Origin of the sequence: Pseudomonas sp. FYR_2 (assembly GCF_043106425.1) — a bacterium.
GTDB lineage: Bacteria > Pseudomonadota > Gammaproteobacteria > Pseudomonadales > Pseudomonadaceae > Aquipseudomonas > Aquipseudomonas monteilii.
This window is the reverse complement of the sequence record NZ_JBICMM010000031.1, coordinates 1-56,437: the sequence shown is the minus strand read 5'-3', so window position 1 is coordinate 56,437 and position 56,437 is coordinate 1. Positions and strand designations below refer to the sequence as shown.

The window sequence follows — 56,437 nt, the reverse complement described above, 5'->3', positions numbered from 1 at the left end:
TGGTAGGCACGGCGCTGATCCACTCGCTGGCAGTGACCGAAAAACGCGGGGTGTTCAAGAGCTGGACAGTGCTGCTGGCCATTGCCGCGTTCTCGTTGAGCCTGCTGGGGACTTTCCTGGTGCGTTCCGGTGTGCTGACCTCGGTGCACGCCTTTGCCGCCGACCCGTCGCGGGGCATTTTCATCCTGATCTTCCTGCTGTTCGTGGTCGGTGGTTCGCTCACCCTGTTCGCCCTGCGTGCCCCAGTGGTCAAGAGCCAGGTCGGCTTCGCCCTGTGGTCGCGCGAGACGCTGCTGCTGGCCAACAATCTGGTGCTGGTGGTGGCTGCTTCGATGATCCTGCTCGGCACCCTGTACCCGCTGGTACTCGATGCCCTCACCGGGGCCAAGCTGTCGGTCGGCCCGCCGTACTTTGATGCCTTGTTCCTGCCGCTGATGGCGCTGTTGATGGTGGTGCTGAGCGTGGGGGTGGTGGTGCGCTGGAAGGACACCCCGGGCAAATGGCTGGCCAGCATGATGACCCCGGTGCTGATTGGCAGCGCCATCCTGGCCCCTGTGGCCGGCTTTATCGTCGATGACTTCGACTGGCCGACCCTGACCGCCTTCGCCCTGGCCGCCTGGGTAGTGCTCGGCGGGCTGCGCGACATCCTCGACAAGACCCGCCACAAAGGCCTGCTCAAGGGCCTGCCCGGCCTGGGCCGCAGCTACTGGGGCATGCAGCTGGCGCACCTGGGCCTGGCGGTGTGCGCGCTGGGCGTGGTGCTGTCGAGCAACAACAGCGCCGAACGCGACCTGCGCATGGCCCCGGGCGAAAGCGTGGAACTGGGTGGTTACCACTTCCTGTTCCAGGGCGCCAAGCACTTTGAAGGGCCGAACTTCATCTCCGACAAGGGTACCGTGGTGGTCAGCCGTGATGGCCGTGAAATTACCACCCTGCACCCGGAGAAGCGCCTGTACACCGTGCAGCAGTCGATGATGACCGAAGCCGGTATCGATGCAGGCTTTACCCGCGACCTGTACGTCGCCCTGGGCGAGCCGCTGGAGAACGGCGCGTGGGCCGTGCGCGTACATATCAAGCCTTACGTTCGCTGGATCTGGCTGGGCGGTCTGCTGACTGGCCTGGGTGGGTTGCTGGCGGCCCTCGACCGGCGTTACCGCGTCAAGGTCAAGACCCGGGTGCGTGATGCCCTGGGCGTGTCTGGAGCAGCTGCATGAAGCGTTGGATCATGGTAGTCCCCCTGGCAGTGTTCCTGCTGGTGGCGGTGTTCCTCTACAAAGGGCTGTTCCTCAAGCCCGACGAGCTGCCTTCGGCAATGATCGGCAAACCGTTCCCGGTGTTTTCGCTGGCCTCGACCCAGGGCGACCGCACCCTGACCCAGGCCGACTTGCAGGGCCGCCCGGCGCTGGTCAACGTGTGGGCCACCTGGTGCCCGTCGTGCAAGGTCGAGCACCCGTACCTTAACCAGCTGGCCCAGCAGGGCGTGGTGATTCACGGGGTCAACTACAAGGACGACAATGCCGCCGCGCAAAAATGGCTGGCCGAGTTCCACAACCCTTATCAGCTGGATATCCGCGACGAGCAGGGCAGCCTGGGCCTGGACCTGGGCGTGTACGGCGCGCCGGAAACCTTCCTGATCGACGCCAAGGGCATCATTCGCTACAAACACGTGGGCATTGTCGATGCCACGGTGTGGCGCGAACAGCTCGCCCCGCTTTACCAGGGCCTGGTCGATGAGGCCAAACCATGAGGCGTTGGCTGGCGGCTGCCGTGCTGGGCATGAGCTTGGCCGGCGTGGCCAAGGCGGCCATCGACACCTACCAGTTCCGCGACGAGGCCGAGCGCGAGCGCTATCAGCAACTGACCAAGGAACTGCGCTGCCCCAAGTGCCAGAACCAGGACATCGCCGACTCCAACGCGCCGATTGCCGCCGACCTGCGCCGGGAAATCTTCCGCATGTTGGGCGAGGGCAAGAGCAACCAGCAGATCGTCGACTTCATGGTCGACCGCTATGGCGACTTCGTGCGCTACAAGCCGGCGCTCAGCGGGCGCACCTGGCTGTTGTGGTTCGGCCCGGGGATTCTGCTGGCCGGCGGTTTCGTGGTGTTGGCGGTGATCGTGCGCCGGCGCCGCGGTACGGCTGTGCAGGGCGGCAATGAATTGTCTGCCGAAGAACGCGAGCGTCTCGCCAAACTGCTGGAAAAAGAACAGACCCATGATTGAATTCTGGCTTAGCGCGGGCCTGCTGCTGCTCGCTGCCCTCAGCTTTTTGCTGATCCCTGTCCTGCGTGGCCGTCGTCGTCAGCAGGAAGAAGACCGCACCGCCCTGAACGTGGCCCTGTACCAGGAGCGTGTTGCCGAACTGGCCGCCCAGCAGGCTGCGGGCGTGCTTGACGAGGCGCAGATGACCAGGGGCCGTGACGAGGCTGCCCGCGAATTGCTGGCCGATACCGAAGGCGCCGAGGCACCGCGCCAGGGCCACTTGGGCAAGGCCTTGCCGCTGCTGGCGGCTGTGCTGGTACCGCTGATGGCGCTTGGGCTGTACCTGCATTTTGGTGCGGCCGACAAGGTGGCCCTGACCCAGGAATTCGCCGAGGCGCCCAAGTCGATGGAAGAAATGACCACGCGTCTGGAGCGCGTGGTGCAGGCCCAGCCGGATTCGGCCGAGGCCATGTACTTCCTGGGCCGCGCCTACATGGCCGAGCAACGCCCGGCTGATGCGGCGCGCACCTTCGAGCGGGCCGTGGCCTTGGCCGGCCGACAGCCCGAGCTGCTGGGGCAATGGGCTCAGGCCCTGTATTTTGCTGCTGACAAACAGTGGAGCCCGCAGTTGCAGGTGCTGACTGACGAAGCCTTGAAAGCCGACCCCAACGAGGTGACCAGCCTGGGCCTGCGCGGCATTGCGGCCTTCGAAGGGGAGCGTTACCAGGAAGCCATCGACTACTGGAAGCGCCTGCTGGCGCAGCTGCCGGAAGGTGACGCATCGCGTGACGCCCTGCAGGGCGGTATCGACCGCGCCGTCGAGCGCCTGGGGGGGGCTGTGGCGGAAGCTCCCCCCGCACCTGCAGCGGCCCGCCTGAAAGTACGGGTGGAGCTGGCGGCGGCGCTGAAAGACAAGGTCAAGCCGGGCGACACCGTGTTCATCTTTGCCCGCGCCAGCAATGGCCCGCCCATGCCGCTGGCGGCCAAGCGGGTGACGGTGGCGCAGTTGCCGATCGAGGTGGAGTTGTCTGATGCTGACGCGATGATGCCGCAGATGAAACTGTCGCAATTTGCCGAAGTCCAACTGGTTGCACGTGTATCGCGCGCTGGCCAGCCTACCCACAGCGAATGGATTGGCCAGGGAGCGCCACTGCCCAGCGCCACCCAGGCTACCCAGCGCCTGACCATCGACAGCCCCGACCAGTAAGAGAGCAATGCCATGCACAGCACCGTCCGCCTGACCCTGATTACCCTGGCCCTGGGTTTGTCTGCGTGTACGGTGCATCAGCCGTATGAGCAGCCTGAACCCCCGATTGAACGCGTGCCGCCACAGGGGCCGGTGGTCAAGCCGTTGCCGGGCGGGCAGCCATCGTCCCAGCCGAGCAAGCCGGCGGCGATTCCCAAACCGATGCCGCGTACTTCGGCCAGCTTTGCGCCACCGCCTGGTGGGGCGAGCCATTGGAACCCTAAACTGGGTGTATATGTGTTGGAGAAACAGCCCAATACCTTCTACCGGCAGCGTACGTATTACCGGTTTGATAACGGTTGGAGCTGGTCGTTGAGCCCGAATGGTCCGTGGCAAGAAACGGATAGCAGTGGTGTGCCAGGGGGGTTGGGGCGGGCGTTCGCTCAATAGTGGGCTTTTGGGGTTTGTCTTGAGTTTTTTGGGGTGTTCGAGATCGAGCGCCGCCCGCGCCTACGTTCATTTCGGGCCAGCCCGTCCTATGAGATTCGCGCGCGAACGCATTGGCGCATGGCACATTATCGAGTTGTACAAACAAGGCGGTCGCGCGCGTCTGTCACAGGCATAACTGGCCCGAAACAAGCGTAGGAGTGAGCGCAGCTCACGATGCGCCGCGCGCGCGGCGCTCGATCTCCCAGGCGTCATGTAATCTCGTCTTACATCTATCGATACAGTACAGTTTTCCGCGAAATTACCAATTGACTGTACTGTATGGTCACTCCGCATAATCCCCACCTGCAGGCGTTCTTTGCAGGTGAGCCCGTCTTGACCCCGGTTCGCGCGTAAATCTCTATCAGCCATCTGCCTGGCAACACCCGGGCAACAAGGAGTGTGTGCATGCAACTCGAAATCTTCCAGGTCGATGCCTTTTCCGCCGAACCGTTCGGTGGCAACCCGGCCGCCGTGATTCCGCTGCAAAGCTGGCTGCCAGACGATGTGCTGCAGCGCATCGCCGAAGAGAACAACCTGTCGGAAACCGCCTATTTCGTGCGCAATGGTGAAACTTACGACCTGCGCTGGTTCACCCCGACCGTGGAAGTTGACCTGTGCGGCCACGCCACCCTGGCGTCCGCCTATGTGCTGTTCGAGCAACTGGGCGAGCAGGCGCAGGTGCTCCGCTTCAATACCCGCAGCGGCGAGTTGCGCGTCAGCCGTGGCGCTGACGGGTTGCTAGCGATGGATTTCCCGGCCAAGCAGCCGGTTGCGGTGGATATTCCGGCAGGGTTGCTGCAAGCGCTGGGTTTGAACCAGGCACAGGCGTTGTACCAAAGCGACGACTATGTGGTGGTGATCGACGATGCGTTGATCCTCGACACCCTGACGCCGGACTTCGTAGCGTTGAACACGTTCGACGTGCGTGGTATTGCCGTGACGGCAGCAGGGCGTGGTTTTGATTTCGTCACCCGCTGGTTCGGCCCTCGGGTTGGCGTGAATGAAGACCCGGTAACCGGTTCGGCGCACACCTCGCTGGCACCGGTGTGGGCGGAGCGTCTGGGCAAGCGGGTACTAAGCTGTGAGCAGGGCGGGGCGCGCAAAGGGCAGCTGCAGTGCGAAGTGCCGGGCAATGGCCGGGTAATCATCAGCGGGCGGGCGGCGTTGTACCTGCGCGGTACCGTCTACTTCTGAGGCCCGTTCAGGCATCTATACTGGCTGGCTCTTTCCCTGTTCAAGGAGCCAGCCATGGCCCTGGAAAAACAAGGCACTTGCCTGTGTGGTGCCACCACGCTCAAGGTCACTGTAGACAACACCCATGTCAGTGCCTGCCATTGCAGCATGTGCCGCAAATGGACTGGCGGCCCGCTGCTGGTTGTGGAGTGCAGCCGGCCCCCGGTGATCGAAGGGCGTGCACCCTCGGTGTATGAGTCGTCTGACTGGGCTCAGCGCGCGTTTTGCGGCCAGTGCGGCACGCACCTGTATTACCGGCTCAAGGCCAACGACTTCCATGCCGTGCCGGTCGGCCTGCTCGACGGTGACCAGGCGTGGGATTTCAACCTGCAGATTTTCGTGGAAGAAAAACCCGCCTGGTACTGCTTTGCCAACCAGACCAAGGAACTGACTGGCCAAGAGGTGTTCGAGCAGAACAGCTGATTGCTCAGCGCGGCCCGGTTTGAAGCGGCGGCATGAAACACCGCGCACACTTGCAAAACCGGTGCATTCCTGAGAAAAGGGCGGCTTTGTTTTCCCGCGTTGGAGCGTGCCCATGAGCCAAGAACTGCAGATCATCGACCTGGTGGAGGGTGATGGCAAAGCCGCCGTCAAAGGCGCCCTGATCACCACCCAGTACACCGGCTGGCTGGCCGACGGCAGCGAGTTCGATTCGTCCTGGTCACGCGGTAAGCCGTTCCAGTGCGTGATCGGCACCGGCCGGGTGATCAAAGGCTGGGATCAAGGCCTGATGGGCATGCGTGTGGGTGGCAAGCGCAAGCTGCAGGTTCCAGCACACCTGGGCTATGGCGAGCGCAGCGTGGGGGCGATCCCGCCGAATTCGGACCTGACCTTCGAGATCGAATTGCTGGAAGTGCTGACGCGGGATGATTGAACTGCTGCATTGCAACCTCAGGTTCTTGCCGCTTACACAATTGCGCAACACCCATCCCCTAACCTAGGCCTTGCCTAGGGAACGGCATCTACCTCCAGGGAGGAACCAAACGGGTTCAGGGCACTCTGACCCTCACTCGTTGCCAAGGATGGCATTCACTACAAGGGCGCCCAGCAGCCGATGGGGCGATGTGGCGGGTTGATCCGATTTTCTTTGCCACACGAGCCTGCCTTGATGAAGTTGCCAACATTCTTCCGCCGTCGCCGTCACTTGCTGCTGAGCCTGGTGCTTACAGCTGTCGCCGTACCGCTGGCGTTGGAGGCTGTCGAAAGCCGTGCGCAAGCGGTGGATGGCACCCAGACCCTGGTGTTCCTGCGCCATGCCGAGAAGCCGGGCGAGGGGCTGGGCCAGTTGAACTGCCAAGGCCTGAACCGTGCGCTGGACCTGGCCACTGTGCTGCCCGAGCGCTTTGGCAAGGCCGATTACGTGTTCGCTGCCAACCCTTCGCGGCATGTCGAGGAAGGCAGCAAGGACGAAAGCTACAGCTACATCCGCCCGTTGATGACCATTACCCCCAGCGCCATCCGTCTGGGCCTGCCGGTGAACATCGACTATGGCGCCAACGACACCGACGAACTGGCTGACGAGCTGCTGAGCGACAAGTACCGCAATGCAACCATCTACACCGCCTGGTCGCATGGTTACCTCCCGGAGTTGATCAATACCGTGGCCGGCAAGGCGCTGGGTGAAGAGCGGGTGATTACCGATGACTGGAACGGCGATGACTTCGATACCCTCTATGTACTGACCCTGACCTGGCACGACGGCAAGGCCAGCCTGCTCAGCCGTAACGTACGCCAGGGCCTGAATGACGGTGCGCACAGCTGCCCGACCTGAGGTTATAGTGCAGCGTTAGCCCGAATGATGAGCTGACCTGTACCGGCCTCTTCGCGGGTTTACCCGCGAAGAGGCCGTTAAAGGCAGCTAAAGACTCAGCGCCCGAACCGCATCGGCCAACCCACCACTTTCTTCGCCCGTGGCGTGGCATAGGTGCGCACCTTGGAGGTACTCAAGCCCATGCGCACCAGCGACTCGGCAATGGTCACCGCCGCGCTCACCCCATCCACCACCGGCACGCCGGTGCGTTGGCGGATCTGCTCGTCCAGCCCGGCCATGCCGCCGCAACCCAGGCAGATCACCTCGGCCTTGTCATCACGCACGGCTCGCTCGGCCTGCTCCACGATGGCTTCCACTGCACGCTGCGGGTCTTCTTCCAGTTCCAGCACGGCCAGCCCGCTTGCCCTTACCGAGGCGCAGCGGTCGTACAGCCCGGAGAGCTTCAAACGGTCCTCGATCAGCGGTACGGTGCGGTCCAGGGTGGTCACCACCGAGTAAGCATGGCCCAGGTACATCGCCGTGCTGGCGGCTGCATCGGTAATGTCCACTACCGGTACGTTCAGCAGCTCCTGCAAGCCTTCACGGCCGTGTTCGCCATAGCCGGCCTGGATCACGGCGTCGTAGGGGCCTTCATAGGCCAGCACCCGGTCCATCACGGCGATGGCAGCCAGGTAGCTCTCGAAATTGCCTTCTACCGACTCGGCGCCAAACCAGGGGGTGAGGCCAATGATCTCGGTGCCGGGGGTGGCGACACTGCGCGCCTGTTCGGCAATGGCCTCGGTGATGGCTTCGGTGGTGTTGACGTTGGCAATCAGAATACGCATGGGTAGGCTTCCTTGATCAATGGCTGCTGTGGTCGACAGCGATGCACTCGCCGCTGACGTCGTGGTAGTGGCGGTTGCGAGGTGCGATCAGCAGGTACAGGGCGGCGGCGATGCCGGCCCCGATCAGCCAGGAGAACGGCGCCACATGCTGGAAGTGGGGTACCAGCGCCAGGACAATGGCCAGCAGTGCGGCCGGCATGAAGGCTGCCACGGCGCGCAGGTTGATGCCCTTGGTGTAGTGGTAGGCACCGGCCGGGTCTTCGCTGTAGAGCTGCGGCACGTTGATGCAGCCTTTGCGCAGCAACCAGTAGTCGGACATGATCACCCCGTACAGCGGGCCGAGCAGGGCGCCCAGGCCCGACAGGAAGTACACGATCACCAATGGGCTGTTGTACAGGTTCCACGGCAGGATCAGCACTGCCACGGTGGCACTGATCAACCCGGCGCGGCGGAAGTTGAGGTGACGCGGCGCCAGGTTGCTGAGCACGAAGGCCGGGGCGACGAAGTTGGCCATGATGTTCACCGCCACGGTGACGATCAGGAAGGCCAGGCAGCCAAGTACCAGGAAGGATGTGCTCGGGATGGCCGCGACGATCTGCGTCGGGCTGTCGATGATCTGGCCGTTGATCTGGAACTGTGCGCCGCTCAGCACCACGGTGATGATGGCAAATACCAGGATGTTCACCGGCAGGCCCCAGAAGTTGCCCACGCGAATCGTCTTGCGGCACGGCGAGGAGCGGGCGAAGTCACAGAAGTTCAGCACCAGGGTGCCGTAAATCGCCAACCACAGCGCACCGCCGGCAAAGATGTTGCGCCACATCTCGTAGCCAGTCAGCGGCTCGGCCACCGACCAGGCGATGCGCGTGTCGGCCTGGAAGTACATGAATACCGCCAGGGCCGAGACGGTCAGCAGGATCACCGGGCCTGCGAAACCCTCGTAGCGGCGCACCATCTCCATGCCGTACGCCAGGATCACCAGCTGCACCAGCCAGATCGACACGAAGCACACCCAGCCCAGGCTTGAAAGGCCGAGGATGCTGTCGTGATCGTAGGCTGCCATGTGCGGCCACACGGCGGTCAGGAGCACGCGCAGCACCACGGAGGCGAGGTAGGTCTGGATGCCGAACCAGGCAATGGCAATGACGGCGCGGATCAGCGCCGGAATCTGCGCGCCGTGTATGCCGAAGGCGATGCGGCTGATGACCGGGAAGGGAACGCCGGTTTTCTGCCCCATGTAGCCGGACAGGTTCATGAAGAAGTACACCAGCGCCGCGCCAATCGCCAGCGACAGCAGGATTTGCCAGCCACCCAGGCCAAGGGCGAACAAGCCCATGGCGAACGAATAATTGGCGATATTGTGCACATCGTTTGTCCACAACGCGAAGATGCTGTATCCACCCCAGCGGCGGCCTTCGATACGGGTAGGTGCAAGGTCGCGGTTATGCAGGCGCGGGCTCAGGGCCAACGCTGGCTGGCTGCCGTCAAGTGTGGAAGCAGGGTGGGTGCTGGCGACGGATAGTTCAGGGGCAAGGTCGAGGCTGCTACTCATTCCGGCGGGCTCCTGATGCACATGGACTGCGATGAGCGGGCATGCGCACGGGCTCGCCATCTCGTCGGTGCAGCTTGGCATCACAGGGTTCTGGGCGCGGCGGCCGGGATTGGACCGGCGTCGCGGGTTCTTGTGTATTTATGTTTTGTTTGGTTTGTATACAAAACACAAAGACACAAAAGCGAGTTCCATGCCAAGGAAAGAGCAAGCGTTAAAGGGCTGTCATTTCGAATCCAGGGCTTCGAAAGATAAGTTCATGAAATTCAGAAATTATAAGTTGACCAAATGAACAGGTTTAAAATTTTAGGCAGATAATTAGTTGATCGAATGGTCAAAATTAGTTGCAGGGTAGTGTGTAACGTATTGGGGCGTAACCGGATAAAGTGCACACAAAAATGGCACTTAAGGTGACATTTTTGTGCACAAAAAATAGTCAGGTTTCCTGTGGTACCTCTCAATCCATTGGCGGCAACCGCCGCTTCACCGGGCTCTTCTTGATGATTGCGGTGTTGGTCTCGGCCAGCACATTGATGCGATCGAGCAGGGTATCCAGTTGCTCCATCGAGCGCACATGCAGCCGGGCAATGAAGCAGTCTTCGCCAGTAACCTTGTCGCACTCGGTGAACTCAGGTATCGCAATGATCTGCCGCTCCACCTCCTGCAGCTGCCCCGGCAGCGGGCGGATGCGCACGATGGCCTGCAACTGGTAGCCAAACGCGCGCGGGTCGACCTCCACGGTGTAGCCGCGCAGCACGCCGCGCTCCTCCAGCCGGCGCAGGCGCTCGCTGACGCTGGGTGCGGACAGCCCGCTCACCTGCGCCAGGGCCTTCAGCGAGCGGCGCGAGTCCTCCATCAGGGCATTGATCAGGAGTTGGTCGATAGCGTCAGTCATGGTCACCTCAATAGGTAATTTGCGTTATTTGCCTTGATAGTAAAGGCGCGTATGACAATCTGCCTTCGTTATCCGCTGGATGGCACCCCGGTATCCTTTGCATACTGTTGCCATCGTCAACGGGAGGTGTGAGATGGACAGTTCATTGCGCCGTGGCTCGCTGGAAATGGTTGCTGCCATGCTGATTTCCGGGACCATCGGCTGGTTCGTGCTGGTGTCCGGCCAGCCCGTGCTTGAGGTGGTGTTCTGGCGCTGCGTGTTCGGCGCCGTGACCTTGCTGGTGATCTGCGCCGTTTTTGGCTTTCTGCGGCCGGGAGTGATCAGCCGCACGGCGTTCTTGCTGGCGATTGCCAGTGGGGTGGCGATTGTCGGCAACTGGTTACTGTTGTTTGCCTCGTACTCACGGGCGTCGATTGCCATTGGCACGGCGGTGTACAACGTGCAGCCGTTTCTGCTGGTGGGGCTGGCGGCGCTGTTCCTGGGCGAGAAGATTACCTTGGCCAAGGTGACCTGGCTGAGCGTCGCCTTCCTCGGCATGTTGGCCATCGTCAGTGCCCATGGCACGGGGCAGGGTGGCGGTGAGGATTATCTGCTGGGAATTGCCCTGGCGCTGGGGGCGGCGTTCTTGTACGCAATCGCTGCACTGATCATCAAGCGCCTGAGTGGCACGCCGCCTCACCTGATTGCATTGATCCAGGTGACCACCGGTGTGCTGATGCTGGCACCCTGGGTCAGGCCTGGCGGGTTGCCCGGAGAAATGCCGGCGTTGGCCAGCTTGTTGGCACTGGGCATGGTGCACACCGGCCTCATGTATGTGCTGCTTTACAGTGCCATCCAGCGTCTGCCCACGGCGCTGACCGGGGCGCTGTCGTTCATCTACCCCATCGCGGCGATTCTGGTGGACTGGGTGGCATTCGGGCATCGGCTGGCGCCGCTGCAGTGGCTGGGCGTGGGGTTGATCCTGGTGGCGGCGGCGGGGATGCAGCAGGGCTGGTGGTTCCGTTCTGCACAAGTGGCGGTCAAGGGGTAGAATGGCGGCCTTTTCATTTGTTTGCGACCCACCATGACTTCGCCGATCCACACCCTTGAGCAACACCTGCTCGCCGCGTTCGACCCTGCCCCGCAGGAAACCCGCCGACTGTTCCACGGTCGTGGCCGCTGCTGGGTGGGCCTGGAGCAAGTGACGGTCGACTGGTTGCAGGGTGTGCTGTCGGTCGGCTTGTTCCGCGAGCCACCCGAAGGCCAGCTGGCTGAACTGGAAGCCATGTTGCGTGCCTTTGCCGAACGCCCGCAGTGGTCCGGCCAGGCGATCCTCATTCAGCACCGCTACCTGCCCGACAGCCCGGGCCAGTGGCTGCTGGGCGAGCCGTGCCAGCAGCGTGAGGTGGTCGAGGATGGCCTGACCTACCTGCTGGATCTGGGCGTGCGGCAGAACAATGGCCTGTTCCTCGACATGCGCTACGGCCGGCGCTGGGTGCGCGAGCAGGCAGCCGGCAAGCGTGTGTTGAACCTGTTCGCCTACACCTGCGGCTTTTCGGTGGCGGCGATTGCCGGTGGCGCCGAGCAGGTGGTGAACCTGGACATGGCCAAGTCGGCGTTGTCCCGTGGCCGTGATAACCACCGCCTGAATGGCCACGATGCATCGCGGGTGGCCTACCTGGGGCATGAGCTGTTCAAATCGTGGGGCAAGGTGCGCAAGTACGGGCCTTATGATCTGATCATCATCGACCCGCCCACCTTCCAGCGCGGCAGTTTTGTGCTTACCCAGGATTACGCGAAGATCCTGCGGCGGTTGCCGGAGTTGCTGAATGTGGGTGGCACAGTGCTGGCGTGCGTGAACGACCCGGGGATCGGGCCGGAATTTCTGATCGAGGGGATGGCGGAGCAGGCGCCTTCGCTGGCGTTTGTCGAGCGGTTGGAGAACCCGCCGGAGTTTCCCGATGTGGACCCGGCCGGGGGGCTGAAGGCTTTGGTCTTCCGCCAGGTTTGATGTTGCTCTTGCCGGCCTCTTCGCGGCTAAAGCCGCTCCCACAGGGATCGCGATGAGGCCGGTAAGGCTTACCTCAATTATTGACCGCTATAAATCTGGTCAAACACGCCGCCATCATTGAAGTGGGTCTTCTGCACGGTGCGCCAGTCACCAAAGGTTTTCTCCACCGACAGGAAGTCCACTTTCGGGAAACGGTCGGTGTACTTGGCCAGTACCGTCGCATCCCTTGGGCGCAGGTAGTTGTTGGCGGCGATCTCCTGAGCTTCTGGCGACCACAGGTACTTCAGGTATTCCTCGGCCACGGCCTGGGTACCCTTCTTGGCCACCACCTTGTCCACCACGCTGACAGGTGGCTCGGCCTCGGCCGACACGCTTGGGTAAACCACTTCGAACTGGTCGCGACCGAACTCGCGGGCGATCATTTCGGCTTCGTTCTCGAAGGTGACCAGCACGTCGCCGATCTGGTTGGTCATGAACGTGGTGGTGGCAGCACGGCCACCGGTATCCAGCACCGGCGCTTGCTTAAACAGCTTGCCAACGAAGTCACGGGCCTTGGCCTCGTCACCGCCTTGCTTGAGCACATAGCCCCAGGCGGACAGGTAGGTGTAGCGGCCGTTACCCGAGGTTTTCGGGTTGGGCACGATCACCTGCACACCGTCCTTCAGCAGATCGGGCCAGTCTTTCAGGGCTTTCGGGTTGCCTTTGCGCACGATGAACACGGTGGCCGAGGTGAACGGCGCGCTGTTGTTCGGCAGGCGGGTTACCCAGTTGTCCGGCACCAGCTTGCCGTTGTCGGCCAGGGCGTTGATGTCGGTGGCCATGTTCATGGTGATGACGTCGGCCGGCAGGCCATCGATCACTGCACGCGCCTGCTTGCTGGAGCCGCCGAAGGACATCTGCACGTTGACCTTCTCTTTGTGCTCGGCTTCCCAGTGCTTCTGGAAGGCCGGGTTGTAGTCCTTGTAGAAGTCGCGCATCACGTCGTAGGAAACGTTCAGCAGGGTAGGGGCGGCCTGGGCGAGGTTGCCCAGGGCCAGGCCTGCGGCGAGCAGCGAGGCGGTGAACAGTTTTTTCACGTTGCTTCCTTGTTATGGTTCAGATGTTTGGCGATGTGCCAGCGACTATAGCGTTTGGTTCTTGGGGCTTTAAAGACGAAATGGCTCTTTGCTTATTCGGTTTTCGGGAACAGCACATTCCCACACCGGGAACAGAACGCCGCGCCATGCTCATGGGTCTTCTTGCTGCAAGTCGGGCAATCATGCTGCAGCTGTTCACCACGCATGGCATTGGCCAGCTCGGCGGTAAAGATGCCGGTCGGCACTGCAATAATTGAGTAACCCGTAATCATCACCAGCGACGACAGCACCTGGCCCAGGGGCGTCTTCGGCACGATATCGCCAAACCCCACGGTAGTGAGTGTGACGATAGCCCAGTAGATGCCTTTGGGGATGCTGGTAAAGCCATGCTCCGGTCCTTCAATCACATACATCAAGGTGCCGAACACGGTTACCAGGGTCGAGACCGTGACCAGAAACACGATGATCTTCTGCTTGCTGCCGCGCAGTGCCTCCATCAGGTAATGGGCCTGCTTGAGGTACGGGCTGAGCTTGAGCACGCGGAAGATCCGCAGCATCCGGATCACCCGGATGATCAGCAGGTACTGGGCGTCGCTGTAGTACAGCGCGATGATCCCCGGCACGATCGCCAGCAAGTCGACCAGGCCGTAAAAGCTGAAGGCATAGCGCAGGGGCTTGGGCGAGCAGTACAGGCGGGTGAGGTACTCGGCCAGGAAGATCGCGGTAAAGCCCCATTCGATGGCGGCGAGCAGGCCGGCGTAGCCTTGGTGTATTTCGTCGATGCTGTCGAGGATCACCGTGACCAGGCTGGCGAGGATGATCAGCAGGAGGATTTTGTCGAAGCGTCTTCCAGCCATGGTGTCGGTCTGGAAGACGATAACGAAGAGCCGTTCACGCAGGCTCGCAGGGTTGTTCATTGGCTCGGTCCACAAAAGCGATGGGCTGAGCCTAGGGGTTGCGTTTCAGCTGTGCAAGCGGCTGGCATTGCGCTGTCTGGGCTGGGCCAGATGGTTGCCCGCATGCATCAGCCAGCAGGCGGCGACAAAGGGCGCAGTCAGACCTGCCACAGGCAGCAGCGTGAACACCGGTTGCAGCAGCAGGGCCAAGGCAATTGCCAGCATTGTTACCCACGGTTTCTCACCCTGCCTGCTGAAGGCCAATGCCGCCAGTGCCGCATTGAAACCGTACAGGCCCATCCACGCAGTCTGCGCTTGGTCCGCGAGCAGTGCCACGCCGCCGCCGATGGCCGAACCAATCACTGCCCAGAGCGCTGCATAGGGGTTGGCGATGAGCATGCCGACAATAATCAGCAAGCCGGCCAAGGGCTGATCGAGCAGGAAAATCTGGCCCACACCCCGCGCCAGGGCATAGAGCGGATCGGCCTCGACGAAGCCGCTTGGCGAGGGGCTGGCGAACAGCAGCACGGCCCAGCCCAGCAACACGAACGGCGCGGTATAGGCGATCAGCAATTTGCCGCCGCGCTTGCGCCACTGGTGGGTGATGATGCTGGATAAACCGCCGGCGGCGAGGATCAGTGGCGGCAGCATGACCGACCACGGCAGCACGGCGCTGATCAGCAGGCCAATCAGCACACCGTTGTAGCAGTACAGCCCGGCCTGGCGGTCGGCGCGGTCGTAACCACGGGCCTGGGCGGTGATCAGGCCGGCCAGGGCGCCGAGCAGGGCACCACCGACCAGGTCGGGGGCGGTCAGCAGGATGGCCAGCAGGCAGCACAGGCCGCACAGGGGGTTGCGCAGCAGCAGCACCTGGCTGAAGCCGTTGAGTAACGCCGTGGCCCAGTCGGGGCACGGGTTGACGAAATTTTTGGTGTACATGGGGCAGTCAGTGAGGTTGAAGGAACGCGGTGGGCCTCTTTGGGCCTCGGGTTTTCCGCCGTTGTGTGCAACACCTCTAACCCTGTGGGAGCGGGCTTGCCCGCGAATGCGTCAGTTCAGACAACAGGGTTGTCCCTGCTGGCCTCTTCGCGGGCAAGCCCGCTCCTACAGGAGAGGTGTGATTGCTTAGATCAAGGTCTCGATCCGCAGCGTGTTAGTCGACCCCGGCTTGCCAAAAGGCACACCGGCCGTGATCAGCAGCGTATCGCCACGGCTGGCCATGCCTTGCGCCTGGGCAATCTCCAGCGCAGTCGACACCACCTCGTCCACCTGGCGCAGGCGGTCGTTGACCACCGAATGCACGCCCCACGCCACGCTTAGACGGCGAGCGGTGTTCAGGTTTGGCGTCAGGTTGAGGATCGGTGCCCGTGGCCGCTCGCGCGCAGCACGCAGGGTGGAGGCGCCCGATTCGCTGTAGTTGACCAGCACCGCCACCGGCAGGATGCCGCTGATACGGCGGATGGCGCAGCTGATGGCGTCCGACACCGTGGCTTCGGCTTTCGGCCGGCCAACGTCGAGCTGGGCCTGGTAGTCCGGGCCGTTTTCCACCTGGCGGATGATCTTGCTCATCATCTGCACAGCTTCCAGCGGGTAGTCGCCCGAGGCGGTCTCGGCCGACAGCATCACCGCATCGGCACCTTCGGCCACGGCGTTGGCCACGTCGGTGACTTCGGCGCGGGTCGGTGCCGGCGAGAAGCGCATGGATTCGAGCATCTGCGTGGCCACCACCACTGGTTTGCCCAGCTGGCGGCAGGTGCCGATGATGCGTTTCTGGATCTGCGGCACGCTTTCGGCGGGTACTTCCACACCCAGGTCACCACGGGCCACCATGATGGCGTCTGCCAGTTCGGCGATGGCTTGCAGCTGTTCGACGGCCGATGGCTTTTCGATCTTGGCCATCAGGTAGGCGCGGTCGCCAATCAGCTGGCGGGCTTCGACGATGTCTTCCGGGCGCTGCACGAACGACAGGGCCACCCAGTCCACGCCCAGTTCCAGGCCAAAGGCCAGGTCGTGGCGGTCTTTTTCGGTAAGCGGGGAGAGGTCGAGTACTGCTTGCGGCACGTTCACGCCCTTGCGGTCAGACAGCTCACCGCCGTTCAGCACGGTCGTGTCGATGGCATCGGCGTGCTTGGCGGTCACCCGCAGGCGCAGGCGGCCGTCGTCTACCAGCAGGTCCATGCCCGGCTCCAGCGCGGCGATGATTTCCGGATGGGGCAGGTTGACCCGCTCGCTGTTGCCTGGCGTCGTGTCCAGGTCCAGGCGCAATGACTGACCACGCTGCAGTTGCACCTTGCCTTCGGCCAGGCGGCCAACACGCAGCTTGGGCCCTTGCAGGTCCATGAGGATGCCCAGCGGGTAGTTGAGTTGCTGCTCGACTTCGCGGATCCACTGGTAGCGCAAGGCGTGGTCAGCGTGTTCGCCGTGGCTGAAGTTGAGGCGGAAGATGTTTACCCCGGCCTCGACCAGCTGGCGGATGTCGTCTTTGCCTTTGATCGCAGGGCCGAGGGTGGCGAGGATCTTTACTTTTTTATCAGGCGTCATGATTGGGCAGTCTCAAGGATCAGGATGGCGCGGAAATCGTTGACGTTGGTGCGGGTTGGTTCGGTGACGATCAGCGCATCCAGCGCGGCGAAATAGCCGTAGCCGTTGTTGTTGTCCAGCTCGTCGCTGGCCGACAGGCCCAGGGCCTCGGCGCGGGCGTAGCTGCCTGGGGTCATGAAGGCACCGGCGTTTTCTTCCGAGCCGTCGATGCCGTCGGTGTCACCGGCCAGGGCGTACACACCCGGCAGGCCTTTCAGGCTTTCGGTAAGGCTGAGGAGGAACTCGGCGTTGCGCCCGCCACGGCCGTTGCCGCGCACTGTCACGGTGGTTTCGCCGCCAGACAGGATCACGCAGGGGGCTTTCAGCGGCTGGCCGTGCAGCACGATCTGCCGGGCGATACCGGCATGCACCTTGGCCACTTCGCGCGATTCGCCTTCCAGGTCACCGAGGATCAGCGGGCTGAAACCGGCCTGTCGGGCTTTCACGGCGGCGGCTTCAAGCGACTGCTGGGGCTTGGCGATCAGCTGGAAGTGGCTGCGGGCCAGGGCCGGGTCGTCGGCTTTGACGGTTTCCGAGGCTGGGTTGTTCAGCCAGTCGATGACCGCTTGCGGCGCTTCGATGCTGTAGCGCTTGAGGATGGCCAGGGCATCGGCCGAGGTGCTCGGGTCGGCCACGGTGGGGCCGGAGGCGATGACCGTTGCCAGGTCGCCCGGTACATCGGAAATTGCATAGGTGTAAACGGTGGCAGGCCAGCAGGCCTTGGCCAGGCGGCCGCCTTTGATCGCCGAGAGGTGCTTGCGCACGCAGTTCATCTCGCCGATGGTAGCGCCGGATTTGAGCAGTGCCTTGTTGATCTGCTGCTTGTCGGCCAGGGTCAGGCCCTCGGCCGGCAGCGCCAGCAGGGCGGAACCACCGCCAGACAGCAGGAAGATGACGCGGTCGTCTTCGTTGAGGTTGCTGACCAGGTCCAGCACGCGCTTGGCCACGGCCAGGCCGGCGGCGTCGGGGACCGGGTGGGCGGCTTCGACCACTTCGATTTTTTGGCAATTGGCGCCGTGGCCGTAGCGGGTGACGACCAGGCCAGAGACTTCGCCCTGCCAGCTTTTCTCGACCACTTCGGCCATGGCGGCTGCGGCCTTGCCGGCGCCGATGACAATCACCCGGCCGCTACGGTCGGCGGGCAGGTAGGGTTCGAGGACTTGACGGGGGTGGGCGGCAGCGATGGCTGTGTCGAACAGCTCGCGGAGAATTTTTTGCGGATCGACCGACATGGCAGGCTCCCAATTATTGTTGTTCTGCAGAATCAAAAACGCCCCTGGAACTGCCTCCGTGCAGGCCGAACCAGGGGCGGGTGTTGCTCGGTGTCACTGGCTGACCTGTGGTCGCAGGTCAGTCAGCGTGTGCTTCAATCGCGAGCTTTGCTCGCTCCTACGGGCCTTACGCTGATCTCGTAGGAGCGAGCGCAGCTCGCGATGAGGCCGGTAGGTTTTATTTCTCGTCGCGGATCGAGAAGTTGGCCATGTGCTCCAGGCCTTTGATCAGTGCCGAGTGGTCCCAGTTGCCGCCGCCCAGGGCCTGGCAGGTGTTGAATACTTGCTGGGCATTGGAGGTGTTGGGCAGGTTGATGCCCAGTTCCTTGGCACCTTGCAGGGCCAGGTTCAGGTCTTTCTGGTGCAGGTTGATGCGGAAGCCCGGGTCGAAGGTGCCTTTGATCATGCGCTCGGCATGCACTTCAAGGATTTTCGACGAAGCGAAGCCGCCCATCAGGGCTTCACGTACCTTGGCCGGGTCGGCGCCGTTCTTGGCAGCGAACAGCAGGGCTTCGGCAACAGCCTGGATGTTCAGGGCAACGATGATCTGGTTGGCCACCTTGGCAGTCTGGCCGTCGCCGTTGCCACCTACGCGGGTGATGTTCTTGCCCATGGCTTCGAACAGCGGCAGAGCACGCTCGAAGGCTTTCGGGCAGCCACCGACCATGATGCTCAGGGTCGCGGCTTTGGCACCGACTTCACCGCCGGATACCGGAGCGTCCAGGTAGGCGGCGCCGGTAGCCTTGATTTTTTCGGCGAAGGCTTTGGTGGCGGTAGGGGAGATCGAGCTCATGTCGATCACCACCTTGTTCGGGCCCACACCTTCGGCCACGCCGTTTTCACCGAACAGGACGCTTTCGACCTGCGGGGTGTCCGGGACCATGACGATGATGAATTCGGCTTCCTGGGCCACTTCCTTCGGGTTGGCCAAGGCCACTGCACCGGCGGCGATCAGCTCGGCTGGCGCGGCGTCGTGATGGGTGGAAACGAACAGGCTGTGACCTGCTTTCTGCAGGTTCTGGGCCATGGGCTTGCCCATGATGCCGGTGCCGATGAAACCGATTTTAGCCATGACAATGTGCCTCTTTGTATTTGTGATATCTCAAGCAAGCCTTGGCCCCCTGTGGGAGCGGGCTTGCCCGCGAAGCAGACAACTCGGTGGATGGCACCGGCTTCGCCGGTGTTCGCGGGCGAGCCCGCTCCCACAGGGTTCCAAGTTGTTTTTTAGATTGCGTTGTGCGTTTTCAGCCAGCCCAGGCCCGCTTCGGTGGTGGTCTTGGGCTTGTATTCCGCGCCCACCCAGCCCTGGTAGCCAATGCGGTCCAGGTGCTCGAACAGGAAGCGATAGTTGATCTCGCCGGTACCTGGCTCATGACGGCCGGGGTTGTCGGCCAGCTGGACGTGGTTGATCAGTGGCAGGTTGGTTTCCAGGGTGCGCGCCAGGTCACCTTCCATGATCTGCATGTGATAGATGTCGTACTGCAGGAACAGGTTGTCGCTGCCCACCTCGGCCTGGATTTCCAGCGCCTGTTGAGTGGTGTTCAGGTAGAAACCCGGGATGTCGCGGGTGTTGATCATTTCCATGACCAGGCGAATACCGGCGGCTTTGAGCTTGTCGGCGGCGTAGCGCAGGTTTTCCACGAAGGTCTTGCGCACGGTGGCGCAGTCCGGGCCTTGCGGGCGGATGCCGGCCAGGGCGTTGACCTGGGTGTTGCCCAGCACCTTGGCGTACTCGATGGCCTTGTCGACACCGGCACGGAATTCTTCAATGCGGTCGGGGTGACAGGTGATGCCACGCTCACCTTTGGCCCAGTCACCAGCAGGCAGGTTGAACAGCACCTGGGTCAGGCCGTTGGCCTCCAGCTGCTGCTTGATTTCGGCAGCACTGAAGTCGTACGGGAACAGGTATTCGACACCGCTGAAACCAGCGTCGGCGGCAGCCTTGAAGCGGGCCAGGAAGTCCTGTTCGGTGAACAGCATGGACAGGTTGGCAGCGAAGCGAGGCATGGGTTGTCTCCTTGCGTTGAAGGCCCCCAGGTAGGCCTGGGGGCGTCAGGCGATCAGTCCAGCAGCGAGATGGCGGTTGGCGCGTCGTTGCCGACCAGGGCCAGGTCTTCGAACTCGTTGACCGCGTTGATCTCGGTGCCCATGGAAATGTTGGTTACACGCTCGAGAATCACTTCGACCACCACCGGCACGCGGAACTCTTCGGCCATTTTCTGTGCCTTGATCAGGGCAGGGGCGATTTCTGCCGGCTCGAACACACGGATGGCCTTGCAGCCCAGGCCTTCGACCACGGCGACGTGGTCGACACCGTAGGTGGCAGCGTCGGTGGAATTGATGTTCTCGAACGCCAGTTGTACACAGTAATCCATGTCGAAGCCACGCTGCGCCTGACGGATCAGGCCCAGGTAGGCGTTGTTCACCAGTACGTGTACGTACGGCAGGTTGAACTGCGCGCCCACGGCCAGCTCTTCGATCATGAACTGGAAGTCGTAGTCACCCGACAGCGCAACGACTTTGCGTTTCGGGTCGGCCTTGACCACGCCGAGGGCGGCAGGGATGGTCCAGCCCAGCGGGCCGGCCTGGCCGCAGTTGATCCAGTGGCGTGGCTTGTACACATGCAGGAACTGCGCGCCGGCAATCTGCGACAGGCCGATGGTGCTGACGTAGCAGGTGTCCTTGCCGAACACCTGGTTCATTTCTTCGTATACGCGCTGCGGCTTGACCGGCACGTTGTCGAAGTGGGTCTTGCGCTGCAGGCTGGCTTTGCGCTGCTGGCAGTCTTCCAGCCAGGCCTTGCGGCACTTCAGCTTGCCGGCGGCTTTCCACTCGCGGGCCACTTCCAGGAACACGTCCAGCGCCTTGCCAGCGTCGGAAACGATACCCAGGTCCGGGGTGAACACGCGGCCAATCTGGGTGGGTTCGATGTCGACGTGCACGAATTTGCGGCCTTCGGTGTAAACGTCGACCGAGCCGGTGTGACGGTTGGCCCAGCGGTTACCGATACCGAACACCAGGTCGGATTTGAGCAGGGTGGCGTTGCCGTAGCGGTGCGAAGTCTGCAGGCCGACCATGCCGACCATTTGTGCGTGGTCGTCCGGGATGGTGCCCCAGCCCATCAAAGTCGGGATGACCGGCACGCCGGTCAGCTCGGCGAACTCGACCAGCTTGTCGCTGGCGTCGGCGTTGATGATGCCGCCACCGGCCACCAGCAGTGGACGCTCGGCGTCATTGAGCAGGGCCAGGGCTTTTTCGGCCTGAACGCGGGTGGCGGACGGCTTGTTGATGGCCAGCGGCTCGTAGGCGTCGATGTCGAATTCGATTTCGGCCATCTGCACGTCGAACGGCAGGTCGATCAGTACCGGGCCTGGGCGACCGGTGCGCATTTCATAGAAGGCCTTCTGGAAGGCGTAAGGCACCTGGCCTGGCTCCAGAACGGTGGTCGCCCACTTGGTCACCGGCTTGACGATGTTGGTGATGTCGACCGCCTGGAAGTCTTCCTTGTGCAGGCGGGCACGCGGGGCCTGGCCGGTGATGCAGAGAATCGGGATGGAGTCGGCCGAGGCGCTGTACAGGCCGGTGACCATGTCGGTGCCGGCCGGGCCGGAAGTGCCGATGCACACGCCGATGTTGCCCGGGTTGGCACGGGTGTAGCCCTCGGCCATGTGCGAGGCACCTTCGACGTGACGAGCGAGGACGTGATCGATGCCACCGACTTTCTTCAGGGCCGAGTACAACGGGTTGATGGCAGCCCCCGGGATGCCGAACGCGGTATCTACACCTTCACGGCGCATGACCAGAACGGCTGCATCGATTGCTCTCATTTTGCTCATGGTTTGTGCCTCATCGATTTTGTAATTGTATACAACTTGCGTTGCGACAGAGTGTATTCACGGCTGACGCCTCAGGTCAATGGGTTTTCATCGGCTAAGCTGGCTTTCGCCAGAGCGCCAGTGAAAACGGCGATTTGCACCATCGCATACGATCGTTTCAAAATATTGTATACAAAAATACATCTCGTTGTGTTCTATTTGCTCTATCGGTTTTCAACTGCCCTCAGGGCTTCTCACAACAAGAAGAGGACCTTTTCATGAACGCTTTGAACCTGAACGTTGCTGTCAGCCTGGTGAATGCCGCACTGGCGGCGGGCCGCAAGATCAACGCCGCGCCGTTGACCGTAGCGGTGCTGGATGCCGGCGGGCACTTGCTGGCGCTGCAGCGCGAGGATGGCGCCAGCCTGATCCGGCCTGAGGTGGCCACGGGCAAGGCTTGGGGTGCGATTGCGCTGGGCAAGGGGTCGCGTTTGCTGGCGCTGGATGCACAGCAGCGGCCAGCGTTTTTTGCGGCGCTGAACGGGATGGGCGAACGGCCGGTGGTGCCGGCGCCGGGTGGGGTGCTGATTCGTGATCAGGCGGGCAAGGTGCTGGGTGCTGTCGGGATCAGCGGGGATACATCGGACATTGACGAGCAGTGTGCGATCAGTGCGATCGAGGAAGTGGGGTTGCGGGCGGATGCCGGGGTAGCTGCCTAAATCTCTATTGGCTGTACGGGCCTATTCGCGGGCAAGCCCGCTCCCACAGGTTCTCCACAATCTTCAGGCATGTGGTGATCTTGTGGGAGCGGGCTTGCCCGCGAAAGAGGCCAGCGCCGAGGCTCAGGCCACCTCAGGCTCACAGCCCTTGAGCACCATGCGAATGATGGTCTCCGCCGCCGCGTCATAATCACTGTCGGCCAGCTTGGCCTTACCCGTCACCGCAGAAATCTGCCAGTCGAAATCTGCATAGGTCTGTGTCGCCGCCCAGATGCTGAACATCAGGTGGTGCGCGTCCACATGGGCAATCTGCCCACGGTCGATCCAGCGCTGGATGCACTCGATGTTGTGCCGGGCCTGCTCGTTCAACTGCTCAACCTGGTTCGGCGACAGGTGCGGGGCGCCGTGCATGATCTCGCTGGCGAACACCTTGGAGGCGTGCGGCAGGTCACGCGAAATGCGGATCTTCGAACGAATGTATGAACTTAGCACTTCCTTCGGATCGCCGTCGGCATTGAACGGCGTCGACGCCTGCATGATTGGCGCGATGATGCTTTCCAGGACCTCGCGGTAGAGGTTGTCCTTGGACTTGAAGTAGTAATACACGTTTGGCTTGGGCAGGCCGGCCTTGGCCGCGATATCGCTGGTCTTGGTGGCGGCGAAGCCCTTGTCGGCGAATTCCTCGCTGGCCGCGCGCAGGATCAGTTCCTTGTTGCGCTCGCGAATGGTGCTCATGGTCAGGGATCTTCCTCGTGTCTGGCCACCTCTAAGAGGGATCGGGCATGGTAGCACCGGGCTCGACGGGGGCTCAAGGCAGCGGCTTTGGGCTAGAATCGATGGCACCTACACATCTGGATACAGGCAAACATGGCAGGAAGCAGTCTACTGGTACTGATCGACGACATCGCCACGGTGCTTGATGACGTCTCGGTGATGACCAAAGTGGCAGCGAAAAAGACCGCAGGCGTGCTGGGCGACGACTTGGCGCTGAATGCCCAGCAGGTCACCGGTGTGCGTGCCGAACGCGAAATCCCGGTGGTGTGGGCGGTGGCCAAAGGGTCGATGGTGAACAAGGCCATCCTGGTGCCGGCGGCGCTGTTGATCAGCGCGTTCATCCCTTGGGCGGTGACGCCGTTGCTGATGGTGGGCGGTGCCTACCTGTGCTTCGAGGGTTTCGAGAAGCTGGCACACAAGTTCTTGCACAGCAAAGAAGAGCATGAGGCTGAGCACGAAGCCCGTAAGGAGGCGGTGGCCGATGCCAATGTCGACCTGGTGGCGTTCGAGAAAACCAAGATCAAGGGCGCGGTGCGCACCGACTTCATTCTCTCGGCGGAGATCATCGCCATCACCCTGGGCACCGTGGCCGATGCGCCGCTTACCCAGCAGATCATCGTGCTGTCGGGCATTGCCATTGTCATGACCATCGGCGTTTACGGGTTGGTGGCGGGTATCGTCAAGCTGGATGACCTGGGGTTGTGGATGACCCGGAAGGCTTCGCGTCTGGCTCAGGTGTTGGGTAACGGCATCCTGCAGACAGCGCCGTACATGATGAAGAGCCTGTCGGTGATCGGTACGGCGGCGATGTTTCTGGTGGGTGGCGGCATTCTGGTGCATGGCATCGCGCCCTTGCATCATGCCATTGAGGCGTTCAGCGAAGGGCGCGGTGGGGCGCTGACCGGTGCGCTGCTCAACGGCGTGGCCGGGGTGGTGGCCGGTGCCGTGGTACTCGCGGTGGTCAGCGCGGTCTCTAAGGTTTGGCGTGCGGTCAGGGGCTGACCGCCACGCCTTTGTCCTCATCGCTGGCTGCCGGTTGCCAGGCGAGTAGGCCTTTGCTGAAATCGTTGGCCGCACTCTGGTAGTAGGCGATGGCCCGGCGTACCAATGGGTTGTCGGTGTTTGCGGTCATTTCTCGGCTGTTACCCAATGCATCCTGATGCACACGCATGCCGCCGCGCGGGCTGAGGATCGCCAGGTCCTTACCGTCGAACAGGCCCAGGTGCTGATAGTTTCCGATCAGTACCCGCGGCGGCAGGGCGTCTTCGCGCAGCAGGTCGCGGCCGAAGAAGGTCGAGGTGTAGCTGAGATTCAGCAGGCCGAGCAAGGTCGGTGCAAGGTCGATCTGGCTGGCCAGTTGGGCGTCCTCGCGCGGGGCGATCAGCTTGGGGGCGTAGATCCACAGCGGGATCTGGTAATTGTTCACCGGCAGGTCCTCCATGCCGGCGCTACCGGCGGTGTGGTCGGCCACGAAGACGAACAGGGTGTTGTCGAACCATGGCTTGCCCTTGGCTTCGCGCAGGAACTGCGCGATGGCATGGTCGGTGTACTTCACCGCACCTTCACGGCCTTCACCCGAAGGGATGTCGATACGGCCGTCCGGGTAGGTGTAAGGGCGGTGGTTGGAGGTGGTCATCAGTTGCAGCAAGAACGGCTGCTGCTTGGCATGGTCGGCATCGGCCAGTTTCAGGGCCTGCTTGTACAGGTCTTCGTCGGCCATGCCCCAGGCATTCTTGAAGCTGATTTCGCTTTCATCCACGCTGCTTTGGTCGACGATACGGTAACCGTTGCCGCTGAAGAAGGCGTTCATGTTGTCGAAGTAGCCACGCCCGCCATAGACAAACACGGGGTCATAGCCGACAGCAGCCAGTTGCTGGCCCAGGCTGCCGTAACCGCTTTCGCGGCCGATGCGTTTGACGATGGAGCGGCCCGGTGTTGGCGGGATCGACAGGGTGATGGCCTCCAAGCCACGGTCGGTGCGGGTACCGGTGGCGTAAAAGTTGTTGAAGTACAGGCTTTCGCGGCGCAGGGCGTCCAGGTTGGGCGTGAGGTTGCGCGGGTCGCCGTTGCTGCCCATGTACTTGGCGCTGAAGCTTTCGATGGTGACCAGGATGATGTTGGGCTTGCGTGGCTCGCCGCTGGCGCTGATATGGCGGCGGATGTCCTCGGGCTCGCTGGCCTGGAACCGTGCGTTGGGTTCGGCCAGCTCCTGGTGCATCTGCGCACCGGCTTCGCTGGCATCGAGGGTGGCGTAGAACTGGCTGTAGTCCAGTTCGTTGTTACGGAACGCGGCAAAGAACTGGTACGGGCCGTTGCTGGCCAGTTCGCGTTGGTAGGCGTTGCCCCCCTGGCCGCGGGGGAACTGTTGGTCTACCAGTAGCACACTTAGGCCGCCCAGTAGCGCCAGCACGGCAATGCCGCCAAGGCGCTGGCCTAAGGTCAGGCCGGGCGCTGCGAGCGCTTGCGTCAAGGGCCTGCGCAGGACCAGGGCAAGTAGCACGGCGATGACGGCGATGCTGCCTAGCAAGGTGGGTAGCGGGTACGACTCGCGGATGTTGTCCAGCACTTCCTTGGAGTACACCAAGTAGTCGACCGCGATGAAGTTGAAGCGCACCCCGAATTCGTCCCAGAACAGCCATTCTGCCACCGCGACGAACAGCATCACGAACAGGCTGACGACCAGTACTCCGCTCATCAGCCGGCGATGCCAACGAGTGCGCCACAAGGCTGCCGGGCACAAGGCCAGGTACAGCCCCAGCGGCAGGGCGGCGTAGGTGAGGAAGCTCAGGTCGTACAAGGCACCACTGAAGAACATTGAGACGTAGTCGCCATGTACTTCATCCAGATGAGTGGCCAGCAATACCAGTCGGGTCAGCAAGAAGATACCGAACCACAGTGAGCAAACTAACAGAAGATACCGCCACGGGGCGGCGAGGGGCGTGCGCATTAAGTAGGCCTGCTTTCTTTTTTGAATGCGAGAATCCAAGCATGCTAAAGGGCAAAGTGCAAAAATTTTGTCAAAAATTTTCGATGTTTGAGTGGAAGGCCTGGCCTTATAGTCAGTACTTTGCTTTTTCCTGCAGCTCGGGAGGGGGAAACCATGTTTGGTAAAGTATTGATTTACGATGTGTACCACCTGGCGCTTTATCTGGGCGCGGTCATGGCCTGGGGGGCGTTGGGCCTGTGGCTGTTATTGCGTGGGGCGGGCGTCGAGGCTTTGTACAAGGGCTGTGCGATGTTCGGTCTGGCATTGATAATCAGCAGCATCATGCTCGTGCTGGACATCTTTCGAGTGATTGAACACTGGCAGGTAGAAGCGGGGCTTTTGCTGTTTGGCGTGTTATTGCCTTGCCTGGTTGCTCTGACTTTCAAGGCAACTTCAAATGGAAGTAGGATTGATCTGAATAAGCTGTAGGAAATTACTTACATACAGCTCAGGGCATTGCACGTGACAGCGCGTTGTTAATGCAACGTGCTGTCACGTTTCAGCGCATCAGAAGTGCACTTTCACCAGGAAACTCATGGTGTTCTGGTCAGTGGTGAACGCATCGCTGTCCTTGATGCCGTACTTGTTCTTCCAGTAGTCATACTCCACACCCACGTACAACTGCTTCTCACCCAAGTGCAATGCCTTGCCCAGGTCATACTTGATCTGCGGGTTGAAGTGCAGGTTGGCGTGGTAGGTGCCGCGGCGGTTTTCGTCGTTGTCCACCACCCAGTCCATGAAGCCGTCGATCAGCACGTCGGAATCGCCCACCGGAATGGTGTACGACCACACCGGGGTGATCTGCCACACGTTGTCGCCGGCGCGGCTGCCGTCGGTGGTGCGGTTGTAGAAGTTCAGCTGGAAGTAGTCGAAGCCGGGGATGGCTAGGTCGAAGCCTGGGCCGATCAGGTACGACTCGGTGTCACCCTCGCCAAACTCGTAGGTCATGGCCAGCAGCACGTCCTTGACCGGGCCGAACTCCAGCTTCTGGTCGAAGATCTTGCCGAACGACAGGCGTGGGCTGAACTCACCGTAGTAGGTGTTGGGACCGTTGCTGGCGTCCTTCTTGCCCTGGTAGAAAATCTTGTCGATGAAGAAGAAGTTGTCGCCGTACTTCCACGCGTCAGCGTGCTCGAAGGTGAAGGTTTGCTGGGTTTCCGGGTTGACTTTGAAGTTCTTGCCCCACAGGTAGGTCAGGCTGTTGTTCTGCCATTGCAGCAGGTCGCCGCCGAAGGTGGTGCCACAGGCCAGCAGGCCGCCGGCGAGGATCAGGCTGTTGATGGTACGCATTGCGAGTGTCGCTCCCTTGATTGATCTGTTGTCAGCGCTCGGTATTGGCGCTTTTTTGTTGTCTTGCGAGTCAGCTTTTTTCGATAGGCCACAGCTGTTTGGCAAGGGTCGGGCCAACTTTCCTGGGTTGGCAAAACCTTCCTGCTCGACTTCGTTCTGAACGGATGAAAAGGGTATTTCAGGCTGGCAACACGTTGGCCAACCGCCCGTATTCATTGACTGAGCGGTCAGTAAACGCAGGCAGAATCCGTTCTGCCCTGATCGAGGGGGCGCGCAGATTACTGGCTTGCGCGCCGGGCCTCAAGTGCTCCGTCCTGGAGCGGGGTGGTACAAACTTGTGCGTTTGGTCAGTTTTCTAGAAGTGCACTTTGATCAGCGCACTGGCGACACTCTGGTTGCTGTCCAGATTGCCGCGGCTGTCGATGCCGTACTTGTCCTTCCAGTAGCTGTACTCAAAGCCCACGTACAGCTGCTTGGCGCCCAGGTTCAGCGCCTTGCCCAGGTCGTACTTCACCTGCGGGTTGAAGTGCAGGTTGGCGTGATAGGTGCCACGGCGGGTCTGGTCGTTGTCGGTGACCCAGTCCATGTAACCGTCGATCAGAATGTCAGACCGGCCCACGGGGATGGTGTAGGACCAGCCGGGGGTAATCTGCCAGACGTTGTCACCGGGGCGGCTGCCCTCGGTGTTGCGCACGTAGAAATTCAGGGTGAAATAGTTGAAGCCGGGGATGTCGAGGTCGAAGCCGGGGCCGATCAGGTAGGCCTCGTTGTCGCCTTCGCCGCGCTCGTAGGTCATGGCCAGCAACACGTCCTTGACCGGGCCGAAGGCCAGTTTCTTATCGAAGATCTTGCCGAACGACAGGCGCGGGCTGAACTCGCCGTAGTAGGTGGTCACGCCTTTGCTGGCGTCGGCCTTGCCGTTGTAGAAGATTTTGTCGACGAACATGAAGGTGTCGCCGTACTTCCATTTGTTGGCGTGCTCGAACGTGATGGTCTGCTGGATATCAGGGTTGACCTTGAAGTCCTTGCCGTACAGGTAGGTCAGGCTTTCGCCGTGCCATTGCAGCCATTCGCCTGCATGCGAGGGGAGGGTGGCCAGCAGGCTGCTGCCCAGCAACAGTGACGTGGTGATGCGCTTCATGTTGTGATTCCCGGACTTATTGTTTTTGTTGGCGGTTTTTTTGGCGCGCAGGCGCCCCGGGCGGCCCATTCCGGCGGGCCGACGGTGTTGCGTTTACTGCTTATATGAATGCGGGGCGGTCATGCGCCGCCCCGTCTGGCTCAATGCTGGTGACAAGCGTCGTTGTGCACCGCGCGTTCGGCGCCACCGAGGATGTTGAACAGTACGTTCAACACCAGGGCACTGACCGTGGCCATGGCGATACCACTGTGGGTGATGGGTTCCATCCACTGTGGCATCTGGGCGAAGAACTCCGGGCGCACCACGGGGATCAGCCCGAAGCCGACGCTCACCGCCACCAGCAGTTGGTTGCGGCGATCGCCGATGTCCGCTTCCTGGAGAATCTTGATCCCGGTGGCGGTGACCATGCCGAACATGGCAATGGACGCGCCGCCCAGTACAGCGGGTGGGATCGAAGCAATCAGGAAGGCCGCCTTGGGCAGCAGGCTGAGCACAATCAGCAGTGCACCGGCCACGATGGTGACAAAGCGGCAGCGCACCCCGGTCATCTGCACCAGGCCGATGTTCTGGGCGAACGAGGAGTGGGTGAAGGTGTTGAAGAAGCCGGCGATGAACGACGCACCGGCATCGCACAGCAGGCCGCGGCGCAGCATCCCTGGGGTGACTTCGCGATCGGTCACCTTGCCCAGGGCCAGGAACATGCCCGTGGACTCGACGAAGATGATCACCACCACCAGGCACATGGACAGGATCGGCGCCAGGCTGAAGGTCGGCATGCCGAAGTGCAGTGGGGTGACCACTTGCAACCACGGTGCGTCTTTCAGGCCCGACAGGTCGACCATGCCGATGGAACCGGCCAGGATGTAGCCAAGGCCCATGCCCACCAGTACCGACACGTTGACCCAGAACCCGCGCATGAAGCGGTTGATCAGCAGGATGACCGCCAGCACCAGGCCGGCTACCAGCAGGTAGATCGGCGAGCCGAAGGTTTCTGCTTCATGGCCGCCACCGGCCCAGTTGACCGCCACCGGGAACAGCGACAGGCCAATCGAGGTAATCACCGTGCCGGTGACCAGCGGCGGGAAGAAACGCACGACCTTGGACATGAACGGCGCGATCAGCATGCCGAAGAACCCGGCGGCGATGGTCGCGCCGAAGATCCCCTGCAGGCCCACGCCGGGCATGCCGGCCATGGCCACCATGCTGCCGACGGCAGCGAAGCTGGCCCCCATCATCACCGGCATGCGGATGCCCACCGGGCCGATACCGAACGACTGGATAATGGTGGCGACACCAGCAACCAGCAGGTCGGCGTTGATCAGGAAAGCGACTTCTTCACGGGACAACCCGGCGGCCTGGCCAATGATCAGCGGCACGGCGATGGCGCCACCGTACATCAGCAGAACGTGTTGCAGGCCAACCAGGATCAGTTGGAACAGGGGCAAGGGCTCGCGCGGCGGCGCAATGGGGATGTACGCCTTGCGTGACTCGGACATGCAGCACCTCGAGTTTTGTTTTTATTCTCGGATCCAAGCGCCAGGCTCCAGGCGGCAAGCTTCACGTAGAAGCTTGGTGGTCCGCGTTGGAGCCTGACGCTCGATGCTTGCTTGTTACCTACGACTTACAGCTTGAGGCTTGAAGCTTGCGGCTTCGATCAGTTGACCGGGGCACCTTTGGCGATCCAGTCACCGACGAGCTTGCGCTCCTCGGTGGTCATCTGGGTGATGTTGCCCAGCGGCATGATCTGGCTGGCGACCGCTTGCGCCTGGATGCGCGCGGCCTGGGCCTGGATCTGCTGTGGGGTGTCGAACATCACGCCGGCAGGGGCGGCGCTGAACAGTGGGCTGGTCGGCTTGGACGAGTGGCACACGGTGCAGCGTTCCTGGATGACGTTGTGGATCTTGTCGAAGCTGTCGCCGCCAGCCTGGGCAGTCGCCTGGGCAGGTGCTTCAGCCGGTGCTTCGGCAGGTTTGGCTGCTTCTTCGGCACGCAGTTCGGCGGCGGTCTTGCCACCGACGGCAGTAGCCGGCAGTGGTTGGTACTCGACTTTCGCTGCGGCTTGCTCCGGCGATACAGCCATCGGCTTAGGGCCGGTAACGTAGGCCAGGCAAATCATTGCCAGGGCGCCGACCGGCAGGGTCCAGGCGTACTTGTTGCTGTCGTGGCGGGTGTTGAAGTAGTGGCGGATCAGAACCGCGGCGACTGCAATGCCGGCCAGGATCAGCCAGTTGTACTGGCTACCGTAGGTGCTCGGGAAGTGGTTGCTGATCATGATGAACAGCACCGGCAGGGTGAAGTAGTTGTTGTGACGCGAACGCAGCAGACCCTTGGCCGGCAGTACCGGGTCGGGCGTCTGGTTGTTCTCGATCGCCGCCACCAGCTGGCGCTGGGCCGGCATGATGATGCGGAACACGTTACCCACCATGATGGTGCCGATGATCGCGCCGGTGTGCAGGTAGGCGCCACGGCCACTGAACACCAGGCTGAAACCGAAGCAGGCGGCAATGATCAGGACGAACAGTACGGCACCGAGCAGGGCAGGTTTTTTACCCAGTGGCGAATCGCACAGGAAGTCGTAGATGAACCAGCCGGCCACCAGCGAACCGATCCCGATGGCCACGCCTTCGGCACCGCTCAGGGTGCTGCCAGGGGCCAGCAGGTACAGGGTCGGGTTCCAGTAGAACACCACGCACAGCAGGGCGATACCGGACATCCAGGTGAAGTAGGCTTCCCATTTGAACCAGTGCAGGTTCTCGGGCATTTTCGGGGGTGCGAGCTTGTATTTCTCCAGGTGGTAGATACCACCGCCGTGAATCGCCCAGAGATCACCCGACAACCCATCGCGCGGGTTGCTTCGGTTCAGGTGGTTCTCCAGCCAGACGAAGTAGAACGATGCACCGATCCAGGCGACACCGGTGATCATGTGAACCCAGCGAATGCTCAGGTTCAGCCATTCGTGAAGGTGTGCTTCCACAGTATGTACCTCTGCCGATCACCGTGAACGATGACCGACCTTTTCTTATTGGTGGGGATTGAGGATCAGCATCTGTTCCTCGGTGAAGTAATGCTCATCGCAGTTGTTGCCAGAACCGCTGCGATCAACCACCAGGAAGTCATCCCGCTTTTCGATCGTCAGCACCGGGTGGTGCCAGACGCCGCGATGGTAATTAACGCCCTGCCTGCCATTACTGCGGAAGGCCCGGACCAAGCCTGATACAGGTGCATCGCCAACGGGCGCGACCACGATCAGAAAGGGGTTGCCGAGCAGCGGGATGAAAGCCTGGCTGCCCAGCGGATGGCGTTCCAGCATGCGTACGGTCAGCGGCATGTCCAGCGCGTCGGCGCGGAAGATGCTGATGATCGCCTTGTCTTCAGGCTCGGCGGTTTCGACCGTGGCGAGCTTGTGAAAGCGCATGGTCGAGCCGTTGTTGATCATGAAGTGGTCGCTGCCGTCGGTTTCGATCACGTCACCGAAGGGGGCGAAGGCTTCTTTGGTCAGGGGCTCGATCATCAGGGTGCGCATGCGGGTCTCTCTTATCTATTCGTTGTACTGAAAAAGGTTCGGCTGTTGCTTACAGCTGCAGCAGGCGGAACAGGGCGATCAGGTTGATCTGCGCCAGGGCTTCCTTGAACTCGGTATCGGCATCGTTGTGGATGCGCTTCTCGAAGGCGGCGAGGATCTGGTGCCGGTTGCTGCCCTTCACCGCCATGATGAACGGGAACTGGAACTTAGCCTTGTAGGCGTCGTTCAGCTCGGTGAAGCGGGCGAACTCTTCGGCGGTGCACTGGTGAATGCCGGCACCGGCCTGTTCGTTGGTGCTCGATTCGGTCAGCTCGCCCTGGATGGCGGCCTTGCCGGCCAGGTCCGGGTGAGCGTTGATCAGTGCCAGCTGGTCGGCGTGGTTGGCGCTGAGCAGAATGTCGCTCATGCGCTGGTGCAGGGCTTCGATTTCGTCCAGCTCGCCCAGTTGGCCCAGGTCATAGGCCTTTTCGGCCACCCACGGCGAGTGCTCGTAGATGTCGGCGAAGGCGCTGACGAAGGCGTCACGGCCCAGGGCGGATGGCTTGAGGGTGTTGAAGGCGGTCATCAGGCGTTCTCTTTCTTGTACGGGTGGGTGGTGTGCCAGTGGCGGGCGATGTCCACGCGACGGGCGAACCAGACCTGGTCATGGCTTTTTGCGTAATCGACGAAGCGCTTCAGGGCGGCCAGGCGCGCCGGGCGGCCGACCAGGCGGCAGTGCAGGCCGATGGACAACATTTTCGGTGCTTCGGCGCCTTCGGCGTACAGCACATCGAAGGCGTCTTTCAGGTACTGGAAGAACTGCTCGCCGCAGTTGAAGCCCTGTACCTGGGTGAAGCGCATGTCGTTGGTGTCCAGGGTGTAGGGGATCACCAGGTGCGGCTTGCCGGTAGGGTTGTTCGGCTCCCAGTAGGGCAGGTCGTCGTCGTAGGTGTCGCTGTCGTACAGGAAACCACCTTCCTCCATCACCAGGCGACGGGTGTTCGGGCCGGTGCGGCCGGTGTACCAGCCCAGCGGGCGTTCGCCGGTGAGTTCGGTGAGGATGCGGATGGCTTCGAGCATATGCTCGCGCTCCTGGGCCTCGTCCATGTTCTGGTAGTCGATCCAGCGGTAGCCGTGGCTGCAGATCTCGTGGCCGGCTTCGACCATGGCACGGATGACATCGGGGTGGCGCTGGGCGGCCATGGCCACGGCGAAGATGGTGAGCGGGACGCCGCTGTCCTTGAACAGCTTCAGCAGCCGCCACACGCCGGCACGGCTGCCGTATTCGTACAGCGACTCCATGCTCATGTTGCGCGCGCCCTGCAGTGGCTGGGCGGCTACCATTTCGGACAGGAAGGCTTCGGACTCCTTGTCACCGTGCAGGATGTTGCGTTCGCCGCCTTCTTCGTAGTTGAGGACGAAAGACAGCGCGATGCGAGCGTTGCCCGGCCATTGCGGGTGAGGAGGGTTGTTGCCGTAACCGATCAGGTCGCGAGGGTAGTCAGCGCTCACTGCAGTCTTCCTTCTTGTGCGTTTGTGCGGGGGGGTGGGCGGGCCGCGTCGGGATGTCGCACCACCGGATGGGCTGATTGTATACAACTTCTGAAATCTTTTGTAAGCCTGTTTTTCCGCATTTCTTTCCTTTTGTCGCCGCGCAGCGACCTGGAAACACAGTGCAAGAAACCTGCCTGATTGGTCAGCTAATGACATTGGGGTCGTTACAGTGCCTGTATTTGCGACCGATGGGTCGTTTATAGGCAGGAAACGCCGGGTGCGACGGATGGGTACAAAAAATTGTGTACAATTTTACGGAGGAATGTCTTAATGGCGTCATTCCCGCCTACCGCAGGCCCTGTTTGGGCGCATAGGCTGAGTATTTCTTGCCCACAGATTGAACAAGAGGCGACACGCAATGGGACGTTTGACCACACACGTACTGGATGCCGCGCATGGCTGCCCGGGCAGCTCGATCAAGGTCGAGCTTTACCGTGTCGAGGGCCAGCAGCTGGAGCTGGTGAACACCGCCCTGACCAACAGCGATGGCCGCGTCGACGCGCCGCTGCTGCAGGGTGACGACTACCGCACTGGTGTGTACCAGTTGCAGTTCAGCGCTGGCGATTACTACCGCGCTCGTGGCGTGCAGTTGCCGACCCAGGCGTTTCTGGATGTTGTGGTGCTGCGTTTTGGCATCGACGAGGCGCAAGAGCACTACCACGTGCCGCTGCTGATCTCGCCGTACAGCTATTCGACCTATCGTGGAAGCTAGTTGGTCGCTAGAAGAATCTTCGTAGGTCCTTTGGCCCGCTCTCACACTGGCGGGCTTTTTTTCGTCTGGTGTTTTGTATTTTCATTTGAAATCAGCCCTTCGACTGACATTTTTGTCAGTAGACATTTATGGGCTCAGTTGAAAAAAATGGACTTCGTGTGGCGCCTGAGGGTTCGTCCGATGAGCACAACCAACGTGTATTCGCCTTATGGTTACCGAAGCGCTAAAACGGCGTCGACCGACGCATTAGGCTTCAATGGTCAGTTTTTTCAGGCTGCACTGGAAGGCTATGCGCTCGGAAATGGTCACCGGGTATACAGCCCTCGCCTCATGCGATTTATCAGCCCGGATAGCTTGAGCCCATTTAACAAAGGCGGAATCAACGCCTATGCGTACTGCCTGAATGATCCTGTCAACGGGCAGGATCCCAGTGGAAAAAATCCCTTCAGGCGAGTCGCTAGAAGATTTTGGGGTGTTGTTGAGCAGACAGCCAGCCGTTTCAAGTCGCTTGCCGTGGAAGATGGGCTCACGAACAATCAATACTGGAATATGGGCGAAGAGATGAACTATGCGAGTAAGCAAGTAAAACAGAGCACGACCTTATTCAGGGAGATAACCAGCAAAAACGGCTTCGCGCAGCTCGAGCCGGGGTGGAACCACAAATTTGTACTCACCAAAGAGAGCCGGTTGGTCGTGTTCAGCAGCAAGGATGACCTCACAATGCCAAGTCACGGCAGCCTCGCTGAATTTTCTGGGCTGGGTTTTGGCACAAAGGGTCTTGGCGAGAGCGTAAAGTGCGCTGGATACATCATCCTGGGTGACGGTGATCAAATTTCTTTCAATAATCATTCTGGCCACTTTCAGACCCGCTTCGAGAACCTATATGAATTGAATGATGTCTTGGAAAAGCTCGGTGTTGATGCGAATTTCATCCGAGCCTTTGGCTCTTGACACTATTTGGCAGCCGGCTGCGCTTCGAGTGCCTTGTCCGCGTAATAATCGGTGCAAACTGAGTTTTGGCAATGGGCGCCAAAGCACCCATTGCGCAGGCTAGGCTTCAGAGGAAGACGAACTTCGCAATGAAGATTGCGCATAGGACCCACAGGCTGGCCGAGATTTCCTTGTATTTGCCAGTACCTGCCTTCAGTGCCACATAGCTGATGAAGCCCAGGGCAATACCATCCGCTACCGAGAAGGTCAGCGGCATCATGATCACCGTGACAATCGCCGGAATGCTGTCGGTGGCTTCATCCCAGTGAATGTGCGCCATGCTGCCCATCATCAGCATCGCCACATAGATCAGCGCACCGGCCGTTGCGTAGGCGGGGATCATCCCGGCCAGTGGGGCGAAGAACATCGCGGCGATGAACAGCAGGCCGACCACCACCGCAGTCAGGCCAGTACGGCCGCCCGCCGCCACACCCGCAGCACTTTCCACATAGCTGGTGACCGGCGGTACTCCCACCACCGCACCGAACACGCTCGAAGCGCTGTCAGCCTTCAACGCCTTCGACAGGTTTTCGATACGCCCGTCCGGCGCAACCAGGTTGGCCCGCTGCGCCACCCCCATCAGCGTGCCGGCGGTGTCGAACATGTGCACGAACAGGAACGCCAGCACCACGCTGATCATGCTGACGTTGAACACGCCCGCCACGTCCATGGCCATCCAGGTCGGTGCCAGGCTTGGCGGCATCGACATCACCCCGCCGAACTTGACCAGGCCCAGGCCCCAACCCGCCAGGGTGACACCAATAATGCTGATCAGGATCGCACCAAACACCCGCTTGTAGCTGAGGATGGCAATCAGCAGGAAGCACACGGCTGCCAGCAGCGGCCCAGGTTCATGCAGCGAACCCAGCTTGATCAGCGTGGCGGGGCTGTCGACGATGATGCCTGCCGTCTTCAGGCCGATCAGCCCGAGAAACAATCCGACGCCGGCCCCCATGGCATGGCGCAGGCTGACCGGAATGCTGTTCAGCAGCCACTCGCGCACTTTCGACAAGGTCAGGAACATGAACAGCACGCCCGAGACGAACACCGCCCCCAGCGCCGTTTCCCAGTTGTAGCCCATGGTGCCAACCACGGTGTAGGTGAAGAAGGCGTTAAGCCCCATGCCCGGCGCCAGGCCCACTGGCCAGTTGGCGTACAGGCCCATCAGCAGGCAGCCCAGCGCGGCGGCGATGCAGGTGGCGACGAAGGCGGCACCATGGTCGATGCCGGCGTCAGCCATGATGTTGGGGTTAACGAAGATGATGTAGGCCATGGTGATGAAGGTGGTCACCCCGGCGATCATTTCGGTTTTGACGGTGCTGCCGTGTTGCTTGAGTTTGAAAATCCGCTCCAGCCAGCTCGTTTCGAGCGGTGGGGCAAGATCCAGCGTAGGGGCTTCGGATTTGCGGCTTTCCACAGCGAGTACTCCTCAAGTCTTTCTTGTTGTTATGGAGCCATTCCTGAGCGATGCACTTGGCGGCCCCGTGAGGGAAGGCAGACGTCTGACCGTTTTGTTGACTTAAGGGTCAAGAAGTTGCTCGGTGGATTATGCTTTTGTGTACAAAGAATGCAAATAATGTTTTATGTTTTGTGCGCGCAATGCGTCGTACAACGGCTATATAGGTAAAACGCCCCCTGCGGAATCGCCTCAGCCTGTGTACAATGGCGCCATACTTTCTCTTCGTGCCTCGAGAGCCCATGAACGAACAGCTGCAACCTCTGAAAAAACCTGCACGTGTCGGCAAGGCCGGCCGCAGTGGTACCCAGGACGATATCGTCTACGCGCATATTTTCGAGGCCATCCTTGAGCAGCGCCTGGCGCCGGGCACCAAGTTGAGCGAGGAAGCGCTGGGCGAAATCTTTGGCGTCAGCCGCACCATCATTCGCCGCGCGCTGTCGCGCCTGGCCCACGAAAGCGTGGTGCTGCTGCGGCCAAACCGCGGTGCGGTAGTGGCCAGCCCGACGGTGGAAGAAGCGCGCCAGGTGTTCTTCTCGCGGCGCATGGTGGAGCGGGCCATTACCGAGCTGGCCGTGCAGCACGCCACCCTGGACCAGCTCAACGAGCTGCGGCAGATGGTGCGTGAAGAGCGCGACAGTTTCTCGCGCGGTGACCGGGGCGCCGGCATTCGTCTTTCCGGCGAGTTCCACCTCAAGCTGGCCGAGGCGGCGGGCAATGCGCCGCTGGTAAGCTTCCAGCGCAGCCTGGTGTCGCAGACTTCGCTGATCATTGCCCAGTACGAAAGTGGTAACCGCTCGCACTGCTCGTATGACGAGCACATGCAGCTGATCGATGCCATCGAGGCGCGCGATGCCGAACAGGCCGTGAGCCTGATGATGCACCACATGGACCACATCGACAGCAAGCTGAACCTGGACGAGGAAAGTGCCTCGGACGACCTGCATGCGGTGTTCTCGCACCTGTTGAAGAAGCCCAAGGCTTCGGCCAAGGGTTGATCGTTTGCCTGGGTAGGCACACCTCTTTCAGGTACATGCAATCCTGTGGGAGCGGGCGTGCCCGCGAAGGAGGCGACGCGGTGGATGGCACGGGCTTTGCCCGTGTTCGCGGGCACGCCCGCTCCCACAGGGACCTTGCACACACTCATTAGTGGCCATTGACCAAAGGTCTGCTAAATTCTTGTGAGCAAACCTTCATCAAGCAGTTGGGCTTGCGCATTCGTTGCGTTCAACTTCTTGAGGAATGGAGTCATGAGCATGTCCCTCGGCAAACGGATGGGGGCCGAACTGGTCGGCACCTTCTGGCTGGTCCTCGGCGGCTGTGGCAGTGCGGTACTCGCAGCCAGTTCCCCTGTCGGTATCGGCGTTCTCGGTGTTGCTTTCGCCTTCGGCCTTACTGTGTTGACCATGGCGTTTGCCATCGGTCATATCTCCGGTTGTCACCTCAACCCTGCCGTCTCGTTCGGGTTGGTGGTGGGTGGGCGTTTCCCGGCCAAGGAGCTGCTGCCCTACGTCATCGCACAAGTGATCGGCGCCATTCTGGCCGCAGGCGTGATCTATCTCATCGCCAGCGGCAAGGCCGGTTTCGAGCTTTCTGCAGGGCTGGCTTCGAACGGTTACGCCGACCACTCGCCCGGCGGCTACACGCTGGGGGCGGGCTTTATCAGTGAAGTGGTGATGACCGCCATGTTTTTGGTGGTGATCATGGGGGCGACCGACTCCCGGGCAACGGCAGGGTTCGCACCGATTGCCATCGGCCTGGCCCTCACCCTGATCCACCTGATTTCCATTCCCGTGACGAACACCTCGGTCAACCCCGCGCGTAGCACGGGGCCGGCCTTGTTCGTCGGCGGTTGGGCCCTGCAACAGCTGTGGCTGTTCTGGGTGGCGCCGCTGATCGGGGCTGCAATCGGCGGCGCGCTGTACCGGGGCCTGGCGAAAGAACCTTAGCGCTGGTGTACACACCGCCCGGCCGCGTAGGTTTCGCGCACGGTGCGGTCGTCGCCCAGGGTGGTGAGCACGAACAGGGTCTCTTCGATGCTGTTGGACTGCTGAATACGGTAGTCCAGCAGCGGCGTTGCCTTGTAGTCCAGCACCACGAAGTCGGCATCGTTGCCCGGGCGCAGGCTGCCGATGCGGTCGTCCAGGCGCAGCGCACGGGCGCCGCCGAGGGTGGCCAGGTACAGTGACTTGTACGGGTGCAGACGCGCGCCTTGCAGCTGCATCACCTTGTACGCTTCGTTCAGGGTGTTGAGCAGCGAGAAGCTGGTACCAGCGCCCACGTCGGTACCTAGGCCCACGTTGACCTTGAAGCGCTCAGCCTGGGGCAGGTTGAACAGACCGCTGCCCAGGAACAGGTTGGAGGTGGGGCAGAAAGCCACGGCCGAGCCGGTTTCGGCCAGGCGCTGGCATTCGTCGTCGCACAGGTGCACGCCGTGGGCGAACACCGAGCGCTCGCCCAGCAGCTCGAAGTGGTCGTAGACGTCCAGGTAACCCTTCTGCTCGGGGAACAGCGATTTGACCCAGTCGATTTCCTTAAGGTTTTCCGACAGGTGCGTGTGCATGTAAACGCCCGGGTGTTCTTTGAGCAACTGGCCGGCCAGGGTCAGCTGTTCCGGTGTGCTGGTTGGGGCGAAACGTGGGGTGACGGCGTAATGCAGGCGGCCCTTGCCATGCCAGCGCTCGATCAGCGCCTTGCTCTCGGTATAGCCGGATTCGGCAGTGTCGGTCAGATAGTCCGGCGCGTTGCGGTCCATCATCACCTTGCCGGCGATCAGGCGCAGGTCCAGGCGCTCGGCCTCTTCGAACAGGGCGTTGACCGATTCCGGGTGCACGCTGCCGAATACCAGCGCGGTGGTGGTGCCGTTGCGCAGCAGCTCTTTGAGGAAGATCTTCGCTACCTGGTCGGCGTGCGCTTTGTCGGCGAACTGCTTTTCGCAGGGAAAGGTGTAGGTGTTCAGCCAGTCCAGCAGTTGCTCGCCGTAAGAGCCGATCATGCCGGTTTGCGGGAAATGGATATGGGTGTCGATGAAACCCGGGGTGATCAGCGCGTCCTGGTAGTGCTCTACCGGGATGCCGGCGTCCAGGGTTGGCAGCAGCTCGCTGGCATGGCCGATGGCGCTTATGCGGCCATCGTCGACCACCAGCAGGCCATCTTCGAAGTACTCATGGGAAGCCTCCAGGCCCACCTCGGCCGGGTCGGCGATGCTGTGCAGGATGGCGGCACGGTAGGCTTTGCGGGTAACGGTCATAACACACTCGTCAAATGGCTTGGCTGCGCCGGGAGGGCGGCAGCAACTGGGCAATGGGGCCGGCATTGGCGGCAGCATCGTGCTGGCCGAAGCAGGCGTTGTAGGTGGCGATGATTTCACCGGCGATGGACACGGCAATCTCGATGGGCAGCTTGCCCTTCACGTCGGGCAGGCCCATCGGGCAGCGCATGCGTGCCAGCACGGCATCGTCGTAGCCGCGTTCGCGCAGGCGATGCTCGAACTTGACCCGCTTGGTCTTCGAGCCGATCAGGCCGAACCAGGTGAAGTCGTTGCGCTTGAGAATGGCGGCGGTCAGTTCCAGGTCGAGCTGGTGGTTGTGGGTCATGACAATGCAGTAGCAGCCTGGCGGCAGGTCTGCGACTTCGTCGACCGGTTCTTCACTGACGACCTTGGTCACCCCGTTGGGGATGAATTCGGGGAATTCCTGTTCGCGCGAGTCGATCCAGCGCACCCGGCAGGGTAGCGCGGCGAGCAAGGGTACCAGAGCACGGCCGACATGGCCCGCGCCGAACACGGCGATGTGCGCCTGCACGGCGGCCATGGGCTCGAACAGCAGCACGGTAGCGCCGCCGCAGCACTGGCCCAGGCTGGCGCCGAGGCTGAAGCGCTCCAGGTGTGGGGTAGTGCGCTGCTCTTCGAGCATCTGCCGGGCGATGTGCAGGGCCTTGTATTCCAGGTGGCCGCCACCGATGGTGTCGAACAGGCCATTGGCGCTGACGACCATTTTCGAGCCGGCGTTACGCGGGGTGGAGCCGCGTTCTTCGATGATGGTCACCAGTACGCAGGCTTCCCCACGGGACTGGTGGTCGGCGAGGGCGTTGATCCATTGGTGCATGATGCAACCTCTCTATGTTGCGCCGCAGACTCTGTGGGAGCGGGGGTGTCGAGGCGTCGAACCGCCGCGAACACCGGCAGAGCCGGTGCCATTCACGGTGTTGCCTTCTTCGCGGGCGCGCCCGCTCCCACAGGGTTCCTCGCTGTCAGTGGGTGACGGTTTCCAGTTCTTGTTCGGCAGTCTGTTGCTGAGCCACCGCCTTGCGCATCTGCTCACAGCCCCACAGCACCCGCTCTGGTGTCGCCGGTGCGTCGATGCTCGGCTGTACCCGGTAATCGGCAAGGCTCGCCACGGCATCCTTGATCGCACACCAGGCGGCGATGCCGAGCATGAACGGCGGCTCGCCCACGGCCTTGGAATGGAACACGGTGTCTTCGGGGTTCTTGCGGTTTTCCACCAGCTTCACCCGCAGGTCCAGCGGCATGTCAGCCACCGCCGGGATCTTGTAGCTGGCCGGGCCATTGGTCATCAGCTTGCCCTTGGCGTTCCACACCAGTTCTTCGGTGGTCAGCCAGCCCATGCCCTGGATGAAACCGCCTTCCACCTGGCCGATGTCGATGGCCGGGTTCAGCGAGTCGCCCACGTCGTGCAGGATATCGGCGCGCAGCATCTTGTATTCGCCGGTCAGGGTATCGACGATCACTTCCACGCAGGCGGCGCCGAAAGCGAAGTAGTAGAACGGCCGGCCGCGCGCCTGGCTGCGGTCGTAGAAGATCTTCGGCGTGCGGTAGAAACCGGTGCTGGACAGCGACACCTGGGCGAAGTACGCCTGTTGCACCAGATGCTCGAAGCTGACGATCTGGTCGCGTACACGCACATGGCCATTGCGGAACTCGACGTCTTCCTCGGTCACGTTGTAATGCCGCGCCGCGAACTCGGTCAGGCGCTTCTTGAGGATTTCGGCAGCGTTCTGCGCCGCCTTGCCGTTCAGGTCGGCGCCACTGGAGGCTGCGGTCGGCGAGGTGTTGGGCACCTTGTCGGTGTTGGTGGCGGTAATCTGGATGCGGCTGAAATCGACCTGGAAGATCTGCGCCACCACCTGCGCTACCTTGGTGTTCAGGCCTTGGCCCATCTCGGTGCCACCGTGGTTCAGGTGAATGCTGCCGTCGGTATAGATGTGGATCAGTGCACCGGCCTGGTTGAGGAAGGTCGCGGTGAACGAGATGCCGAACTTGACTGGCGTCAGTGCCAGGCCTTTCTTCAACACTGGGCTGTTGGCGTTGAAGCGGCGGATCGACTCGCGTCGCTCGGCGTAGTCGCTGCTGGCTTCCAGGTCGGCGGTCATCTCATCGAGCATGTTGTGCTCGACGGTCTGGTAGTAGTGGGTGACGTTGCGCTCGGTTTTGCCGTAGTAGTTGGCCTTGCGCACCGCCAGTGGGTCGCGGCCCAGGTGACGGGCGATGTGGTCCATCACCTGTTCGATGGCAACCATGCCCTGCGGGCCGCCAAAGCCGCGGTAGGCGGTGTTGGAGGCAGTGTTGGTCTTGCAGCGGTGACCATGCACGGTGGCATCGCCCAGGTAGTAGGCGTTGTCGGAGTGGAACATGGCGCGGTCGACGATCGAACCGGACAGGTCGGGGGAGTAACCGCAGTTGCCGGCCAGGTCGAAGTTGATGCCGTGCAGGCGACCGTTGTCGTCAAAGCCCACGTCATATTCCACATAGAACGGGTGGCGCTTGCCGGTCATGGTCATGTCTTCGACACGCGGCAGGCGCATCTTGGTGGGCTGGCCGGTCAGGCGGGCCACCACGGCACACAGGCACGCCGGGCTGGCAGCCTGGGTTTCCTTGCCGCCAAAACCGCCACCCATGCGGCGCATGTCCAGCACCACCTTGTTCATCGGCACGTCGAGCACTTCGGCCACCAGCTTCTGCACTTCGGTGGGGTTTTGCGTGGAGCAGTAGACGATCATGCCGCCATCTTCGGTGGGCATCACCGAGGAAATCTGCGTTTCCAGGTAGAAGTGTTCCTGGCCGCCGATGTGCAGGGTGCCCTGAATGCGGTGCGGGGCGCTGGCCAGCGCGGCAGCGGAATCGCCGCGTTGGTGGGTGTGGCTGTCGAGCACGAAGTGCTTCTTGCGCAGTGCATCGACCACGTCCAGCACCGGTTCCAGGTCTTCATATTCGACGATGGCGGCCATGGCTGCACGGCGCGCGGTTTCCAGGTCGCGGGCTGCGACGGCGAGCACTGGCTGGCCGAAGAACTCGACCTTGTCGATGGCCAACAGCGGGTCGCCGGCCACCACCGGGCCGATGTCTTTCAGGCCGGGGATGTCTTCGTGGGTGATGGCGATGCGCACGCCTTCGAAGGCATAGCACGGCGTGGTGTCGATACGCAGGATACGCGCATGGGCACGGTCGGCGGTGCGTGCATAGACGTGCAACTGGTTGGGGAATTCCAGGCGGTCGTCGATGTACAGCGCCTCGCCGGACACATGCTTGTCGGCGCTGTCGTGCTTGACGCTGCGGCCGACCCCGGTGGTCAGGTCCTGGCTGAACAGCTCGGCCATCTCGGCCTGGCTTTTGGCTACGTGATGGTTAGACATAAGCGGTCACCCGGGTTTCGATGTACGGCGTTTGCTGTTCGATGAAGTACTTGCGCAGCAGGTTCTGTGCGGTCAGCAGGCGGTATTCCTTGCTGGCGCGGAAGTCGCTGAGCGGGGTGAAGTCCTCGGCCAAGGCCTGGCAGGCGCGCTCGATGGCAGCCTGGTCCCACGGCTTGCCACGCAGCGCCGCTTCGCAGGCACGGGCGCGTTTGGGGATGGCGGCCATGCCGCCGAAGGCGATGCGCACACCGCTGACCACGCCGTCTTCGATGCTCAGGTTGAACGCCCCGCACACGGCGGAGATGTCATCGTCCAGGCGTTTGGACACCTTATAGGCGCGGAACGCCCAGTCGCGGGTGGCACGCGGCACGATGATCTTCTCGATGAACTCGCTGTCCTGGCGGGCGGTAATGCGGTAATCGATGAAGTAGTCTTCCAGTGGCATTACCCGCTGACGCTCGCCTTGGCGCAGCACGACCTGCGCGTCCAGGGCAATCAGCAGGGGTGGCGAGTCGCCGATCGGCGAGGCGTTGCCGATGTTGCCTCCAAGGGTGCCCTGATTGCGGATCTGCAGCGAGGCAAACCGGTGCAGCAAGGCACCGAAGTCCGGGTACTCCTCGTTCAGCGCGCCGTAGCAGTCGGTGAGCGGGGTGGCAGCGCCGATTTCCAGGTGGCTGGCGGTTTTCTCGATGCGCTTGAGCTCGGCCACGTGGCCGACGTAGATCATCACCGGCAATGTCTTGTGGAACTGAGTCACTTCAAGCGCCAGGTCGGTACCGCCGGCCAGCAGGCGGGCTTCGGGGTGCGAGCTGTAAAGGTCGGCCAGATCGGCCACGGTCAGCGGCACCAGGCAGCGTTTGTCGCCGCTGTTCAGTTCGCCGGTCTGGGTCGGCGTAATGGCCTTGAGGCGGCTGATGGTTTGCGCCTGCTGGGCATCGAACTGGTCGCGGCAGGGCTGGCGGCAGCTCTGTTCGGCGGCGTCGAGGATCGGGCGGTAGCCGGTGCAACGGCACAGGTTGCCGGCCAGGGCTTCCTGGGCCTGGTGCAGGTCGGGGCCGCTGCTGTTCTTTTGCAGGGCGAACAGCGACATCACGAAACCGGGGGTGCAGAAGCCGCATTGCGAACCATGGCAATCGGCCATGGCTTGCTGCACGCTGTGCAGCTGGCCCTTATGCTTGAGGCCTTCAACGCTGATCAATTGCTTGCCGTGCAGCGACGAGACAAACGTCAGGCACGCGTTGAGGCTGCGATAACGCAGGCTGTCGTTGCCCAGGTCGTCCTGGGTCAGTTCGCCGACCACCACGGTGCAGGCGCCGCAGTCACCACTGGCGCAGCCCTCCTTGGTGCCGGGTTTGCCCAAGTGCTCGCGCAGGTACTGCAGCACCGTCATGTTCGGGTCCAGGGCGTGCTCGCTGCGCAACTCCTGGTTGACGAGAAACTGGATCACGGGGATGGCCTCGCAATGGTTTTATTGTTGTTGGGCGGACTCTAAGCAAGACCTGTCTAGCAGGTCAATATTTTTCTGACTCAAAGGTCAAGAAATTGCTCATGCCTACGCCCGGCCGAACACATTGCCTATGGAACAAGCATAGATCGCGCCGGGCGCGCGGCTGTCTGGCAGGTCAAATAAACCGCCTGGCCCCTCTGCGCGATTACCGCCCAAGTACGCTACAATCCGCCCCTTGTGCCCAGTTCAATGATTTTGAAGGAAAACCATGACGTTCAAGGCCCCGGACAGCCTCTCCGAGCAGATTGCCGATTACCTGGCCGAACGCATCATCCGCGGCGAGCTGGCGCCAGGCGAGCGTATCCAGGAGCAGAAGGTTACCCAGGCGCTCAATGTCAGCCGTGGCTCGGTGCGCGAAGCGCTGCTGATCCTCGAGCGCCGCCACCTGGTGGCGATTTTGCCGCGCCGAGGTGCCCATGTAACCGAGCTGGACGAGCGCAGCGTGCGCAGCCTGTGTTCGTTGATGGGCGAGTTTTACATCCTGCTGGGCAACGCGGTTGCGCAAAAATGGCGCACCGAAGCCGACCTGCGCCCGTTTCTGGAGATTCAGCAGCGCCTGCAGCGTGCCCATGACCAGCTCGACATCAAGGCCTTCGTCGCCGACAGCTTTGCGGTCATGCGCGCGGCTTATCCGTTCGCCGACAACCCGTTCCTGCAGGAAACCGTGGAAAACCTCCAGCCCGCCATGAGCCGTGCCTACTACCTGTCGCTGGACCAGCGCCAGGCCAACATGATCGACTACCTCGACTTGTTCGCCCGCCTGCTCGAAGCCGTGGTCGCCCGCGACCTGCCGAGCATTCGCGAGGTGCTCACCGCCTACGGCCAGCGCAGCTGCGAACTGGTGCTGGCGGCGCTGGCCCGAGGCTGACCGATGCGCCTGAAGTGCATTCGCCTGGCCGGGTTCAAGTCGTTCGTCGACCCGACCACGGTCAACTTCCCCAGCAACATGGCGGCGGTGGTCGGCCCCAACGGCTGCGGCAAGTCCAACATCATCGACGCAGTGCGCTGGGTGATGGGCGAAAGTTCGGCGAAGAACCTGCGTGGCGAGTCGATGACCGACGTCATCTTCAACGGCTCCAGTGGCCGCAAACCGGTCAGCCAGGCCAGCATCGAACTGGTGTTCGACAACAGCGAAACCACCCTGGTCGGCGAGTACGCCGCCTACGCCGAGATTTCGATCCGCCGCAAGGTCACCCGCGACGGGCAGAACAGCTATTACCTCAACGGCACCAAGTGCCGCCGGCGCGACATTACCGATATCTTTCTGGGTACTGGCTTGGGGCCGCGCAGCTACTCGATCATCGAGCAGGGCATGATCTCCAAGCTGATCGAGGCCAAGCCTGAGGAACTGCGCAACTTTATCGAGGAAGCCGCCGGCATTTCCAAGTACAAGGAACGCCGCCGCGAAACCGAAAGCCGCATCCGCCGCACCCAGGAAAACCTGGCCCGGCTGACCGACCTGCGCGAAGAGCTGGAACGCCAGCTGGAGCGCCTGCACCGCCAGGCACAGGCGGCTGAGAAGTACCGTGAGTACAAGGCCCAGGAACGGCAGATGAAGGCACGCCTGTCGGCCTTGCGCTGGCGTGACCTGGATGAGCGGGTGCGCCAGCGTGAGTCGGTGATTGGCGACCAGGACGTGTCCCATGAGGCGCTGGTGGCCGAGCAGCGTAATGCCGATGCCAGCATCGAGCGCTTGCGCGACGGCCATCACGAACTGTCCGAGCGCTTCAATCAGGTGCAGGGCCGCTTCTATTCGGTGGCCGGTGATATTGCCCGGGTCGAGCAGAGCATCCAGCATGGCCAGCAGCGCCTGCGCCAGCTGCAGGACGACTTCAAGGAGGCCGAGCGCACGCGCCTGGAAACCGAGTCGCACCTGGGCCACGACCGCACCTTGCTGGCCACCCTTGGCGAAGAGCTGGCCATGCTCGAACCCGAGCAGGAGTCGACCTTGGCCGCTGCCGAAGAAGCCGCCGCCACGCTGGAAGAAGCCGAGTTGGGCATGCACGGCTGGCAGGAGCAGTGGGACAGCTTCAACAGCCGCTCCGCCGAGCCGCGCCGTCAGGCCGAGGTACAGCAGGCGCGCCTGCAGCAGCTGGAAGCCAGCCTGGAGCGTCTGGCCGAACGCCAGCGCAAGCTGGGCGAGGAGCGTGAGCAACTGGGTAGCGACCCGCAGGATGCCGCCATGCTCGAACTGGCTGAGCAGTTGGCCAGCAGCGAAATGCTGCTGGAAGAACTGCAACTGTCCGAAGAGCAGGTGGTCGAGCGACTGGAAGGCGTGCGCGAGCAGCTGCAACAGGCCACCCAGGCACAACAACAGGCGCAAGGTGACCTGCAGCGCCTGGGCGGCCGTTTGGCTTCGCTGGAGGCTTTGCAGCAGGCCGCGCTGGAGCCGGGTGCAGGTGCTGCTGACTGGCTGCAAGGCCAAGGCCTGGGGCAGCAGCCGCGCCTTGCAGAAGGCCTGCGGGTGGAGCCGGGTTGGGAGCTGGCTGTGGAGACGGTGCTTGGCGCCGACCTGCAAGCCGTACTGGTGGACGACTTCGGCAGGCTCGATTTTGCCGGCCTGGAGCAGGGCGAGTTGCGCTTGCTTCTGGCCAGCGCTGACAACGCATCCTTGCCCGACAGCCTGCTGGAAAAAGTTGAAGGCCCTATCGACCTGGCGCCTTGGCTTGGCCAGGTCAAACCGGTAGAAAATCTGGCCGAGGCGCTGGCCCGGCGCGCGTCCCTTGCTGAAGGGCAAAGCCTGGTCAGTCGTGACGGTTATTGGGTTGGCCGGCATTTCCTGCGGGTTCGTCGTGGTGGTGAGGCCGAAGGCGGGGTTTTGGCACGCGGCCAGGAAATCGAACGGTTAGGTCAAGAGCAGCTGGAGCAGGCGGCGGCGCTGGAGCAACTGGAACAGCAGCTGCAAACCCTGCGCGAGCAGCAGCTGGACCTGGAAGAGCAGCGCGAACAACTGCGCCGCCGCAGCCAGGAAGAAAACCGCCTGCATGGCGAACTGAATGCCAGCCTGTCTGCCAGCCGTGCCCGTGCCGAACAGGTCGAGCTGCGGCGTCGACGTCTGCAGGAGGAGTTGGCTGAGCTGGAAGAGCAGCGTGCCCTGGAACATGAGCAACTGGGCGAATCACGCCTGCTGCTGCAAGAAGCCCTGGAGCTGATGGCCCAGGACACCGAGCAGCGCGAGCAGTTGATGGCGCGCCGCGACACGCTGCGTGAAAGCCTCGATCGGGTGCGCCAGGAAGCCCGTCAGCACAAGGACCACGCCCACCAGCTGGCCGTGCGCCTGGGCTCGCTGCGTGCCCAGTACGACTCCACCCGTCAGGCTCTGGAACGCCTGGAGCAGCAGGCCGCGCGCCTGACCGAGCGCCAGGAGCAACTGAGCCTGAACCTGGAGGAGGGCGAGGCCCCGCAGGAAGAGCTGCGCCTCAAGCTTGAGGAACTGCTGGAGCGGCGCATGAGCGTCGACGAGGAAATGCGCAAGGCCCGCCTGCACATGGACGAAGCCGACCGCGAACTGCGCGATGCCGAAAAACGCCGCACCCAGGCTGAGCAGCAAGCGCTGGTGTTGCGTGGCCAGCTGGAACAGTTGCGCCTTGAGTGCCAAGGTTTGGATGTGCGGCGCAAAACCTTGCAGGAGCAGCTGCTGGTCGATGGCTATGACCTGCAAGGCGTGCTCGCCACCCTTGAGGCCGAGGCCAGCGAGCAGGGTACCGAGCAGGAGCTGGAGCAGCTTGAAGCACGCATCCAGCGCTTGGGTGCGATCAACCTGGCGGCCATCGAAGAATACGAGCAGCAGTCCGAGCGCAAGCGCTACCTGGACGCGCAAGACGCTGACCTGGTCGAAGCCCTGGAGACCCTGGAAAACGTCATCCGCAAGATCGACAAGGAAACCCGTAACCGCTTCAAGGATACCTTTGATCAGATAAATGCCGGATTACAGGCACTTTTCCCAAAAGTTTTCGGGGGCGGCAGCGCTTATCTGGAACTGACGGGCGAAGATCTACTCGATACAGGGGTGACGATCATGGCACGGCCACCGGGCAAGAAGAACAGCACCATCCATCTGCTGTCCGGCGGCGAGAAAGCACTGACCGCTTTGGCGCTGGTGTTTGCCATTTTCAAGTTGAACCCCGCACCGTTCTGCATGCTCGACGAAGTCGACGCGCCGCTGGACGATGCCAACGTCGGGCGCTACGCCCGTCTGGTCAAGGAAATGAGTGAAAGCGTGCAGTTCATCTACATCACCCATAACAAGATTGCCATGGAGATGGCGGATCAATTGATGGGGGTGACCATGCATGAGCCCGGTTGTTCACGTCTTGTTGCAGTTGATGTGGAGGCGGCCATGGCCATGGTCGATGCGTGATACGCGACGATGGGGCACATTCTGTAGCGAAATGCCCCCGCCATGTGCGACAGACGGTGTAAAGTTGTCTTTGGTCGTGCTAGCTTAATGTCACTCGTTTTTTGCGTGGGTAAAACGCCTGTCAGAACATAGAGTTGGCGCCACGTGTTAAAGGGCTTTGAACCCTTTGTTTTCAAGCATATTTTTATAGAGGCACGGGATTACATGGAAATCGGTCTGCGCGAGTGGCTGATCGTCATCGGCATCATTGTCATTGCCGGGATTCTTTTCGACGGCTGGCGCCGCATGCGCGGCGGAAAAGGCAAGTTGAAATTCCGTCTGGATCGCAGTTACTCCAACCTGCCGGACGAAGAGGGCGGCAGTGCCGAAGTGCTCGGCCCGTCGCGGGTGCTGGATACCCACAAGGAGCCTGAGCTGGACGAAAGCGACCTGCCGTCGCTCAGCGCTTCTGCGCGAGATCGCGAGCGCGAGCCCAAGCCGGTCAAGGCCGGCAAGCGCGGCAAGCGTGCGGCCGCCGACCTGCAGCAGGGCGACCTGAACCTCAGTGCCGAGCCGCGTGAGCCGGATCTGTTCGCCGAAAGCGACGACGACTTTGCCGCCGACAACACCCGCAATAGCGGTGCGGCGCCTGCCAGCAGCAGCGTGAAGGAGCTGCCGCCGGCCGAGGAAGTGCTGGTCATCAGCGTGATCTCCCGCGACGAGGGCGGCTTCAAGGGCCCGGCACTGCTGCAGAACATTCTGGAAAGCGGCCTGCGCTTCGGCGAAATGGACATCTTCCACCGCCACGAGAGCATGGCCGGCCACGGTGAAGTGCTGTTCTCCATGGCCAACGCGGTCAAGCCTGGCGTGTTCGACCTGGACGACATCGACCACTTCAGCACCCGTGCCGTCAGCTTCTTCCTCGGCTTGCCGGGCCCGCGTCATCCGAAGCAAGCCTTCGACGTGATGGTGGCTGCGGCACGCAAGCTGGCCCACGAACTGAACGGTGAGCTCAAGGACGACCAGCGCAGCGTGCTGACCGCCCAGACGATTGAGCACTACCGTCAGCGTATCGTCGAGTTCGAGCGCCGCGCGCTGACCCAGAAGCGCTGATGTGCCCAAGTGGGCAGACCTCTGTCCACCCTGTTTCAAGCGCAAGAGCAGCCAAGGGCTGCTCTTTTGCTATGCAAGAGAACCTGAAAATGACCGCCGAAACCCGTATCCACGAACTGCGTGCCGAGCTCGACCAGCACAACTACCGCTACTACGTGCTCGATGAGCCCAGCGTGCCTGATGCCGAATACGACCGCCTGTTCAATGAGCTCAAGGCGCTTGAGGCTGAACACCCGCACCTGGTAACCCCCGACTCGCCCACCCAGCGCGTCGGCGGCGCTGCCTTGGCCGCGTTTAGCCAGGTGCGCCATGAAGTCCCTATGCTCAGCCTGGGTAACGCCTTCGAAGAAACCGACCTGCGTGAGTTCGGCCGCCGCGTTGTAGAAGGCCTCGATCAGCCCGGCGCGGTCGACTACAGCTGTGAACCCAAGCTCGACGGCCTGGCCGTGAGCCTGCTGTACCGCGATGGCCAGCTGGTGCAGGGCGCTACCCGTGGTGATGGCACCACCGGCGAAGACATCAGCGCCAACGTGCGCACGGTGCGCAACATCCCGCTCAAGCTGCAGGGTGAGGGCTGGCCGTCGGTGCTGGAGGTGCGCGGCGAGGTGTACATGAGCAAGGCCGGTTTCGACCGGCTCAATGCCGCCCAGGCCGAAGCCGGTGGCAAGACGTTCGCCAACCCGCGCAACGCCGCCGCCGGTAGCCTGCGCCAGCTGGATTCGAAAATCACCGCCAGCCGCCCGCTGGAGTTCTGCTGCTATGGCGTTGGTCAGGTGTCTGAAAGCATTGGCGACAGCCATATCGGCATCCTTGAGCAGCTTAAAGCCTGGGGGATGCCGATCAGTCGCGAGCTCAAGCATGCGGCAGGCATCGAAGAATGCCTGGCCTACTACCGCGATATCGGCGAGCGACGTAACAGCCTGCCGTATGAAATCGATGGTGTCGTGTTCAAGGTCAACAGCCTGGCCGCCCAGCGCGAGTTGGGCTTCCGTGCGCGTGAGCCACGCTGGGCGATTGCCCACAAGTTCCCGGCCATGGAAGAGCTGACCGAGGTGCTGGACGTCGAATTCCAGGTTGGTCGCACGGGGGCGGTAACGCCTGTAGCGCGCCTGAAGCCGGTCAAGGTTGCGGGTGTGACCGTGTCCAACGCCACCTTGCACAACATGGACGAAATCGCCCGCCTGGGCCTGCGCATCGGTGACACGGTAATCATCCGCCGTGCCGGTGACGTGATCCCACAGGTGATGCAGGTGGTGCTGGAGCGTCGCCCGGAAGATGCCCGCCCGGTCGAAGTGCCGAGTGCGTGCCCGGTGTGTGGCTCGCAGGTCGAGCGTACGCAACTGGTCAAACGCAGCAAGGGCAAAGAAACCACCAGCGAAGGCGCGGTGTACCGCTGCGTTGGCCGCCTGGCCTGTGGTGCCCAGCTCAAGCAGGCGATCATTCACTACGTGTCGCGCCGTGCCATGGACATTGATGGCCTGGGCGAGAAGAGTGTCGAGCAACTGGTGGACGAAGGCCTGATCGGCTCGCCGGCAGACCTGTACAAGCTGGAATTCGACCAGATCGTTGGCCTGGAAGGTTTCGCCGAAGTGTCCAGCAAGAAGCTGCTGGATGCCATCGAGGCCAGCAAGCGCCCGGCCTTGGCGCGCTTCATCTACGCCTTGGGCATTCCGGATGTAGGCGAAGAGACTGCCAAGGTGCTGGCCCGCTCGCTGGGCAGCCTGGCGCGCGTGCAGCAGGCATTGCCGCAGGTGCTCACCTACCTGCCGGACATCGGCCTGGAGGTTGCCTACGAGATCCACAACTTCTTTGAAGACGAGCACAACCAGAAGGTGATTGAGCAGCTTCTGGCCAGCGGCATGCAACTTCAGGACGAAGGCGAACTGGCTGCCGAATTCGCCGCCAGTACCACCCTCGCCGGCATGATTGCCAAGCTCGACATTGCCTCGGTCGGCCCGACCGGTGCCGAAAAGCTGGTGGCCAAGCTCGACACTCTGGACAAGATCATCGCCGCCGACGGCATCGACCTGCGCCAGGCCCTTGCGGCCAAGCAGGCGGATGCCGTGCGTGAGTTCTTCAAGGATGAAGCGAACCAGAAGCTGGCGCGGGACATCGAAGCGCAGTTGCTGGCGTTCGGCATGCACTGGACCAGCGAGAAGAAAGTGGCCGAAGGTTTGCCGCTGGCAGGCCAGACCTGGGTGCTCACCGGCACCCTGGAGCGCATGAGCCGCGACATCGCCAAGGACAAGCTGGAAAGCCTGGGGGCCAAGGTGGCAGGTTCGGTGTCTGGCAAGACCCATTGCGTGGTGGCCGGGCCAGGGGCGGGGTCCAAGCTGGCCAAGGCTGCCGAGCTGGGTGTGAAGGTGTTGGACGAAGATGCCTTCGTCACCTTCCTGGCCGGGCAGGGGATCACGGTTTAAAGGCCGGTGCGAGTTTCTTGTGGGGGCGGGTTTACCCGCGAAGAGGCCGGGCCTGCCGCCCACTCCCGTCAAGTCATTGAGAAATGATGACTTTTTCTCCCGCTAGAGGTTGTATCTGCCCCCAAGACCGGTACAATGGCGCCACTCGCTGCTCAGCGAGGCATGTAGTGGTGGCCCCATCGGTCCCCCCGCATTGATTACCCGTTAACCTGGTCAGGCCCGGAAGGGAGCAGCCATAGCGGGAACATCGAGTGCCGGGGTGTGGCTGGTGGGGCCGCCTCCATTTATTTAAGCAATTGATTTCTAACGGTTTTTCGCTCCCTAGCACGCAAGTGATCCAAGGGGTGATCCACCGTGTCTTCCGTACCTTCCTACCTCTGGTTGTCCCGACACTCGATCTTTTATTTCAGGATCGTGGTGCCCGAAGTCTTGCGTCCGTTGTTTCCTTGCGCTGAAATCCGTCGCTCTTTGCAGACACGCTGCAAGCGCGAAGCCTTGATCCGTTGCCGTGACTTGCTCCTGCAGGTTCAGCGCCTCTACACCCAAGCCTTTCAAGGTGTTCGGCCTTGCCTTGATGCCTTGCGTGGTGGCTGGGAGGCTGGAGGCAAGCGAGGCGCCAGTTGGGCCTCATGGCTCCGTCAGCAGCAGTTGCTCGAAATGGCGGCTGCTGGAGCGCCCCTACCGGGGCAGTGGGGAGCGAATGACAAGGTTGCTCAGGGTAGAGCGGTAGAAGGCTCTCAGAAGCTCCGCAGAGTCTCTACAAGAGCCTCCTCAGGTCAAGGCATGGGACTGGTGCCGGACTCGCCCAGTGCGTCTCCTCGCTTCTCCAAGGTGGTCGAGGAGTGTTTGGGGCAGCAGGAGCGGGAAGGCGTCTCGACCAAGACCATCGACGACAAGCGAGCCGTTGCTGCCCTACTGGTGCGGATCATCGGTGACATGCCCATTGACCTGATCACCCGCCAGGATGCCCGGAAGTTCCGCGAGACAGCCCTCAAGCTGCCTCCGCGCCTCAATCAGCTTCCTGATGGCAAGTCCTTGGAGGGCGTCATTAAGGCGGCAACCAGCACGATCAGCCTCACTACGTTCAACAACTACGTGAAAAACCTGACTACCTTCTTCACCTACGCCATCCGTGAGGGCTACTGCGAGCGCAATCCCTTCGATGGGCTGCGGGTGAAGCAGCGGGGCAAGGTCAGCGAGGAGCGCAGCGTCTTCACCGAGGTGGATCTGCGCCGGTTGTTCTCGAAGGAGGGCTACGCCTCGGCCAGCACCAAGAAGCCGAATCAGTATTGGCTGCCCCTGCTCGGGCTGTACACCGGAGCGAGGCTCAATGAGTTGTGTCAGCTCTACCTCGACGATGTGGTAGCCATCAACGGTGTGGACTGCCTCCACATCCGAGCATTGCGACCCGATCAGAAGCTCAAGACTGTATCCTCCGAGCGGCTGGTGCCGATTCACTCCAAGCTGAAGGCGTTAGGCTTTATCGAGTTCATTCAGAAGCAGCGAGCGGCAGGGCACCAGCGGATCTTCCCTGAGCTGACCTGCCACAAGAAGCATGGCTACGCGGCTGCTCCGTCGAAGTGGTTCACCCGTGTTCGTGAGCAGTTGGGCTTGAAGGATGGGGAAGGGCAGAAGGACTTCCATAGCTTCCGTCACACCATCGCCGATCACCTGAAGCAGAAAGGTCTCAGTGAGGCGCTGGTGGGTGGGCTGCTAGGGCATCAGACCGGTGGCATCACCTTCAGCCGCTACGGTAAAGACTTCAGGCCCGAGGTGCTGGCTCCGGTTGTGGAGGCAGTGGACTTCGATGCTGTTGGGTGGCTGCAGTGAGCATTTCATCCCCTCGAAGGTGCGCACGAGGGTGGACAGGGATTCCTGATGCAGCGCCATGCGGTTGTCGAGCTGCTCGTTCTTCTCTGCCAGCTCGGCAGCCAGACGCAGGGCTTCGGGGAACGACTGGGGCACCTTCATTGCCATCGACTCGGCGGGCTGGGGGATGGTCAGCTCGGCCTTCTTGTTCAGGATGTCGTCGATGACCATGTCGCAGAAGACTGCGAACTTCACGTCCAGCCAGCGGGCGAAGAAGACGGCCAGCTTCGGGTGTGCCCAGGTTCCGCCGCCGTTGCGACCAACCTTGGCTTGCTTCAGAAACTCGGGGGAAAGTCCTAGGGTTTTGGCCAGCGACTCCATGTACTCATTGGTCGAGTCATTAACCCAGAACTCCTTCACATCCTTACCGAACTTCTTCGCAGCGTCGGTCATGTTGAAGTAGCCGTCCTCGCGGAAGGTGAATACGTTGCCGTTGTACTCGCGGGTGATCAGTTGCTTGCTCATGTTCTGTCCTCCAGAAAAGACGAAGCCCGCTCAGAGGCGGGCTATGGGTGTTCGCTGGTAGTGAGGGTTTTTACTGACCGATCAGGGCTTTCAGGTTCTCGGCGGTCTCCTTGGCTGCCTGGGCTTCTGCGATCAGCAGCAGGTTCTTCTCCTGCAGTCGGTCGATCTGCTCGGTGTTGCGGCTGACCTCGATGTTGTTGGTCGCGGTCAGTTGTTCGAGCTGGTCGATGGTCTTGGTGAAGGTCTTGAGGATCTTGTTGAGCTGGATCATGCGGATCTCTCGTCGGTAGGCAAGATCGAGAGGCGAACTATGCGTGTGCGGTTAGTTGGGGTGGTCGGCTGGAGCGCTATGCCGCTTCAGCCTCTATAAAGACTGGCGCTGCCAACTATTTAGTTGTGCATTTAATTCTCCACTGTAAATGATGCGGAAGTGGGAACGTTGAAGCGCCCCAGCACGGTCTGCTATCTGTATCGAGTCTGACAAATGAATCGGAGGATTCTGAATCGCCCTTGGTTTTCTAGACACTCTCCAAGCTCAGAAAATGGCGTTTCTCATACTCTACTGGCGACAGCTGCATAGCACTGCCGTGTCGGCGTTTAGGGTTATAAAACATCTCGATGTAATCGAAAATATCACTTCGGGCTTCATCACGCGTTGCGTAGATCTTTCGTCGGATTCGCTCCCGCTTCAAAAGCTGGAAGAAGCTCTCGGCTACGGCATTGTCATGGCAGTTTCACCGTCGGCTCATGCTGCTGATCACATTGTTGGCCTTCAGAAAGCTTTGCCAATCCGAACTACTAAATTGACTGCCTTGGTCTGAATGTATCATCACTTGCTGCTGTGGCTTGCGGCGCCATAGGGCCATCAGCAATGCGTCAATAGCTAGGTCGCTGCACATCCTGGGCTTCATTGACCAACCAATCACTTGGCGGGAAAACAGATCCAGCACTACCGCCAGGTACAGCCATCCTTCATAGGTGCGAATGTATGTGATGTCTGTCACCCAGACCTTGTTCGGCTCACTGACCTTGAACTGCCGCGCAAGGTGATTCGGCGAGGCTACAGTTGGCTTCCCGCCATAAAATCCTGGGCGCCGCCGATAGCCCGTTTGCGAACGCAGCCCCTCTGTCTGCATCAAGCGCCCCACCCGATTTCGCCCGCAGGTTTCTCCCAGCTC

Annotated in this window: 50 protein-coding genes, 1 other RNA gene and 2 pseudogenes (1 of these 53 cut by a window edge); 25 read left to right on the top strand and 28 right to left on the bottom strand. The window is 61.7% G+C overall.

The features are described from left to right. From ACF8R4_RS13850 to ACF8R4_RS13810, 9 genes are all read left to right on the top strand, one after another. Positions 1 to 1,214: the 3' portion of a heme lyase CcmF/NrfE family subunit gene (locus ACF8R4_RS13850; RefSeq protein ID WP_019096398.1), read on the top strand. The gene continues 775 nt to the left of window position 1, outside the view; 1,214 of the gene's 1,989 nt are visible here — the last part of the coding sequence; its start codon lies beyond the left edge, outside the window; it ends in the stop codon at positions 1,212 to 1,214. Beyond that, the gene (locus tag ACF8R4_RS13845; RefSeq protein ID WP_012273472.1) at positions 1,211 to 1,747 is read left to right on the top strand and encodes a DsbE family thiol:disulfide interchange protein; all 537 of its coding nucleotides are present in this window, start codon (positions 1,211 to 1,213) and stop codon (positions 1,745 to 1,747) included. Before ACF8R4_RS13850 ends, ACF8R4_RS13845 begins: the two co-directional genes overlap by 4 nt. Next, positions 1,744 to 2,220 (top strand): cytochrome c-type biogenesis protein, encoded by a 477-nt coding sequence (locus ACF8R4_RS13840; protein WP_104834242.1) that lies wholly within the window; start codon positions 1,744 to 1,746, stop codon positions 2,218 to 2,220. Before ACF8R4_RS13845 ends, ACF8R4_RS13840 begins: the two co-directional genes overlap by 4 nt. Further along, positions 2,213 to 3,406 (top strand): c-type cytochrome biogenesis protein CcmI, encoded by a 1,194-nt coding sequence (gene ccmI, locus ACF8R4_RS13835; RefSeq protein WP_392492708.1) that lies wholly within the window; start codon positions 2,213 to 2,215, stop codon positions 3,404 to 3,406. The genes ACF8R4_RS13840 and ccmI overlap by 8 nt, the downstream gene beginning before the upstream one ends. A gap of 12 nt (positions 3,407 to 3,418) precedes the next feature. Next, positions 3,419 to 3,835: a hypothetical protein gene (locus tag ACF8R4_RS13830; protein WP_104834243.1), complete on the top strand. Its 417-nt coding sequence runs from the start codon at positions 3,419 to 3,421 to the stop codon at positions 3,833 to 3,835. Between the two features lie 444 nt (positions 3,836 to 4,279). Continuing rightward, positions 4,280 to 5,068, top strand: a complete 789-nt coding sequence (locus ACF8R4_RS13825) for a PhzF family phenazine biosynthesis protein (protein WP_060499618.1) — start codon at positions 4,280 to 4,282, stop codon at positions 5,066 to 5,068. Positions 5,069 to 5,122: 54 nt separating this feature from the next. Beyond that, the gene (locus ACF8R4_RS13820) at positions 5,123 to 5,530 is read left to right on the top strand and encodes a GFA family protein (RefSeq protein WP_060499619.1); all 408 of its coding nucleotides are present in this window, start codon (positions 5,123 to 5,125) and stop codon (positions 5,528 to 5,530) included. A gap of 112 nt (positions 5,531 to 5,642) precedes the next feature. After that, a complete protein-coding gene (locus ACF8R4_RS13815) occupies positions 5,643 to 5,981 on the top strand; it encodes an FKBP-type peptidyl-prolyl cis-trans isomerase (RefSeq protein WP_019099528.1) in 339 nt (112 codons plus the stop codon). Between the two features lie 234 nt (positions 5,982 to 6,215). Then, positions 6,216 to 6,878, top strand: coding sequence for a histidine phosphatase family protein (locus tag ACF8R4_RS13810; RefSeq protein ID WP_104834244.1), 663 nt, complete (start codon positions 6,216 to 6,218; stop codon positions 6,876 to 6,878). 95 nt (positions 6,879 to 6,973) lie between these two features. Here the strand turns inward: ACF8R4_RS13810 and ACF8R4_RS13805 are convergent, their stop codons facing one another. From ACF8R4_RS13805 to ACF8R4_RS13795, 3 genes are all read right to left on the bottom strand, one after another. Then, entirely contained in the window at positions 6,974 to 7,702 is a 729-nt protein-coding gene (locus ACF8R4_RS13805; protein WP_060499621.1) for an aspartate/glutamate racemase family protein, read from the bottom strand. A gap of 16 nt (positions 7,703 to 7,718) precedes the next feature. Further along, on the bottom strand, positions 7,719 to 9,251 hold the full coding sequence (locus tag ACF8R4_RS13800; RefSeq protein WP_060499622.1) for an NCS1 family nucleobase:cation symporter-1: 1,533 nt from the start codon (positions 9,249 to 9,251) through the stop codon (positions 7,719 to 7,721). A gap of 454 nt (positions 9,252 to 9,705) precedes the next feature. Beyond that, positions 9,706 to 10,143 (bottom strand): Lrp/AsnC family transcriptional regulator, encoded by a 438-nt coding sequence (locus tag ACF8R4_RS13795; protein ID WP_043197208.1) that lies wholly within the window; start codon positions 10,141 to 10,143, stop codon positions 9,706 to 9,708. Between the two features lie 133 nt (positions 10,144 to 10,276). On the opposite strand from ACF8R4_RS13795, the gene ACF8R4_RS13790 reads away from it, so the two are divergent. Then, a complete protein-coding gene (locus tag ACF8R4_RS13790) occupies positions 10,277 to 11,173 on the top strand; it encodes a DMT family transporter (RefSeq protein WP_060499624.1) in 897 nt (298 codons plus the stop codon). A 33-nt stretch (positions 11,174 to 11,206) separates the two neighbouring features. Then, positions 11,207 to 12,133, top strand: a complete 927-nt coding sequence (locus ACF8R4_RS13785) for a class I SAM-dependent methyltransferase (protein ID WP_060499625.1) — start codon at positions 11,207 to 11,209, stop codon at positions 12,131 to 12,133. Between the two features lie 77 nt (positions 12,134 to 12,210). Here ACF8R4_RS13785 and ACF8R4_RS13780 read toward each other — a convergent pair whose 3' ends face one another. The 8 genes from ACF8R4_RS13780 to gcl all read right to left on the bottom strand — a co-directional run bounded on the left by ACF8R4_RS13780 (position 12,211) and on the right by gcl (position 21,792). Further along, complete coding sequence (locus tag ACF8R4_RS13780) at positions 12,211 to 13,209, bottom strand: sulfate ABC transporter substrate-binding protein (protein ID WP_060499626.1); 999 nt, start codon at positions 13,207 to 13,209, stop codon at positions 12,211 to 12,213. Positions 13,210 to 13,301: 92 nt separating this feature from the next. Next, the gene (locus ACF8R4_RS13775; protein WP_060499627.1) at positions 13,302 to 14,126 is read right to left on the bottom strand and encodes an ion transporter; all 825 of its coding nucleotides are present in this window, start codon (positions 14,124 to 14,126) and stop codon (positions 13,302 to 13,304) included. A 45-nt stretch (positions 14,127 to 14,171) separates the two neighbouring features. Continuing rightward, positions 14,172 to 15,044, bottom strand: a complete 873-nt coding sequence (locus tag ACF8R4_RS13770) for an urea transporter (protein ID WP_060499628.1) — start codon at positions 15,042 to 15,044, stop codon at positions 14,172 to 14,174. 186 nt (positions 15,045 to 15,230) lie between these two features. Continuing rightward, on the bottom strand, positions 15,231 to 16,646 hold the full coding sequence (gene pyk / locus ACF8R4_RS13765) for a pyruvate kinase (protein ID WP_060499629.1): 1,416 nt from the start codon (positions 16,644 to 16,646) through the stop codon (positions 15,231 to 15,233). Next, entirely contained in the window at positions 16,643 to 17,917 is a 1,275-nt protein-coding gene (locus ACF8R4_RS13760; protein WP_060499630.1) for a glycerate kinase, read from the bottom strand. Before ACF8R4_RS13760 ends, pyk begins: the two co-directional genes overlap by 4 nt. Positions 17,918 to 18,134: 217 nt before the next feature. After that, the gene (locus ACF8R4_RS13755; RefSeq protein WP_105946138.1) at positions 18,135 to 19,028 is read right to left on the bottom strand and encodes a 2-hydroxy-3-oxopropionate reductase; all 894 of its coding nucleotides are present in this window, start codon (positions 19,026 to 19,028) and stop codon (positions 18,135 to 18,137) included. Between the two features lie 152 nt (positions 19,029 to 19,180). After that, a complete protein-coding gene (hyi, locus tag ACF8R4_RS13750; RefSeq protein ID WP_060499632.1) occupies positions 19,181 to 19,963 on the bottom strand; it encodes a hydroxypyruvate isomerase in 783 nt (260 codons plus the stop codon). 53 nt (positions 19,964 to 20,016) lie between these two features. Continuing rightward, complete coding sequence (gene gcl / locus ACF8R4_RS13745) at positions 20,017 to 21,792, bottom strand: glyoxylate carboligase (RefSeq protein ID WP_016711737.1); 1,776 nt, start codon at positions 21,790 to 21,792, stop codon at positions 20,017 to 20,019. 257 nt (positions 21,793 to 22,049) lie between these two features. On the opposite strand from gcl, the gene ACF8R4_RS13740 reads away from it, so the two are divergent. Next, positions 22,050 to 22,490: a heme-binding protein gene (locus ACF8R4_RS13740; protein ID WP_028699366.1), complete on the top strand. Its 441-nt coding sequence runs from the start codon at positions 22,050 to 22,052 to the stop codon at positions 22,488 to 22,490. Between the two features lie 123 nt (positions 22,491 to 22,613). Here the strand turns inward: ACF8R4_RS13740 and ACF8R4_RS13735 are convergent, their stop codons facing one another. Next, a complete protein-coding gene (locus tag ACF8R4_RS13735) occupies positions 22,614 to 23,225 on the bottom strand; it encodes a TetR/AcrR family transcriptional regulator (RefSeq protein WP_060499633.1) in 612 nt (203 codons plus the stop codon). Between the two features lie 132 nt (positions 23,226 to 23,357). Here ACF8R4_RS13735 and ACF8R4_RS13730 point away from each other — a divergent pair, with 132 nt between their 5' ends. Continuing rightward, positions 23,358 to 24,266: a DUF808 domain-containing protein gene (locus tag ACF8R4_RS13730; RefSeq protein ID WP_104834247.1), complete on the top strand. Its 909-nt coding sequence runs from the start codon at positions 23,358 to 23,360 to the stop codon at positions 24,264 to 24,266. On the opposite strand, the gene ACF8R4_RS13725 is transcribed toward ACF8R4_RS13730, so the two are convergent. Further along, positions 24,256 to 26,211 carry an LTA synthase family protein gene (locus ACF8R4_RS13725; protein ID WP_104834248.1) on the bottom strand — a complete coding sequence of 652 codons (1,956 nt, stop codon included), beginning with the start codon at positions 26,209 to 26,211 and terminating at the stop codon, positions 24,256 to 24,258. The two genes, ACF8R4_RS13730 and ACF8R4_RS13725, sit on opposite strands and share 11 nt — an antisense overlap. 153 nt (positions 26,212 to 26,364) lie before the next feature. Between ACF8R4_RS13725 and ACF8R4_RS13720 the strand changes: the two genes are divergently transcribed. Then, positions 26,365 to 26,679, top strand: coding sequence for a hypothetical protein (locus ACF8R4_RS13720; RefSeq protein ID WP_392492702.1), 315 nt, complete (start codon positions 26,365 to 26,367; stop codon positions 26,677 to 26,679). A 78-nt stretch (positions 26,680 to 26,757) separates the two neighbouring features. Here the strand turns inward: ACF8R4_RS13720 and ACF8R4_RS13715 are convergent, their stop codons facing one another. The 7 genes from ACF8R4_RS13715 to puuE form a co-directional block, all read right to left on the bottom strand. Beyond that, entirely contained in the window at positions 26,758 to 27,540 is a 783-nt protein-coding gene (locus ACF8R4_RS13715; protein WP_104834250.1) for an outer membrane protein OmpK, read from the bottom strand. 355 nt (positions 27,541 to 27,895) lie between these two features. Beyond that, positions 27,896 to 28,681, bottom strand: a complete 786-nt coding sequence (locus ACF8R4_RS13710) for an outer membrane protein OmpK (RefSeq protein ID WP_060499661.1) — start codon at positions 28,679 to 28,681, stop codon at positions 27,896 to 27,898. Positions 28,682 to 28,821: 140 nt separating this feature from the next. Beyond that, positions 28,822 to 30,177: a nucleobase:cation symporter-2 family protein gene (locus ACF8R4_RS13705; protein WP_016711731.1), complete on the bottom strand. Its 1,356-nt coding sequence runs from the start codon at positions 30,175 to 30,177 to the stop codon at positions 28,822 to 28,824. Positions 30,178 to 30,335: 158 nt separating this feature from the next. Then, positions 30,336 to 31,655 carry a urate hydroxylase PuuD gene (locus ACF8R4_RS13700; protein WP_060499636.1) on the bottom strand — a complete coding sequence of 440 codons (1,320 nt, stop codon included), beginning with the start codon at positions 31,653 to 31,655 and terminating at the stop codon, positions 30,336 to 30,338. Positions 31,656 to 31,700: 45 nt separating this feature from the next. Beyond that, complete coding sequence (locus tag ACF8R4_RS13695) at positions 31,701 to 32,204, bottom strand: ureidoglycolate lyase (protein WP_012315446.1); 504 nt, start codon at positions 32,202 to 32,204, stop codon at positions 31,701 to 31,703. A gap of 49 nt (positions 32,205 to 32,253) precedes the next feature. Continuing rightward, positions 32,254 to 32,769, bottom strand: coding sequence for a 2-oxo-4-hydroxy-4-carboxy-5-ureidoimidazoline decarboxylase (gene uraD, locus ACF8R4_RS13690; protein ID WP_060499637.1), 516 nt, complete (start codon positions 32,767 to 32,769; stop codon positions 32,254 to 32,256). After that, a complete protein-coding gene (gene puuE / locus ACF8R4_RS13685) occupies positions 32,769 to 33,695 on the bottom strand; it encodes an allantoinase PuuE (protein ID WP_060499638.1) in 927 nt (308 codons plus the stop codon). Before puuE ends, uraD begins: the two co-directional genes overlap by 1 nt. Positions 33,696 to 34,095: 400 nt before the next feature. On the opposite strand from puuE, the gene uraH reads away from it, so the two are divergent. Together uraH and ACF8R4_RS13675 are read left to right on the top strand one after the other, a co-directional pair. Further along, positions 34,096 to 34,449 carry a hydroxyisourate hydrolase gene (uraH, locus tag ACF8R4_RS13680; RefSeq protein WP_060499639.1) on the top strand — a complete coding sequence of 118 codons (354 nt, stop codon included), beginning with the start codon at positions 34,096 to 34,098 and terminating at the stop codon, positions 34,447 to 34,449. Positions 34,450 to 34,629: 180 nt separating this feature from the next. Next, a complete protein-coding gene (locus ACF8R4_RS13675) occupies positions 34,630 to 35,400 on the top strand; it encodes an RHS repeat-associated core domain-containing protein (RefSeq protein ID WP_060499640.1) in 771 nt (256 codons plus the stop codon). Positions 35,401 to 35,506: 106 nt separating this feature from the next. Here ACF8R4_RS13675 and ACF8R4_RS13670 read toward each other — a convergent pair whose 3' ends face one another. Then, positions 35,507 to 36,856, bottom strand: a complete 1,350-nt coding sequence (locus tag ACF8R4_RS13670) for an NCS2 family permease (protein WP_003254327.1) — start codon at positions 36,854 to 36,856, stop codon at positions 35,507 to 35,509. 281 nt (positions 36,857 to 37,137) lie between these two features. Here ACF8R4_RS13670 and ACF8R4_RS13665 point away from each other — a divergent pair, with 281 nt between their 5' ends. Together ACF8R4_RS13665 and aqpZ are read left to right on the top strand one after the other, a co-directional pair. Further along, positions 37,138 to 37,893 carry a GntR family transcriptional regulator gene (locus ACF8R4_RS13665; protein ID WP_060499641.1) on the top strand — a complete coding sequence of 252 codons (756 nt, stop codon included), beginning with the start codon at positions 37,138 to 37,140 and terminating at the stop codon, positions 37,891 to 37,893. 252 nt (positions 37,894 to 38,145) lie between these two features. Then, a complete protein-coding gene (gene aqpZ, locus ACF8R4_RS13660; protein WP_060499642.1) occupies positions 38,146 to 38,844 on the top strand; it encodes an aquaporin Z in 699 nt (232 codons plus the stop codon). Here the strand turns inward: aqpZ and guaD are convergent. The 4 genes from guaD to xdhA all read right to left on the bottom strand — a co-directional run bounded on the left by guaD (position 38,841) and on the right by xdhA (position 44,993). Continuing rightward, complete coding sequence (gene guaD, locus ACF8R4_RS13655; protein ID WP_060499643.1) at positions 38,841 to 40,145, bottom strand: guanine deaminase; 1,305 nt, start codon at positions 40,143 to 40,145, stop codon at positions 38,841 to 38,843. The two genes, aqpZ and guaD, sit on opposite strands and share 4 nt — an antisense overlap. A 10-nt stretch (positions 40,146 to 40,155) precedes the next feature. Continuing rightward, positions 40,156 to 41,001 (bottom strand): xanthine dehydrogenase accessory protein XdhC, encoded by an 846-nt coding sequence (gene xdhC, locus ACF8R4_RS13650; protein WP_060499644.1) that lies wholly within the window; start codon positions 40,999 to 41,001, stop codon positions 40,156 to 40,158. Positions 41,002 to 41,146: 145 nt separating this feature from the next. Further along, complete coding sequence (gene xdhB / locus ACF8R4_RS13645; RefSeq protein WP_060499645.1) at positions 41,147 to 43,546, bottom strand: xanthine dehydrogenase molybdopterin binding subunit; 2,400 nt, start codon at positions 43,544 to 43,546, stop codon at positions 41,147 to 41,149. Then, entirely contained in the window at positions 43,539 to 44,993 is a 1,455-nt protein-coding gene (gene xdhA, locus ACF8R4_RS13640; protein ID WP_060499646.1) for a xanthine dehydrogenase small subunit, read from the bottom strand. Before xdhA ends, xdhB begins: the two co-directional genes overlap by 8 nt. Before the next feature lie 268 nt (positions 44,994 to 45,261). Here xdhA and ACF8R4_RS13635 point away from each other — a divergent pair, with 268 nt between their 5' ends. From ACF8R4_RS13635 to ACF8R4_RS13605, 7 genes and pseudogenes are all read left to right on the top strand, one after another. After that, positions 45,262 to 45,921, top strand: coding sequence for a GntR family transcriptional regulator (locus ACF8R4_RS13635; protein ID WP_104834251.1), 660 nt, complete (start codon positions 45,262 to 45,264; stop codon positions 45,919 to 45,921). 3 nt (positions 45,922 to 45,924) lie between these two features. Continuing rightward, positions 45,925 to 49,413, top strand: coding sequence for a chromosome segregation protein SMC (gene smc, locus ACF8R4_RS13630; protein ID WP_392492696.1), 3,489 nt, complete (start codon positions 45,925 to 45,927; stop codon positions 49,411 to 49,413). Between the two features lie 204 nt (positions 49,414 to 49,617). Beyond that, entirely contained in the window at positions 49,618 to 50,505 is an 888-nt protein-coding gene (zipA, locus tag ACF8R4_RS13625) for a cell division protein ZipA (RefSeq protein ID WP_060499649.1), read from the top strand. An 89-nt stretch (positions 50,506 to 50,594) separates the two neighbouring features. Beyond that, on the top strand, positions 50,595 to 52,925 hold the full coding sequence (ligA, locus tag ACF8R4_RS13620; RefSeq protein WP_060499662.1) for an NAD-dependent DNA ligase LigA: 2,331 nt from the start codon (positions 50,595 to 50,597) through the stop codon (positions 52,923 to 52,925). Between the two features lie 177 nt (positions 52,926 to 53,102). Beyond that, an RNA gene (gene ffs, locus ACF8R4_RS13615) (signal recognition particle sRNA small type) lies at positions 53,103 to 53,199 on the top strand. Between the two features lie 80 nt (positions 53,200 to 53,279). Further along, a pseudogene (locus ACF8R4_RS13610) lies at positions 53,280 to 53,411 on the top strand (DUF6538 domain-containing protein); the annotation flags it as partial. Between the two features lie 297 nt (positions 53,412 to 53,708). Next, entirely contained in the window at positions 53,709 to 54,755 is a 1,047-nt protein-coding gene (locus tag ACF8R4_RS13605) for a tyrosine-type recombinase/integrase (RefSeq protein ID WP_392492712.1), read from the top strand. Here ACF8R4_RS13605 and ACF8R4_RS13600 read toward each other — a convergent pair. The 3 genes and pseudogenes from ACF8R4_RS13600 to ACF8R4_RS13590 all read right to left on the bottom strand — a co-directional run. Further along, positions 54,639 to 55,259 carry a KilA-N domain-containing protein gene (locus tag ACF8R4_RS13600; RefSeq protein ID WP_392492694.1) on the bottom strand — a complete coding sequence of 207 codons (621 nt, stop codon included), beginning with the start codon at positions 55,257 to 55,259 and terminating at the stop codon, positions 54,639 to 54,641. The two genes, ACF8R4_RS13605 and ACF8R4_RS13600, sit on opposite strands and share 117 nt — an antisense overlap. Before the next feature lie 70 nt (positions 55,260 to 55,329). Further along, the gene (locus tag ACF8R4_RS13595; protein WP_392492692.1) at positions 55,330 to 55,530 is read right to left on the bottom strand and encodes a hypothetical protein; all 201 of its coding nucleotides are present in this window, start codon (positions 55,528 to 55,530) and stop codon (positions 55,330 to 55,332) included. 247 nt (positions 55,531 to 55,777) lie between these two features. After that, positions 55,778 to 56,437: pseudogene (locus tag ACF8R4_RS13590) on the bottom strand (IS3 family transposase); the annotation flags it as partial.

Bases quoted from the DNA above. Each gene is read 5' to 3' on its own strand.
- ACF8R4_RS13845 (WP_012273472.1), top strand. From the start codon at position 1,211: ATGAAGCGTTGGATCATGGTAGTCCCCCTGGCAGTGTTCCTGCTGGTG.
- ACF8R4_RS13840 (WP_104834242.1), top strand. From the start codon at position 1,744: ATGAGGCGTTGGCTGGCGGCTGCCGTGCTGGGCATGAGCTTGGCCGGC.
- ccmI (WP_392492708.1), top strand. From the start codon at position 2,213: ATGATTGAATTCTGGCTTAGCGCGGGCCTGCTGCTGCTCGCTGCCCTC.
- ACF8R4_RS13830 (WP_104834243.1), top strand. From the start codon at position 3,419: ATGCACAGCACCGTCCGCCTGACCCTGATTACCCTGGCCCTGGGTTTG.
- ACF8R4_RS13825 (WP_060499618.1), top strand. From the start codon at position 4,280: ATGCAACTCGAAATCTTCCAGGTCGATGCCTTTTCCGCCGAACCGTTC.
- ACF8R4_RS13820 (WP_060499619.1), top strand. From the start codon at position 5,123: ATGGCCCTGGAAAAACAAGGCACTTGCCTGTGTGGTGCCACCACGCTC.
- ACF8R4_RS13815 (WP_019099528.1), top strand. From the start codon at position 5,643: ATGAGCCAAGAACTGCAGATCATCGACCTGGTGGAGGGTGATGGCAAA.
- ACF8R4_RS13810 (WP_104834244.1), top strand. From the start codon at position 6,216: ATGAAGTTGCCAACATTCTTCCGCCGTCGCCGTCACTTGCTGCTGAGC.
- ACF8R4_RS13805 (WP_060499621.1), bottom strand. From the start codon at position 7,702: ATGCGTATTCTGATTGCCAACGTCAACACCACCGAAGCCATCACCGAG.
- ACF8R4_RS13800 (WP_060499622.1), bottom strand. From the start codon at position 9,251: ATGAGTAGCAGCCTCGACCTTGCCCCTGAACTATCCGTCGCCAGCACC.
- ACF8R4_RS13795 (WP_043197208.1), bottom strand. From the start codon at position 10,143: ATGACTGACGCTATCGACCAACTCCTGATCAATGCCCTGATGGAGGAC.
- ACF8R4_RS13790 (WP_060499624.1), top strand. From the start codon at position 10,277: ATGGACAGTTCATTGCGCCGTGGCTCGCTGGAAATGGTTGCTGCCATG.
- ACF8R4_RS13785 (WP_060499625.1), top strand. From the start codon at position 11,207: ATGACTTCGCCGATCCACACCCTTGAGCAACACCTGCTCGCCGCGTTC.
- ACF8R4_RS13775 (WP_060499627.1), bottom strand. From the start codon at position 14,126: ATGAACAACCCTGCGAGCCTGCGTGAACGGCTCTTCGTTATCGTCTTC.
- ACF8R4_RS13770 (WP_060499628.1), bottom strand. From the start codon at position 15,044: ATGTACACCAAAAATTTCGTCAACCCGTGCCCCGACTGGGCCACGGCG.
- pyk (WP_060499629.1), bottom strand. From the start codon at position 16,646: ATGACGCCTGATAAAAAAGTAAAGATCCTCGCCACCCTCGGCCCTGCG.
- ACF8R4_RS13760 (WP_060499630.1), bottom strand. From the start codon at position 17,917: ATGTCGGTCGATCCGCAAAAAATTCTCCGCGAGCTGTTCGACACAGCC.
- ACF8R4_RS13755 (WP_105946138.1), bottom strand. From the start codon at position 19,028: ATGGCTAAAATCGGTTTCATCGGCACCGGCATCATGGGCAAGCCCATG.
- hyi (WP_060499632.1), bottom strand. From the start codon at position 19,963: ATGCCTCGCTTCGCTGCCAACCTGTCCATGCTGTTCACCGAACAGGAC.
- gcl (WP_016711737.1), bottom strand. From the start codon at position 21,792: ATGAGCAAAATGAGAGCAATCGATGCAGCCGTTCTGGTCATGCGCCGT.
- ACF8R4_RS13740 (WP_028699366.1), top strand. From the start codon at position 22,050: ATGAACGCTTTGAACCTGAACGTTGCTGTCAGCCTGGTGAATGCCGCA.
- ACF8R4_RS13735 (WP_060499633.1), bottom strand. From the start codon at position 23,225: ATGAGCACCATTCGCGAGCGCAACAAGGAACTGATCCTGCGCGCGGCC.
- ACF8R4_RS13730 (WP_104834247.1), top strand. From the start codon at position 23,358: ATGGCAGGAAGCAGTCTACTGGTACTGATCGACGACATCGCCACGGTG.
- ACF8R4_RS13725 (WP_104834248.1), bottom strand. From the start codon at position 26,211: ATGCGCACGCCCCTCGCCGCCCCGTGGCGGTATCTTCTGTTAGTTTGC.
- ACF8R4_RS13720 (WP_392492702.1), top strand. From the start codon at position 26,365: ATGTTTGGTAAAGTATTGATTTACGATGTGTACCACCTGGCGCTTTAT.
- ACF8R4_RS13715 (WP_104834250.1), bottom strand. From the start codon at position 27,540: ATGCGTACCATCAACAGCCTGATCCTCGCCGGCGGCCTGCTGGCCTGT.
- ACF8R4_RS13710 (WP_060499661.1), bottom strand. From the start codon at position 28,681: ATGAAGCGCATCACCACGTCACTGTTGCTGGGCAGCAGCCTGCTGGCC.
- ACF8R4_RS13705 (WP_016711731.1), bottom strand. From the start codon at position 30,177: ATGTCCGAGTCACGCAAGGCGTACATCCCCATTGCGCCGCCGCGCGAG.
- ACF8R4_RS13695 (WP_012315446.1), bottom strand. From the start codon at position 32,204: ATGCGCACCCTGATGATCGAGCCCCTGACCAAAGAAGCCTTCGCCCCC.
- uraD (WP_060499637.1), bottom strand. From the start codon at position 32,769: ATGACCGCCTTCAACACCCTCAAGCCATCCGCCCTGGGCCGTGACGCC.
- uraH (WP_060499639.1), top strand. From the start codon at position 34,096: ATGGGACGTTTGACCACACACGTACTGGATGCCGCGCATGGCTGCCCG.
- ACF8R4_RS13675 (WP_060499640.1), top strand. From the start codon at position 34,630: ATGAGCACAACCAACGTGTATTCGCCTTATGGTTACCGAAGCGCTAAA.
- ACF8R4_RS13665 (WP_060499641.1), top strand. From the start codon at position 37,138: ATGAACGAACAGCTGCAACCTCTGAAAAAACCTGCACGTGTCGGCAAG.
- aqpZ (WP_060499642.1), top strand. From the start codon at position 38,146: ATGAGCATGTCCCTCGGCAAACGGATGGGGGCCGAACTGGTCGGCACC.
- guaD (WP_060499643.1), bottom strand. From the start codon at position 40,145: ATGACCGTTACCCGCAAAGCCTACCGTGCCGCCATCCTGCACAGCATC.
- xdhC (WP_060499644.1), bottom strand. From the start codon at position 41,001: ATGCACCAATGGATCAACGCCCTCGCCGACCACCAGTCCCGTGGGGAA.
- xdhB (WP_060499645.1), bottom strand. From the start codon at position 43,546: ATGTCTAACCATCACGTAGCCAAAAGCCAGGCCGAGATGGCCGAGCTG.
- ACF8R4_RS13635 (WP_104834251.1), top strand. From the start codon at position 45,262: ATGACGTTCAAGGCCCCGGACAGCCTCTCCGAGCAGATTGCCGATTAC.
- smc (WP_392492696.1), top strand. From the start codon at position 45,925: ATGCGCCTGAAGTGCATTCGCCTGGCCGGGTTCAAGTCGTTCGTCGAC.
- zipA (WP_060499649.1), top strand. From the start codon at position 49,618: ATGGAAATCGGTCTGCGCGAGTGGCTGATCGTCATCGGCATCATTGTC.
- ligA (WP_060499662.1), top strand. From the start codon at position 50,595: ATGACCGCCGAAACCCGTATCCACGAACTGCGTGCCGAGCTCGACCAG.
- ACF8R4_RS13605 (WP_392492712.1), top strand. From the start codon at position 53,709: ATGGGACTGGTGCCGGACTCGCCCAGTGCGTCTCCTCGCTTCTCCAAG.
- ACF8R4_RS13600 (WP_392492694.1), bottom strand. From the start codon at position 55,259: ATGAGCAAGCAACTGATCACCCGCGAGTACAACGGCAACGTATTCACC.
- ACF8R4_RS13595 (WP_392492692.1), bottom strand. From the start codon at position 55,530: ATGATCCAGCTCAACAAGATCCTCAAGACCTTCACCAAGACCATCGAC.